The 54787-nt window shown below is 60.1% G+C and carries 58 protein-coding genes and 1 pseudogene (1 of these 59 cut by a window edge); 28 read left to right on the top strand and 31 right to left on the bottom strand.

Annotated features, from left to right (window positions below; genetic code table 11):
• From AF71_RS24270 to ureG, 7 genes are all read left to right on the top strand, one after another.
• Positions 1 to 309, top strand: the end of a protein-coding gene (locus AF71_RS24270) for a hypothetical protein (RefSeq protein ID WP_026371926.1). It extends 315 nt beyond the left edge of the window; the window shows 309 of its 624 coding nt (coding positions 316-624); its start codon lies off the left edge, out of view; the stop codon is at positions 307 to 309.
• Positions 310 to 312: 3 nt separating this feature from the next.
• Positions 313 to 2022, top strand: coding sequence for an urease subunit alpha (gene ureC / locus AF71_RS24265; RefSeq protein ID WP_169683556.1), 1710 nt, complete (start codon positions 313 to 315; stop codon positions 2020 to 2022).
• 340 nt (positions 2023 to 2362) lie between these two features.
• A complete protein-coding gene (locus AF71_RS24260; RefSeq protein ID WP_037216195.1) occupies positions 2363 to 3214 on the top strand; it encodes a GGDEF domain-containing protein in 852 nt (283 codons plus the stop codon).
• 210 nt (positions 3215 to 3424) lie between these two features.
• Entirely contained in the window at positions 3425 to 4804 is a 1380-nt protein-coding gene (locus tag AF71_RS24255; protein ID WP_246733788.1) for an adenylate/guanylate cyclase domain-containing protein, read from the top strand.
• 373 nt (positions 4805 to 5177) lie between these two features.
• Complete coding sequence (ureE, locus tag AF71_RS24250; RefSeq protein WP_018858239.1) at positions 5178 to 5660, top strand: urease accessory protein UreE; 483 nt, start codon at positions 5178 to 5180, stop codon at positions 5658 to 5660.
• Positions 5661 to 5666: 6 nt separating this feature from the next.
• Positions 5667 to 6338 (top strand): urease accessory protein UreF, encoded by a 672-nt coding sequence (locus tag AF71_RS24245; protein ID WP_018858240.1) that lies wholly within the window; start codon positions 5667 to 5669, stop codon positions 6336 to 6338.
• A gap of 101 nt (positions 6339 to 6439) precedes the next feature.
• A complete protein-coding gene (gene ureG, locus AF71_RS24240; RefSeq protein ID WP_025660122.1) occupies positions 6440 to 7051 on the top strand; it encodes an urease accessory protein UreG in 612 nt (203 codons plus the stop codon).
• On the opposite strand, the gene AF71_RS24235 is transcribed toward ureG, so the two are convergent.
• The 7 genes from AF71_RS24235 to AF71_RS24205 form a co-directional block, all read right to left on the bottom strand.
• Positions 7052 to 7732 carry a Crp/Fnr family transcriptional regulator gene (locus tag AF71_RS24235; RefSeq protein ID WP_018116916.1) on the bottom strand — a complete coding sequence of 227 codons (681 nt, stop codon included), beginning with the start codon at positions 7730 to 7732 and terminating at the stop codon, positions 7052 to 7054.
• A gap of 144 nt (positions 7733 to 7876) precedes the next feature.
• The gene (locus AF71_RS24230; RefSeq protein ID WP_018116917.1) at positions 7877 to 11167 is read right to left on the bottom strand and encodes an efflux RND transporter permease subunit; all 3291 of its coding nucleotides are present in this window, start codon (positions 11165 to 11167) and stop codon (positions 7877 to 7879) included.
• A gap of 10 nt (positions 11168 to 11177) precedes the next feature.
• Positions 11178 to 12368, bottom strand: a complete 1191-nt coding sequence (locus tag AF71_RS24225; RefSeq protein WP_018116918.1) for an efflux RND transporter periplasmic adaptor subunit — start codon at positions 12366 to 12368, stop codon at positions 11178 to 11180.
• A 402-nt stretch (positions 12369 to 12770) separates the two neighbouring features.
• The gene (locus AF71_RS24220) at positions 12771 to 13742 is read right to left on the bottom strand and encodes an ABC transporter substrate-binding protein (protein WP_169683554.1); all 972 of its coding nucleotides are present in this window, start codon (positions 13740 to 13742) and stop codon (positions 12771 to 12773) included.
• Between the two features lie 57 nt (positions 13743 to 13799).
• On the bottom strand, positions 13800 to 14927 hold the full coding sequence (locus AF71_RS24215) for an ABC transporter permease (RefSeq protein WP_169683552.1): 1128 nt from the start codon (positions 14925 to 14927) through the stop codon (positions 13800 to 13802).
• The gene (locus AF71_RS24210) at positions 14924 to 15808 is read right to left on the bottom strand and encodes an ABC transporter permease (protein WP_169683550.1); all 885 of its coding nucleotides are present in this window, start codon (positions 15806 to 15808) and stop codon (positions 14924 to 14926) included. Before AF71_RS24210 ends, AF71_RS24215 begins: the two co-directional genes overlap by 4 nt.
• A gap of 36 nt (positions 15809 to 15844) precedes the next feature.
• Positions 15845 to 16633, bottom strand: a complete 789-nt coding sequence (locus tag AF71_RS24205; RefSeq protein ID WP_018116922.1) for an ABC transporter ATP-binding protein — start codon at positions 16631 to 16633, stop codon at positions 15845 to 15847.
• 95 nt (positions 16634 to 16728) lie between these two features.
• On the opposite strand from AF71_RS24205, the gene AF71_RS24200 reads away from it, so the two are divergent.
• On the top strand, positions 16729 to 17142 hold the full coding sequence (locus AF71_RS24200) for a cupin domain-containing protein (RefSeq protein ID WP_018858244.1): 414 nt from the start codon (positions 16729 to 16731) through the stop codon (positions 17140 to 17142).
• Positions 17143 to 17151: 9 nt separating this feature from the next.
• Here the strand turns inward: AF71_RS24200 and hydA are convergent, their stop codons facing one another.
• Positions 17152 to 18606 carry a dihydropyrimidinase gene (hydA, locus tag AF71_RS24195; RefSeq protein WP_169683549.1) on the bottom strand — a complete coding sequence of 485 codons (1455 nt, stop codon included), beginning with the start codon at positions 18604 to 18606 and terminating at the stop codon, positions 17152 to 17154.
• Between the two features lie 78 nt (positions 18607 to 18684).
• Positions 18685 to 19938 (bottom strand): Zn-dependent hydrolase, encoded by a 1254-nt coding sequence (locus AF71_RS24190; RefSeq protein ID WP_169683547.1) that lies wholly within the window; start codon positions 19936 to 19938, stop codon positions 18685 to 18687.
• A 302-nt stretch (positions 19939 to 20240) separates the two neighbouring features.
• Here AF71_RS24190 and AF71_RS24185 point away from each other — a divergent pair, with 302 nt between their 5' ends.
• Positions 20241 to 20897, top strand: a complete 657-nt coding sequence (locus AF71_RS24185; protein ID WP_018116926.1) for a TetR family transcriptional regulator C-terminal domain-containing protein — start codon at positions 20241 to 20243, stop codon at positions 20895 to 20897.
• A 10-nt stretch (positions 20898 to 20907) separates the two neighbouring features.
• On the opposite strand, the gene AF71_RS24180 is transcribed toward AF71_RS24185, so the two are convergent.
• Together AF71_RS24180 and AF71_RS24175 are read right to left on the bottom strand one after the other, a co-directional pair.
• Positions 20908 to 21975 (bottom strand): glycosyltransferase family 4 protein, encoded by a 1068-nt coding sequence (locus AF71_RS24180; RefSeq protein WP_169683545.1) that lies wholly within the window; start codon positions 21973 to 21975, stop codon positions 20908 to 20910.
• Between the two features lie 88 nt (positions 21976 to 22063).
• Entirely contained in the window at positions 22064 to 22477 is a 414-nt protein-coding gene (locus AF71_RS24175) for a rhodanese-like domain-containing protein (protein ID WP_169683543.1), read from the bottom strand.
• A gap of 68 nt (positions 22478 to 22545) precedes the next feature.
• Between AF71_RS24175 and ftrA the strand changes: the two genes are divergently transcribed.
• A complete protein-coding gene (gene ftrA / locus AF71_RS24170) occupies positions 22546 to 23535 on the top strand; it encodes a transcriptional regulator FtrA (RefSeq protein ID WP_169683541.1) in 990 nt (329 codons plus the stop codon).
• A gap of 88 nt (positions 23536 to 23623) precedes the next feature.
• Here the strand turns inward: ftrA and AF71_RS24165 are convergent.
• The 5 genes and pseudogenes from AF71_RS24165 to AF71_RS24145 all read right to left on the bottom strand — a co-directional run bounded on the left by AF71_RS24165 (position 23624) and on the right by AF71_RS24145 (position 29101).
• Positions 23624 to 23915: pseudogene (locus tag AF71_RS24165) on the bottom strand (GIY-YIG nuclease family protein).
• A 133-nt stretch (positions 23916 to 24048) separates the two neighbouring features.
• Entirely contained in the window at positions 24049 to 25362 is a 1314-nt protein-coding gene (gene preA, locus AF71_RS24160; RefSeq protein ID WP_018116930.1) for an NAD-dependent dihydropyrimidine dehydrogenase subunit PreA, read from the bottom strand.
• Positions 25363 to 25377: 15 nt separating this feature from the next.
• Complete coding sequence (locus AF71_RS24155) at positions 25378 to 26739, bottom strand: NAD(P)-dependent oxidoreductase (protein ID WP_169683539.1); 1362 nt, start codon at positions 26737 to 26739, stop codon at positions 25378 to 25380.
• A gap of 366 nt (positions 26740 to 27105) precedes the next feature.
• A complete protein-coding gene (locus tag AF71_RS24150) occupies positions 27106 to 28122 on the bottom strand; it encodes a sensor histidine kinase (RefSeq protein WP_018858251.1) in 1017 nt (338 codons plus the stop codon).
• A 184-nt stretch (positions 28123 to 28306) separates the two neighbouring features.
• Positions 28307 to 29101 carry a response regulator gene (locus AF71_RS24145; RefSeq protein WP_018858252.1) on the bottom strand — a complete coding sequence of 265 codons (795 nt, stop codon included), beginning with the start codon at positions 29099 to 29101 and terminating at the stop codon, positions 28307 to 28309.
• A gap of 302 nt (positions 29102 to 29403) precedes the next feature.
• On the opposite strand from AF71_RS24145, the gene AF71_RS24140 reads away from it, so the two are divergent.
• On the top strand, positions 29404 to 29565 hold the full coding sequence (locus AF71_RS24140; protein ID WP_245267976.1) for a NepR family anti-sigma factor: 162 nt from the start codon (positions 29404 to 29406) through the stop codon (positions 29563 to 29565).
• Between the two features lie 9 nt (positions 29566 to 29574).
• Positions 29575 to 30129: an RNA polymerase sigma factor gene (locus AF71_RS24135; RefSeq protein WP_007533712.1), complete on the top strand. Its 555-nt coding sequence runs from the start codon at positions 29575 to 29577 to the stop codon at positions 30127 to 30129.
• A gap of 86 nt (positions 30130 to 30215) precedes the next feature.
• Here the strand turns inward: AF71_RS24135 and AF71_RS24130 are convergent, their stop codons facing one another.
• The 7 genes from AF71_RS24130 to AF71_RS24100 all read right to left on the bottom strand — a co-directional run bounded on the left by AF71_RS24130 (position 30216) and on the right by AF71_RS24100 (position 35193).
• Positions 30216 to 30617: a hypothetical protein gene (locus tag AF71_RS24130; protein ID WP_018116935.1), complete on the bottom strand. Its 402-nt coding sequence runs from the start codon at positions 30615 to 30617 to the stop codon at positions 30216 to 30218.
• A gap of 9 nt (positions 30618 to 30626) precedes the next feature.
• Positions 30627 to 30986 carry a DUF883 family protein gene (locus tag AF71_RS24125; protein ID WP_018858253.1) on the bottom strand — a complete coding sequence of 120 codons (360 nt, stop codon included), beginning with the start codon at positions 30984 to 30986 and terminating at the stop codon, positions 30627 to 30629.
• Positions 30987 to 31111: 125 nt separating this feature from the next.
• The gene (locus AF71_RS24120; protein WP_018858254.1) at positions 31112 to 31918 is read right to left on the bottom strand and encodes a heme ABC transporter ATP-binding protein; all 807 of its coding nucleotides are present in this window, start codon (positions 31916 to 31918) and stop codon (positions 31112 to 31114) included.
• Positions 31919 to 31928: 10 nt separating this feature from the next.
• A complete protein-coding gene (locus tag AF71_RS24115; protein ID WP_018858255.1) occupies positions 31929 to 33041 on the bottom strand; it encodes an iron ABC transporter permease in 1113 nt (370 codons plus the stop codon).
• A gap of 2 nt (positions 33042 to 33043) precedes the next feature.
• Positions 33044 to 33934, bottom strand: a complete 891-nt coding sequence (locus AF71_RS24110; RefSeq protein WP_245267974.1) for a hemin ABC transporter substrate-binding protein — start codon at positions 33932 to 33934, stop codon at positions 33044 to 33046.
• Between the two features lie 14 nt (positions 33935 to 33948).
• Entirely contained in the window at positions 33949 to 35001 is a 1053-nt protein-coding gene (locus AF71_RS24105; protein ID WP_169683537.1) for a ChuX/HutX family heme-like substrate-binding protein, read from the bottom strand.
• A gap of 9 nt (positions 35002 to 35010) precedes the next feature.
• Positions 35011 to 35193 carry a hemin uptake protein HemP gene (locus tag AF71_RS24100; protein ID WP_018116941.1) on the bottom strand — a complete coding sequence of 61 codons (183 nt, stop codon included), beginning with the start codon at positions 35191 to 35193 and terminating at the stop codon, positions 35011 to 35013.
• A 141-nt stretch (positions 35194 to 35334) separates the two neighbouring features.
• Between AF71_RS24100 and AF71_RS24095 the strand changes: the two genes are divergently transcribed.
• From AF71_RS24095 to AF71_RS24070, 6 genes are all read left to right on the top strand, one after another.
• On the top strand, positions 35335 to 35778 hold the full coding sequence (locus tag AF71_RS24095; protein WP_025660163.1) for a hypothetical protein: 444 nt from the start codon (positions 35335 to 35337) through the stop codon (positions 35776 to 35778).
• Between the two features lie 59 nt (positions 35779 to 35837).
• Positions 35838 to 37127, top strand: a complete 1290-nt coding sequence (locus AF71_RS24090; RefSeq protein ID WP_169683535.1) for an energy transducer TonB — start codon at positions 35838 to 35840, stop codon at positions 37125 to 37127.
• Positions 37128 to 37239: 112 nt separating this feature from the next.
• Entirely contained in the window at positions 37240 to 37647 is a 408-nt protein-coding gene (locus AF71_RS24085; RefSeq protein ID WP_018116944.1) for a DUF2325 domain-containing protein, read from the top strand.
• Positions 37644 to 37913: a hypothetical protein gene (locus tag AF71_RS24080; protein ID WP_018858260.1), complete on the top strand. Its 270-nt coding sequence runs from the start codon at positions 37644 to 37646 to the stop codon at positions 37911 to 37913. Before AF71_RS24085 ends, AF71_RS24080 begins: the two co-directional genes overlap by 4 nt.
• A 9-nt stretch (positions 37914 to 37922) precedes the next feature.
• A complete protein-coding gene (locus tag AF71_RS24075; protein WP_025660166.1) occupies positions 37923 to 38237 on the top strand; it encodes an antibiotic biosynthesis monooxygenase in 315 nt (104 codons plus the stop codon).
• Position 38238: 1 nt separating this feature from the next.
• Positions 38239 to 38577, top strand: a complete 339-nt coding sequence (locus AF71_RS24070) for a VOC family protein (protein WP_169683533.1) — start codon at positions 38239 to 38241, stop codon at positions 38575 to 38577.
• Positions 38578 to 38581: 4 nt separating this feature from the next.
• Here the strand turns inward: AF71_RS24070 and AF71_RS24065 are convergent, their stop codons facing one another.
• Together AF71_RS24065 and AF71_RS24060 are read right to left on the bottom strand one after the other, a co-directional pair.
• Positions 38582 to 38950, bottom strand: coding sequence for a DUF423 domain-containing protein (locus AF71_RS24065; RefSeq protein ID WP_169683576.1), 369 nt, complete (start codon positions 38948 to 38950; stop codon positions 38582 to 38584).
• Positions 38951 to 38952: 2 nt separating this feature from the next.
• Positions 38953 to 39348, bottom strand: a complete 396-nt coding sequence (locus AF71_RS24060) for a group II truncated hemoglobin (protein WP_062376241.1) — start codon at positions 39346 to 39348, stop codon at positions 38953 to 38955.
• A 148-nt stretch (positions 39349 to 39496) separates the two neighbouring features.
• Between AF71_RS24060 and AF71_RS24055 the strand changes: the two genes are divergently transcribed.
• From AF71_RS24055 to AF71_RS24045, 3 genes are all read left to right on the top strand, one after another.
• Entirely contained in the window at positions 39497 to 40057 is a 561-nt protein-coding gene (locus AF71_RS24055; RefSeq protein ID WP_026371931.1) for a TetR/AcrR family transcriptional regulator, read from the top strand.
• Positions 40058 to 40069: 12 nt separating this feature from the next.
• Positions 40070 to 40411, top strand: a complete 342-nt coding sequence (locus AF71_RS24050; protein WP_018858266.1) for an SMR family transporter — start codon at positions 40070 to 40072, stop codon at positions 40409 to 40411.
• 161 nt (positions 40412 to 40572) lie between these two features.
• Positions 40573 to 41415 (top strand): aspartyl/asparaginyl beta-hydroxylase domain-containing protein, encoded by an 843-nt coding sequence (locus AF71_RS24045; RefSeq protein ID WP_112824726.1) that lies wholly within the window; start codon positions 40573 to 40575, stop codon positions 41413 to 41415.
• Positions 41416 to 41485: 70 nt separating this feature from the next.
• Here the strand turns inward: AF71_RS24045 and AF71_RS24040 are convergent, their stop codons facing one another.
• On the bottom strand, positions 41486 to 41707 hold the full coding sequence (locus AF71_RS24040) for a hypothetical protein (RefSeq protein WP_169683531.1): 222 nt from the start codon (positions 41705 to 41707) through the stop codon (positions 41486 to 41488).
• A 406-nt stretch (positions 41708 to 42113) separates the two neighbouring features.
• Here AF71_RS24040 and AF71_RS24035 point away from each other — a divergent pair, with 406 nt between their 5' ends.
• The 7 genes from AF71_RS24035 to AF71_RS24005 all read left to right on the top strand — a co-directional run bounded on the left by AF71_RS24035 (position 42114) and on the right by AF71_RS24005 (position 49448).
• On the top strand, positions 42114 to 42581 hold the full coding sequence (locus AF71_RS24035; RefSeq protein WP_018116954.1) for a MarR family transcriptional regulator: 468 nt from the start codon (positions 42114 to 42116) through the stop codon (positions 42579 to 42581).
• Entirely contained in the window at positions 42571 to 44661 is a 2091-nt protein-coding gene (locus tag AF71_RS24030) for an FUSC family protein (protein WP_169683529.1), read from the top strand. Before AF71_RS24035 ends, AF71_RS24030 begins: the two co-directional genes overlap by 11 nt.
• Entirely contained in the window at positions 44658 to 44867 is a 210-nt protein-coding gene (locus AF71_RS24025; RefSeq protein ID WP_018116956.1) for a DUF1656 domain-containing protein, read from the top strand. Before AF71_RS24030 ends, AF71_RS24025 begins: the two co-directional genes overlap by 4 nt.
• The gene (locus AF71_RS24020) at positions 44864 to 45730 is read left to right on the top strand and encodes an HlyD family secretion protein (RefSeq protein ID WP_169683527.1); all 867 of its coding nucleotides are present in this window, start codon (positions 44864 to 44866) and stop codon (positions 45728 to 45730) included. Before AF71_RS24025 ends, AF71_RS24020 begins: the two co-directional genes overlap by 4 nt.
• 128 nt (positions 45731 to 45858) lie before the next feature.
• The gene (locus tag AF71_RS24015; protein ID WP_169683525.1) at positions 45859 to 47067 is read left to right on the top strand and encodes an adenylate/guanylate cyclase domain-containing protein; all 1209 of its coding nucleotides are present in this window, start codon (positions 45859 to 45861) and stop codon (positions 47065 to 47067) included.
• 191 nt (positions 47068 to 47258) lie between these two features.
• Entirely contained in the window at positions 47259 to 47567 is a 309-nt protein-coding gene (locus AF71_RS24010; protein WP_018858272.1) for a hypothetical protein, read from the top strand.
• Positions 47568 to 47696: 129 nt separating this feature from the next.
• Positions 47697 to 49448 (top strand): tetratricopeptide repeat protein, encoded by a 1752-nt coding sequence (locus tag AF71_RS24005; protein ID WP_169683523.1) that lies wholly within the window; start codon positions 47697 to 47699, stop codon positions 49446 to 49448.
• A 161-nt stretch (positions 49449 to 49609) separates the two neighbouring features.
• On the opposite strand, the gene AF71_RS24000 is transcribed toward AF71_RS24005, so the two are convergent.
• The 5 genes from AF71_RS24000 to AF71_RS23980 form a co-directional block, all read right to left on the bottom strand.
• Positions 49610 to 50185, bottom strand: a complete 576-nt coding sequence (locus tag AF71_RS24000) for a DUF1269 domain-containing protein (RefSeq protein WP_018116961.1) — start codon at positions 50183 to 50185, stop codon at positions 49610 to 49612.
• 69 nt (positions 50186 to 50254) lie between these two features.
• Positions 50255 to 51232, bottom strand: coding sequence for an HAD family hydrolase (locus AF71_RS23995; RefSeq protein ID WP_018116962.1), 978 nt, complete (start codon positions 51230 to 51232; stop codon positions 50255 to 50257).
• A 13-nt stretch (positions 51233 to 51245) separates the two neighbouring features.
• The gene (locus AF71_RS23990; RefSeq protein ID WP_169683521.1) at positions 51246 to 52220 is read right to left on the bottom strand and encodes a formylglycine-generating enzyme family protein; all 975 of its coding nucleotides are present in this window, start codon (positions 52218 to 52220) and stop codon (positions 51246 to 51248) included.
• Between the two features lie 366 nt (positions 52221 to 52586).
• Positions 52587 to 54197: an arylsulfatase gene (locus AF71_RS23985; protein ID WP_169683520.1), complete on the bottom strand. Its 1611-nt coding sequence runs from the start codon at positions 54195 to 54197 to the stop codon at positions 52587 to 52589.
• A 161-nt stretch (positions 54198 to 54358) separates the two neighbouring features.
• Positions 54359 to 54787, bottom strand: a 429-nt coding sequence (locus tag AF71_RS23980; protein WP_169683518.1) for an alpha/beta hydrolase, incomplete at its 5' end; no start/stop codon positions are given.

The following is a 54787-nucleotide window of genomic DNA, read 5'->3' as shown; positions in this document are numbered from 1 at the left end:
AATGCGTTCTGTGCTGATGTTGGCAAGATGCATGTGGTCGTTGACAAAGTGATTCATGAAGCGGTGGACGAGGCGCTGGCTGCCTACCACCCGGCGCCCTACGTCGTGCCGAGCAGCGGCATGATCGTGATATCAGAAGTGATGAACAGATTTCCCGAGGCGACCATCGATCTCGCAGGCTTCGGCCACGCGGGATGGGAATGGCATCCTTTTGCTGCCGAGCGGCAGCTTGTCGATAGTTATGTCGCCGCTGGCCGCGTCACGCGGCTGCCGGCAAGCGCATCCCTTTCTTCCTCCCAAGGAGCCTGACATATGCCCTACAAGATTTCCCGCGCCGCCTATGCCGGCATGTTCGGCCCGACCACCGGCGACAAGGTGCGCCTTGCCGATACCGAGCTCTTCATCGAGATCGAGAAGGATTTCACCACATATGGCGAAGAGGTGAAATTTGGCGGCGGCAAGGTCATTCGCGACGGCATGGGCCAGAGCCAGGCGACGCGGGCGCAGGGTGCTGTCGATACCGTCATCACCAATGTCGTCATCATCGACCATACGGGCGTCGTCAAGGCCGATATAGGCCTAAAGAACGGCCGCATCGCGGCGATCGGCAAAGCCGGCAATCCGGACACGCAACCCGGCGTCAACATCATCGTCGGCCCCTCGACCGAGGCGATCGCTGGCGAAGGCAAGATCATCACTGCCGGCGGTATGGATGCGCATATTCACTACATCTGCCCGCAGCAGATCGAGGAAGCGCTGATGTCGGGCGTAACCTGCATGCTGGGCGGCGGCACCGGCCCGGCGCATGGCACGCTCGCCACGACCTGCACCGGTGCCTGGCACATCGAGCGGATGATCGAGAGCTTCGACGGCTTCCCGATGAACCTTGCGCTTGCCGGCAAGGGAAACGCCTCGCTGCCCGCCGCACTCGAAGAGATGGTGCTTGCGGGCGCATCGTCGCTGAAGCTCCACGAGGACTGGGGCACGACGCCGGCTGCGGTCGACTGCTGCCTTTCGGTCGCCGACGACTATGACATCCAGGTGATGATCCACACCGACACGCTGAATGAAAGCGGCTTTGTCGAGGATACGATCGGCGCCATTAAGGGCCGCACCATCCACGCCTTCCACACGGAAGGAGCGGGCGGTGGCCACGCTCCTGACATTATCAAGATCTGCGGTCAGTCGAACGTCATCCCGTCGTCGACCAACCCGACGCGGCCCTACACGGTCAATACCGTCGCCGAGCATCTCGACATGCTGATGGTCTGCCACCATCTGTCACCGTCTATCCCCGAGGACATCGCATTTGCCGAAAGCCGCATCCGCAAGGAGACGATCGCGGCGGAAGACATCCTGCATGACATCGGCGCCTTCTCGATCATTTCGTCCGACAGCCAGGCCATGGGTCGTGTCGGGGAGGTAGCAATCCGTACTTGGCAGACTGCCGACAAGATGAAGCGTCAGCGCGGCCGCCTGAAGGAAGAGAAGGGCGAGAACGACAACTTCCGCGTCCGCCGCTATATTGCGAAATACACGATCAACCCGGCGATCGCGCAAGGTCTTTCACACGAAATCGGCTCGATCGAAGTCGGCAAGCGCGCCGATCTGGTTCTGTGGAACCCTGCCTTCTTCGGCGTCAAGCCTGAGATGGTATTGCTCGGCGGTTCGATTGCTGCGGCTCCCATGGGAGATCCGAATGCTTCGATCCCGACGCCGCAGCCGATGCATTACCGGCCGATGTTTGCCGCCCACGGCAAGCTGCGAACCAGTTCGTCTGTCACCTTCGTCTCGCAAGCGTCGCTCGATGCGGGTCTGAAGAGCCGTCTCGGCGTCGCTAAAAATCTTGTCGCTGTGAAGAACACCCGCGGCGGCCTTTCCAAGGCGTCGATGATTCACAACAGCCTGACGCCGCACATCGAGGTCGATCCGGAGACCTATGAGGTGCGGGCTGATGGCGAGTTGCTGACCTGCGAGCCGGCCACCGTCCTGCCGATGGCGCAACGCTATTTCTTGTTTTGAGTGTTTGGGGCGGCCGCATGCGAGGTGGCGGCTCCTAAAGCCGCGCGTTAAGACTGAGTCTCCTGTGGGTTGTTTTTTATTTTTGTATGTTCCACCTTGAGGCGTTCCTTCCGTAATAGGACATTCTCCTTGTTGGTGGTTATAAAACACAAGTAAAAACAAATTGTTACGCTTCAAACCTCGCTGGATGATTGATCGCGGAAAGCGTCACGTTTTTGGGCAGCTTTCAACCGCCGCTCAATTCACCAAACTCGTTCGAACTTTAACAGTTCACTTAAGAACTCAGCAGGAGGTGACCTCTAAGCAATGTGCCTAGCGGCGGGCAAGAAGGTCGATTCGCATGAGAATTTCACTCCAGGCGGAGCTTGGCGATTTTCGTGATCGCCGCGCAATTTATGTGTTTGCTCTCAAGATGAGCTTCCTTGCGGTGACGCTCTCGTCGATCGTCATTGTCCTGCTATTGCCGCCGCTCGACTGGGCGGGACTGATGCCTGTTCCGCTCGCTCATGGTGTTGTCTACGGCGTGTTACTGTCGTGGCTTATTGGCGGGGCGGTCTCAAGCGTGCTGTCGCTGATAGCCGGTCACGCGATGCACCAGCTCAGCGTCTCGCGCGCGGAGTTCGAGCAGTTGAGCCGCACCGATGTGCTTTCAGGTCTTCTCAACCGACGTGCCTTTACAGAGGCATTGGAGCAGGTCGATGGAAATGCCTGTCTCGCGATCTTCGACGTCGACCGGTTCAAGGCCATAAACGATCGCTTCGGCCATGCCTGCGGCGATTCCGTCATCGTGGCGGTCTCCGCCATCCTCGCGGCTGCCTTCGGCGGGCACTCCGTCGCGGCGAGGCTGGGCGGTGAAGAGTTCGGCGCGATCGTTGTCGGTGGCTCACAAGAGCAGCGGATCGAGAGAGTGCAGTCGGTCTGCGCCCGCCTGGCCGGGCATCCGGTCGTTGCCGACGATTGCGTGGTCGCACTGACTGTGTCGGCCGGTATTGCGGAGTTCGAGCCCGCACGGAGCAACGAGGCTGTTTATTCGGCGGCCGACAAGGCGCTCTACCTGGCAAAGGCGCTCGGTCGAAATCGCGTGGTGCATGAGAATGACGGGCTGCATCCTGGTTGGCGCAGACGTTTGCCGGAGGAGGCCGTGGCCGCGCACGCAATGAACATGGATTGCGATGAGGCGCGGCTGGCCTGACGAATTCGCGGAATTACACAGCGAATGCCTGCAACGACAAGTTGGAGCCGGCGGATAAGCGCCACGCGGCCTCGTTGATCCCACGCGACGGCGGAAATCATGCTTCGCCGCGTAGTTCTGTGTTACGCTTGTCATTGTCACTCATGCGATCGCTGGTTACTTGGAGAGCTTATGGCAAGGACGCCCCTCAAGCGACGGCTGGCAGCAATCATGGCCACCGACGTAGTCGGCTATTCTCGTCTCATGGAGGCTGACGAGGAGGCGACGCTAGCTTCAGTCAAAGCGATGCAGGAAGAGCTGATAAGGCCGAATGTCGAGCGCGAAGGCGGCAGGGTTTTCAAACTCATGGGCGACGGCACCTTGGCCGTATTTGATTCCGTGAACGGTGCAGTGGAGTGCGCGATTGCAATCCAGGGCGAACTTATGCGCCAGCCGGAAGGGTCGCGCCTAATTCTTCGCATTGGAATCAATCTGGCCGATGTTTTGGTCGATGGTACCGACTTATTCGGCGACGGAGTGAACGTTGCCTCTCGCATTGAAGCAAGCGCATTCCCCGGCGGCATAAGCATCACCGATGGCGTCTATCACCAGATCGCCAAGAGGACTGGGACGGATTTTGTGGATGGCGGCGAAAGGGTTCTAAAGAATATCGATCGACCCGTGCGCGTTTGGCACTGGCAGCCACGTTACAACGGTTTCGTGGAAGAGGAGCGACCGCGCCCTGCTGACGGAGCAATCGCAAAGACCGCAGTTAGAATCACCGCCGCGCCGTCAACGGCCCCGCAGCAGCTGGACTTGGCGGAACTGGTTGTATCCTCCCTTGAAGACCTTCTTACCGAGCAGCGTTGGCTCGATGTCTCGCGTGTTGGATCCGCTTCCGCCGCACTGGATGGACATGCCACTCGCCCGTATGACTACACGGTCAAGATTGGTATTCATGGCGCAGGCCCGTTCCGGGTAAACGCCAAATTCCTGCATACGAACGTCACGCCTGTGATGTGGTCGCGAGCTTTCGATCTTCCGGAAAGTTACCATTTCGATGTCGTTGAACTGGTGGCGGCGGAGATAGGCTCGCTGGTTCAGGACAAGGTGCTGCTTGCAGCATCCGAGATGATCGCCAAGAAACCACAGTCGTCCTGGTCGGCCGACGAAAACTTCCTCTATGGCAGGATGCTTGATAGCAAGCATATGCTTCCCGAGGCAGAGGTTTTCTTCTTGAGGGCAACGGAACTGGATCCGGGGATGATTTATGCCCAGGCCAGCTATGCCATTGCCCGACTTACAGTTTTGCCCAAACAGGCGACTTCGAGCACCTGCGCCGCGCCGACGAGATCGTACGGATCGCCTTGCGTATCGACAACAATGACGCCCTTTCCCACTATGCGGCAGCGCTGGTCCATCTGCTTTCACGCGACTACGACGGGGCCAGATCGCATTATGGCAAGGCGCGCGACCTTGCGCCCAGCGATCTGCAGATTCGCGCCGATCACGCGGAAATGCTCCACTACCTCGGCGACCTGGAACAAGCGGACGCCGAAATCGGTGAATGCTTCAGGTTGGCAAAATATCCCCCGGTGTGGTTCTGGGTGATCAGGGGAATTATCCGACTCCACCAGGGCCGCTTTGGTTCTGCAATTGAGGATTTTGAGAACATTCCATGGAGGTCGTGGCGAACGCTTATCTTGCTTGCTGCGGCCTATGCCCTGCACGGTGACGAAGTTCGACGTCGGCAGTACCAGACTGAGGCCTTGAGCCTTCAGCCCGCACTCGGACCTGAGCTTGTGCGAAACACTTTTCCCTATCGCGACCAGGACGCGCTTTCAAAACTTCTCTGTGCCTTTGTAGGAACTGCATAGGAATTCCGGGCGCAAACATCTGCTGCATATGCCTTTCCGGCAGGTTCCTTCTTGCATCGCATCAGGCTATTTTGCATGGTCGCAGTCTCAAGCGAATTGGACACGTCATGCAACGCGTTACTTCCTACCTGCCTGCGGGCACGCCTTCCTCGAACCCCATCGGAAAAGTGGTTTTGCCGCACGACCTGAGGCATTTGCGGCGAAAGCTGCTTCACCTCGACAACGGCGAGATGGTCATGCTCGACCTCAAGGAGCCGGTGCTTTTTGCCAGTGGTGATATGTTGGTTCTCGAGGATGGCGAGCTCATCGAAATTGTAGCCGCAGACGAGAAGCTCTTCGAGGTGAGGGGCAGGGATCGCGTGCACCTGATCGAGCTCGCGTGGCATCTCGGCAATCGGCATCTCGGCGCCCAGATCGAGGAAGACCGCATCCTTATCCTTCGTGATCATGTGATCCGCTCCATGCTCGAAGGGCTCGGTGCGACGATCCGCGAAGTTGCAGAGCCGTTCCAGCCGGCACGCGGTGCGTATCATTCACATGGCCATGCGCACGGTCATGACCAAGCGCATCATCATCACTCGCACGACTGATCCGATATGACTGATGATGCCGACCTGCAGGCGTTGTTGAGGATGATGACCTGGCTGTCGCCAGCTTTCCCCGTCGGGTCCTTCGCCTATTCAGGCGGTCTGGAGCGCGCCGTTCATGATCGGCTGGTCCCCGATGCTCATTCGCTTACTGCGTGGGCGTCGAACCTGATGGAGCGTGGGCCTGTATGGAACGACGTGGTTCTCCTTGCCGAGAGCCACCGCTGTCACCGACAGTCGGAGCGGCTCGGCGAACTGGCGGAGCTCGCCGAAGCGCTTGCCGGCTCGCGCGAGCGTCATCAGGAGACGATGCTGCTCGGCGATGCGTTCCTGTCCGCCGCCGGTGCGTGGCCAGACGAGGTTTTCGATCGATTGCCGCGACATGTGGCCTACCCGGTGGCGATCGGTGCCGTGGCGGGTGCCCATGGGGTGGCGTTGGAGAAGGCGATTGCGGCATTCCTGCATGCCTATCTCTCGCAGGCAGTTTCCGCAGGTATCCGTCTCGGCGTGGCCGGGCAGAAGGATGGCGTTGCCATTCTGTCGCGGCTTGAAGGCGACATAACCTCGGTTGTGAAACGGGCGGCAGCTTCAACACTCGACGATCTCGGATCGGCGACCATCCAGGCCGACATCATGTCGCTGCGCCATGAAACGCAGTCGACCAGGCTCTTTCGATCGTGACTTGTCCGCAGACGCGCGGCCAGCCGTCGCGACCTGCGTCATTTGCCGGTGGTCGCCCTTCAGGCGGCACGCTATCATCGGCCGTTATTGGAGTTCAGAATATGAAATCAGGAAACGGACCCTTGCGCGTGGGCATCGGTGGGCCGGTCGGCTCCGGCAAGACGGCGCTGACCGAGAAGCTCTGCAAGGCCATGCGCGACGACTATTCGGTGGCTGTCGTCACGAACGACATCTACACGACCGAGGATGCCGAGGCGCTCATGCGCATGCAAGCTTTGCCATCGGATCGGATCGTTGGCGTGGAGACCGGCGGTTGCCCGCACACGGCGATCCGTGAGGACGCGACGATCAATCTGCAGGCCATCGCGGGCCTGAATGAGCGGATTCCCGATCTCGATGTAGTTTTCATCGAGTCGGGCGGTGACAATCTGGCCGCCACCTTCTCCCCTGATCTGGCTGATATCACGATCTACGTCATCTCGGTTTGCCAGGGCGAAGAAATCCCGCGCAAGGGGGGCCCAGGCATTACCAAATCGGACCTTCTCGTCATCAACAAGAAGGATCTGGCTCCCTATGTCGGCGCGGACCTCGAGGTCATGGACCGCGACGCGACGCGGATGCGCCAGGCACGCCCCTTCGTATTCTCCGACATGAAGCGTGGCGACGGCGTTAGCTCCATCGTCAGCTTCCTGAAGGAACATGGCGGCCTGTAGTCAAACCTGCCTCAGCGCGTTGACATCCTCGATCGCGATGGCGCGGCCGCTGACGCGTACGCCTGATGTGCGCAAGGCGGAGAAGGCACGTGACAGCGCTTCCGGCGCAAGGCCGAGCTTTCGTGCCAGCAGGCGCTTTTGGAACGGCAGGCGCAGGGAAGCCCGCGCACCCTCACTCGTACAATGCGTCAGCAGATAGTGGGCGACGCGCTGCTGGCTGGTCTGCATGCGATCGCGCGCCAGACACTCCATGGTCGACAGCAAATGCCGCGAGAGGCTGCGCGCGATCGCGCTGCCAATCCGCGGGTGTTGAGCGAGCAACGCCTTGACCTCAGCGAGATCAAAGCGGGCGAGGATGACGTGCTCCATCGCCTGTGCGCTATAATTGTATGCGTCGCCGGCAAGCACCAGGCATTCACCGAAGCTGTCGCCCGGCTCGCAGATGCTGACATCCGCTTCGCGTTCCTCAGAGCCGCGATAGAGCCTGACGTAGCCACTTAGCACGCAATAGAAGTAGTGCGCCTTCTCGTGTTCACGGAAGAGAACATCCTGTGGACCGTAGCGCACCGCCACCGCGCAGGACAGCAGAGCGTCTCGCTCGTGTCGGTCAAGATTGGAGGTGATCAACGCACCGCCAAGCATCGCCTGCTGCGCGCTGCTCAGTTTAAAAGCTCCGGACATCTGTTTCTCCCTGTGGCGCGGCGGGTGCCGTTCCCTACCTGATATTTGGAAGGATAACCGGGAGATGCGGTTCAGAACTTGAGCTTGATCAAATGTCAGCTAATAAAAAAGCCGGGGTGTTGCCCCGGCTCTTGGCTCGAGCGGCTACTCTGCCGCGAACGGCGGCAGGCGTACGACATTGCCAGATTTGCCGCGCTTGCTTTCCGGGGTCTCGATTGCCGTTACCCGGCCCTCGAGCGCACCCAGCGCTTGTGTGAGTTCTTCGCGGGACATGGCCAGATCTTCCTTGTCCTTCTTGCCCACGAGACGACCGAACATCCAGGCAAGCAAGCGGGACAGATCGTCCATGATCAGGAAGAACGAAGGCACGACGACCAGCGAAAGCACGGTCGACACGATAATGCCGCCGATCACCGCAATCGCCATCGGCGCACGGAACGAACCGCCTTCGCCGACGCCGAGCGCTGATGGCAGCATACCTGCTGACATGGCGATAGACGTCATGATGATCGGCCGGGCGCGCTTGCGACCTGCTTCGACCATGGCTTCGACACGCTCCATGCCGCGATGACGCATCTCGATGGCGAAGTCGACGAGCAGGATCGCGTTCTTCGTCACGATGCCCATCAGCATCAGGATGCCGATCATCACGGGCATCGAGAGCGGATTCTGGGTGACCAGCAGCCCGACTGCCACGCCGCCGATCGCAAGCGGCAGCGAGAACAGGATGGTGAAGGGCTGGATCACGTCCTTGAAGAGGAGGATCAGCACCGTCAGCACCAGCATCAGGCCCATCAACATGGCGTTGACGAAGCTCTGCTGCATTTCGGTCTGCACCTTCGTGTCGCCACTTTCGGCAAGCTGTACCGTCGGCGGAATGTTGGCTTCCTTGACGATCTGGCGGAACCGTGCCGAGGCAGTGTCGAGTGCCACGCCCTGCGGCAGGTCCGAGCCGATCGATACGACGCGGTAGCGGTTGTTGCGCTTGATCGAGCTGACGCCTTCCGAATAGTCGATATCGGCGACAGTGGAGAGCGGTACGGTGCTGCCGCTTGCCGTCTGGATCTTCATTGCCCGCAAGGCGGCAAGATCGCGACGCATGTCGAGCGAGGCCTGCACGCGGATCGGGATCTGGCGATCGTCCAGGTTGATCTTGGCGAGCGCCGCATCAATATCGCCGATGGTGGCAACGCGGATGGTTTCGGAGATCTGCTGCGGCGTGATGCCGAGGCGAGCCGCCTGATCCTTGCGCGGACGGATCTGGAGTTCCGGACGGGGCAGGGCGCCTTCGGCGCTGACGTTCGCCAGCAGCGGATCGGCTCGCAGTTTGGCTTCCAGGATACCGACAGCATCGTTCAGATCCTTCTCGTTCTTGGAGAGGAAGTTGAACGACAGGTCACGTTCGCCGCGATCGTTGAGCTTCAGGATGCGAACGTCTGGGATATCATGGAGTTTGGCAAAGACCTCCTTTTCTATATCCCACTGCGGACGAACGCGTCCCTTTGGTTCCACCTTGGGCAGATAGGATCCAATGACCGGGACCTTAACGAGCATGTCGTCCAGCTTCTTTAAAAGCCTCTGGTCAAGCTTGTGGAGCGTGAGCGTTACCGTCGCACGGCGCAGTTCGAGGTCGCCCTTCGGAGACGCGCCACCAAGCACGAAGACGCTTTCGACGCCGTCGATATCCTTCACGTCCTTGTAGATCGCGTTCGTGGTCGCTTCCGTGTCGTCGAGCGTCGCATTCGGCGGTAGCTCGACGGACAGGACGATGCGCGATGCGTCCTCCGGCGGCAGGAAGCTGCCGGGCACCTGCGCAAGCAACATCACGGAGCCGACAAGGAAGGCGATCGCCGCAATCAGTGTCGCATAGCGGGTCCACCACCGGCGGGTCGTAGCGCGCACGAGGCGCGTATATCCGCGGAAGAAGAGGCCGTCGTTGTCGTGATGGTCTTCGATGCCGTCTTCCGCGCGCATCAGATATGCGGCCATCATCGGCGTGATGAGGCGCGCCACCATGAGCGAGAAGAAGACCGAGAAGGCAACTGTCAGGCCGAACTGAATGAAGTACTGACCGGGGATGCCAGGCATGAACGACACCGGCACGAACACAGCGATGATCGTGAAGGTCGTCGCGATAACCGCGAGGCCGATTTCGTCTGCCGCCTCGATCGCCGCGCGGTAGGGCGTCTTGCCCATCTTGATATGTCGGGCGATGTTCTCGATCTCGACGATCGCGTCATCGACGAGAATACCGGTCGCGAGCGTCAGGGCGAGGAAGCTGACAAGGTTCAGCGAGAAACCCATCAGGTCCATGATCCAGAAAGTCGGGATCGCCGACAACGGCAGCGCGATGGCCGAGATAAGCGTTGCACGCCAGTTCCGGAGGAAGAGGAAGACAACGATGATCGCAAGCAGCGCGCCCTCGATCAGCGTATCGATGGCCGCTTCATAGTTGCCATAGGTGAAATAAACGGAGTCGCTGATCAGCTCGATGCCGACGTTCGGGTTTTCCGCACGCACCTTGTCGAGGCTCTTTGCCACGGTTTCGGCGACGCTGACCTCACTGGCGCCCTTCGAGCGGAAGACGCCGAAGGTCACGACAGGGGTATCATCGAAGCGCGAGAAGGATTTCGGCTCCTGATAGGTGTCCTTGATGACGCCGAGATCGGAAACCTTGACGAAGCGGCCGTTCGGCAATGCGATCGTGGTGTTGGCAAGTTCGGCGACGTTGCGGGCGTCGCCGAGCACACGGATCGCCTGTTCGCTGCCTGCCACCTGGCCACGGCCGGAGCCGAGGTCGACGTTGGTGCCGCGCAGTTGTTGGTTCACGCTTGCCGCGGTAATGCCGTGGGCGTTCAGCTTGTCGGGATTGAGCTCGATACGCACTTCGCGGTCTGCACCGCCGTAACGGTCGACACGGCCGATGCCGGCCTGCCCCTGCAAGGCGCGCTTGACCGTATCATCGACGAACCAGGAGAGCTCTTCGAGCGTCATGTCGGGGGAGGAGACGGCAAAGGTCTGGATCGCCTGACCCTCGACGTCGATCTTCGAGACGATCGGTTCTTCGACGTTGGCAGGCAGGTCGCTGCGGATGCGGTCGATCGCGTCCTTGGTGTCCTGAACGGCCTGCTCGGTCGGCACTTCCATGCGGAACATGACGACCGTCTGCGACTGGCCGTCCGTCACCGTCGATTGGATTTCATCGATGCCGTTGATACTGGCGACGGCATCCTCGATCTCCTTCGTCACCTGCATCTCGAGCTCGGCCGGCGAAGCGCCGCTCTGCGTTACGACGATGGAGACGAGCGGAACGTCAATGTTCGGAAACCGCGTGATCGGCAGCCTATTGAAGGACTGGATGCCGACGAAAAGCAGAAGTGCGAACGCCAGAAGCGAGGCGACGGGATTTCGGATAGACCAGGCTGAAAAGTTCATCGGCCGTCTCTCAGTTGGAAACCGGTGGCTGTTCACGAACCGGCGTGATGCGGTCGCCGTCACGGACATAGGCGCCCGCTTTGGCTACGACCTCATCGCCAGCTTTCAATCCATTGACGATCTCGACATAGGCTCCGTCCTGAATGCCGGTTTCGACCTTGGCAAACTTGACGACGTTATTCTCGACCTTACGGGCCGAGGATCCTTCATTGCCCGACAGCACGGCCGAGACGGGGAGCGCTACGTTTTCCGTTGTGCGCACGACGATGTCGGCGCTGCCGTACATGCCCGAACGCGCCTTGCTGGAATCGTCGATCAAAATGTGGACCAAACCGAGGCGCGTGAGCGGATCGACTGTCGGCGAGACCAGACGCACGGAGCCGCTAATCTTTTCGCGACTACCAGAGAGCAAGATGGTGGCCTTCTGGCCGGGTTGAACCTTCACAATCTCGCTCTCACCCACTTCCGCCACAAGCTCGATCTCGTCATCGCGAATGACCGTGAAAAGCGGATCGCCGGTGGCGAGCGCAATTGCTCCGATCCTGGCGTTCTTGGCTGCGACAGTACCGGCGACCGGCGTCTTGACGTCGGTGCGTGCGAGCTTCAGATCAGCGTCCGCGATCTGGCTCTCCGTGACCTTGATCTCCGCGACGGCTACCTGGATTGCCTGCTTTGCCGAGTCGACACGGGCGTTGGCGGAAGCTGCAGCAGCATCCGCCTGTTCGACCGTTGCTGTCGAGACAGTGCCCTTCTTGCCCATTTCCTGGGCGCGGACCTGCTGCTGTCGTGCCTGCTCCGCATTTGCCTCTGCTTCAATCAGTTGTGCGCGAAGCTGGGCAAGGCTCGCCTCGTTCTTGGCCTTCGTGGCCTGCATCTGGCTCTTCTGCAGGATGATTGCGTCGTCGTTCAGGGTCGCCAGCGTGCTATCGGCCTGGACCCTGTCGCCGATATCCGCGTTGAGCGCACGGATCGACAAGCCTTCGACCTGCGGCTGGATATAGACTTCCTCGACTGGCTTAACCGTACCGGTCGCAACAACACGATCGACGAGCGTGCGGGTGGAGGCTTTCGTCACGACGATGGCCGGCAGGTTTTGTTGCGGCTTTGCGACCGGCTGTTCCTGCGCAAATGTCGTTGAAGCTACAACCGCCGCGATCAGCAGAGTTGAGGCGCGAAGTATCTTAACAGGCGTACGTGCCATGCGTCGTCATCCAGTTTTTGCTCGGCCTAGCTTGCGCGTTGTCATCAGCGCGCCCATGACCGGTTCCCGTATTGGTATTCTCAGAAGTATTTTCGTTCATTTGCCGACTCTTACTTAAGAAGTCCCTCATCCGGCAAACTCGGCTTGTACGTGGTAGCTATTTGCCCATCGCGCAAGTCCGGCAGAAAATAATTCCTCGTTCGAACACAATAATTACCAATGTGATGCAGATCAATCACTGTGCGGTTATGCAAGCATTCCGTTAGTTGATTCTGCGTCGTTGTTATGACGTGCGAGCACCGCTCGATGCGACATCGATCGCGAAATTTCTTCGATAAAAACAGCAAAAAAATGAAAAAACGCGCGGAGGGTCCGCGCGTTTCGTGTCTTGTCGTTACCGAATTACTTGGAAGCAGCGTCCGTTACGTCGTGCGTCCACGCTCCGGTCGGTTCCTTGTTGATGATCTTTTGGTCAAGGAGTGCCTTGGCCGTGCGATCATAGAGGGTCGTGTCGAGCTTGCCGGTGCCATCGCCGATCAACTTGGCAACTTCGCCCATCATACGCTTCTGGTGGTTTTCGTCCTGGCCGCCGGCGTCAACGACGATTCCGGCAGCTTCATCCGGGTTCTCGGTTGCGTACTTCCAGCCCTTCATCGAAGCCTTGACGAACTTGACCATCTTTTCCTTGAAGGCCGGGTCCTTGAGCTTGTCTTCCATGGCATAGAGGCCGTCTTCGAGAAGGTCGTTGCCCATGGCGGTATAGTTGAAGACGATCAGGTCTTCGGGCTTGAAGCCGGCATCGATCGCCTGCCAGTATTCGTTATAGGTCATGACGGAGATGCAGTCGGCCTGCTTCTGCAGCAGCGGCTGCACGTCGAAGCTCTGCTTCAACACGGTCACGCCATCGGCACCGCCTTCGGTCTTCAGGCCAAGCTTGTTCATCCAGGCGAAGAACGGATATTCGTTGCCGAAGAACCAGACGCCGAGCGTATGGCCCTTGAAATCGGCTTCGGTCTTGATCGGGCCGTCCTTGCGGCAGACCATTTCCATGCCTGATTTCTGGTAGGGCTGGGCGATGTTGACGAGCGGAACGCCCTTCTCACGAGCAACAAGCGCGCCGCCCATCCAGTCGACGATGACGTCAGCGCCGCCGCCGGCGATCACCTGTTCCGGCGCAATGTCAGGGCCGCCCGGCTTGATGGTGACGTCGAGGCCTTCTTCCTCGTAGTAGCCCTTATCCTTGGCGACGTAATAACCGGCGAACTGCGACTGCGTCACCCACTTGAGCTGCAGCGTCACCTTGTCGGCAGCCATCGCTTGGGTTGCCGCGAGCGACATCGCGCTCGCCATCATCGCAATAATCAGTTTTTTCATTTTCTTTTTTCCCTCTGAAGTTATGCCCTAATCCCATTCGCGGGAATAAAGCGACGCCTAGCCACCACGGATAGACGGATGCCAGAAAGTCACCGCCCTTTCGGCGAGGGCGACGACGCCATAGAAGACCGAGCCTACCAGCGCCGCAATGGCGATTTCGGCCCAGACCATGTCGACATTCATGCGCCCGATCTCGGTGGAGATACGGAAGCCCATGCCGACGATCGGCGTACCAAAGAACTCCGCAACGATGGCACCGATCAGCGCCAGCGTCGAGTTGATCTTCAATGCATTGAAAATGAAGGGCATCGCCGCCGGAAGCCGGAGCTTCAGCAGCGTCTGCCAATAGTTGGAGGCATACGTCTGCATCAGGTCGCGCTCCATCGCGCCGGATGCGGTGAGGCCGGCGACGGTGTTCACCAACATCGGGAAGAACGTCATGATGATGACGACGGCTGCCTTCGACTGCCAGTCGAAGCCGAACCACATCACCATGATCGGCGCGACGCCGATAATCGGGAGCGCCGACACCATATTGCCGATCGGCAGAAGGCCCCGGCGCAGGAAACCGACGCGATCGGCGAGGATCGCGACGGCAAAGCCTGCGCTACAGCCGATGATGTAACCGGCGAATACTGCCTTGAAGATCGTCTGACGTACGTCGTCGGCCAGGATCGGCAGCGAGCCGGCGATCCTGGCTCCAATGGCGCTAGGTGGCGGCAGCAGGACGAAGGGAATGCCGGCGCCGCGCGTCAGCGCCTCCCAGAGTATCAGGATCCAGGCACCGAAGATTGCCGGGATCAGCAGCCGCAGGCACGAGCGGCCCACATTCGAGGCCGGCGTCATGGCCGAAAGCTCGGTGACGCATCGCCAGGCAAGCAGCCAGCAGGCGGCCATCAGTAGGAAGAAGGATTTCGTCGCCAGGCCTTCGTTGCCGGTCACACCAGCGAGCAGGACCCATGCCGCCCAGTGCGCGCCGATCAGCAGAACGGCGGCGACATACAGCTTCGGCAATGGCGAGAAGGAAACGAGGGCGACCGCGACGATCAACGCGATCGTAAGGCCCGCGGTTATCGACGACACCGGGTCCGGTGCGCCCTCGGCCATGATCGGCAAGGTGATCATCGCAATCGCGGTCAGCACCAGGGCAAGAATACCCTGCCAGGAAAAGGCCATCTGCTTCATGCCGACCTCCCGCCCATCGAACGGTCGACGAACTTTGCGACAAGGCCGACGATGGCGACCAAGCTTGCGGCCAACACCGAGCCCGCGACAAGCGCTGCCCAGATGTCGATCGTCTGGCTGTAATAGGAGCCGGCGAGCAGTTTCGAGCCGATGCCGGCGACGGCGCCGGTCGGAAGCTCGCCGACAATGGCGCCGACAAGGCTTGCGGCGATCGCGACCTTCATCGAGGTGAAGAGGAACGGCACGGATGCCGGAACACGCAGCTTCCAGAATGTCTGGGCGGGTGTCGCGTTATAGGTTCGCATCAGGTCGAGGAACATGACCTCGGGCGACCGCAGGCCCTTCACCATGCCAACAGTGACCGGGAAGAAGGAGAGGTAGGTCGAGATCAGCGCCTTCGGGATCAGCCCGGTGATGTTGATGGCGCCGAGGACGACGATCACCATCGGTGCGATTGCCAGGATCGGTACGGTCTGCGAAGCAATGACCCACGGCATGAGGCTGCGGTCGAGCGCCTTGATATGAACGATCCCGACAGCGATCAGGATCCCGAGCAGCGTGCCGAAGCCGAAGCCAAGCAGCGTCGAGGAAAGCGTAACCCAGCTGTGGTAGACGAGGCTGCGGTTGCTCGAGAGCTTCCGCAGAAACGTGTTTTCGAAGACGTTTTGCACTACCTGATGGGGAGCGGGCAGCAACGGCTTCGGTTGCGAGAGCGTTTTCTCGATGAATTCGATGGTGTCAGGCGTCTGGTTGGCGCGCTGATCCATGTCCCGCTGGAAGGAGGCGTTCATCAGGACCGCCGCAACGTACCAGATCGCGATCAGGACCACGAGGATCGTGACGACGGGGACGATCCTGTCTTCGAGAGTGTCGGGCTTCACGAGCGCCCCCGCGCAACGGTTCCAACGCTAAGTGCCTTAGTGCTCATAGCTGTGCCCCGCTCTCAGGCCCTCGCGCACGCGGTGGGCGATTTCGAGGAACTCGGGCGCCTCGCGGATGTCCAGCGGTCGCTCCCTGGGAAGCGGCGAGTCGATGACATCAGTCACGCGGCCGGGGCGAGGCGACATCACGACAATCTTGGTGGAGAGGTAGACCGCCTCGGGGATCGAGTGGGTGACGAAGCAGATCGTCTTGTTGGTGCGCGCCCAGAGCTTCAGAAGCTCCTCGTTCAGGTGGTCGCGGACGATTTCGTCAAGCGCGCCGAAGGGTTCGTCCATCAGGAGCAAGTCGGCATCGAAGGCGAGCGCGCGGGCGATGGAGGCACGCTGCTGCATGCCGCCGGAAAGCTGCCAGGGGAACTTCTTCTCGAAGCCGGTAAGATTGACGAGATCGAGCGCATCGGCGATGCGCTTCTTCTGATCGGCCGACGCATAGCCCATGATCTCGAGCGGCAGGGCGATATTCTTCTCGATGGTCCGCCAGGGATAGAGCGCCGGCGCCTGGAAGACATAGCCGTAGGCGCGGGCCTTGCGGGCCTCCTCAGGCGTCATGCCGTTGACGGTGATTTCGCCCGATGTTTTCTTTTCCAGATCGGCAATAACGCGCAGAAATGTCGTCTTTCCGCAGCCGGAAGGGCCAATGAACGAGACGAAGTCGCCCTTGCGCACGTCGAGATTGACGTTGGTCAGCGCATGCACAGGAGCGTCGCTGGCATCGTAGGTCAGACAGAGGTCCTTGGCGGATACGACTGAGGTAGCTTGCGTCAACGCTTGTGTATCCTGTTTTCCCCGCGCTTCCGCGGTTTGCGTGATAGTATGAGTAGCTGTTTTCATTGTTCCGGCAAGGTCCATGGAGGATGACGATGGACGCGACATCAAAGCCCACCTGTCACATTGTGCACCCCAGTCATGCCTATGATGGCAAGCAGGGGCTCAGTTACTTCGAAGGCATCGCGGCCGAGACGGTCGGCGCCAAGGGTATCTGCATGCATTTGCTGACGATTCCGCCCGGCGTTCGCGCCAAGGCGCATCTGCACGAGTCGCATGAAACGGCGATCTACATGCTCTCCGGCGAGGCTCACACCTGGTACGGCGACGAGCTGGAGCATCATGTCGTCGTCCACGCCGGCGAGTTGTTCTACATCCCCGCCGGAGTGCCGCATCTGCCTGCCAACCTCAGCAGCACCCCTTGCACCGCGATCATCGCCCGCACGGACCCGAACGAGCAGGAAAGCGTCGTTTTGCTTCCGGAGCTTGATCGGCTGGTGAAGGAGTGATGCCAAGGATCAGACCCCCGTCGCCGGGATGCCTGACCGTTCGACCTTGCGCGGCGCCACGAGCTCCTTCCATGTCGACAGCGCCTTGTTAACCGCCTGGAACGGCTCGCGCTTCACGAACTGGCCGTGTCCTTCCTTCGTCTTGACGGTGCTTTCCTCGATCGCGACTTCGCCGCGCGTCAGCGTGTAGCGCGGCAGGCCGGTGACCTGCTTGCCCTCGAAGACGTTGTAGTCGATCGATGATTGCTGGGTCTTGGCCGAGATCGTCTTCGAGCGCTTGGGATCCCAGACGACGATATCGGCATCGGCGCCGACGAGGATCGCGCCCTTCTTCGGATAGACGTTGAGGATCTTGGCAATGTTGGTCGAGGTGACCGCAACGAACTCGTTCATCGTCAGGCGGCCGGTGTTGACGCCGTGGGTCCACAACATCGGCAGTCGGTCTTCGAGGCCGCCAGTGCCATTCGGGATCTTGGAGAAATCACCAACGCCGAAGCGCTTCTGATCGGTGGTGAAGGCGCAATGGTCCGTCGCCACGACCGAGAGCGATCCGGATTGCAGGCCGGCCCAGAGGCTGTCCTGATGCTGTTTGTTGCGGAAGGGCGGGGACATGACACGTCGGGCAGCATGGTCCCAGTCCTTGTTGAAATATTCGCTTTCATCGAGCGTCAGATGCTGGATCAGTGGTTCACCGTAGACGCGCATGCCCTTCTGGCGGGCGCGACGGATCGCTTCATGCGCCTGTTCGCAGGAGGTATGCACGACGTAGAGCGGCACACCCGCCATGTCGGCCAGCATGATGGCGCGATTGGTTGCCTCGCCTTCGACCTCGGGCGGACGGGAGTAGGCGTGCGCCTCCGGACCGTTGTTGCCTTCGGCAAGAAGCTTTGCGGTCATCGAGGCAACGACGTCGCCGTTTTCGGCATGCACCAGCGGCAGCGCGCCGAGTTCGGCACAGCGCTGGAAGGAGGCGAACATTTCGTCGTCGTTCACCATCAGCGCGCCCTTGTAGGCCATGAAGTGCTTAAAGGTGTTGATGCCCTTTTCCTTGACCACTATCTCCATCTCGTTGAAGACGCGCTCGTTCCAGCCGGTGATCGCCATGTGGAACGAGTAGTCGGCGTTGGCGCGGCTCGTCTTGTTGTCCCACATCTGCAGCGCTTCGAGCAGCGATTGCTCCGGCCCCGGCAGGCAGAAATCGACGACCATGGTCGTGCCGCCGGCGAGACCGGCGCGCGTGCCGCTTTCGAAGTCGTCGGAGGAATAGGTGCCCATGAACGGCATTTCGAGGTGAACGTGCGGGTCGATGCCACCCGGCATCACGTAGCAGCCCGTCGCATCGAGCGTTTCGGTGCCGGAGAGGTTCGGGCCGATCTCGACGATCTTGCTGCCCTCGATCTTCACGTCCGCCTTGTAGGTCAGGTCGGCGGTGACGATGGTTCCGCCCTTGATGACTTTGCTCATGATCAGTTCCCTTGCATTGATTGCTCGCGGCTCTTCGTCCGCTGGTAAAAGAAAAGGCGGGAATGACCCCGCCCTTGATTATGCAACGATTTCAGCGGTCTCGACGACGGCGTGGAAGAGGACGTCAGCGCCGGCCGTCGCCCATTCCTTGGAGATGTCCTCCGCCTCGTTGTGCGAGAGGCCCCCGACGCAGGGGCACATGACCATCGTTGTAGGGGCCACCTTCGCGGCCCAGCAGGCGTCGTGGCCCGCACCCGAGATGAGGTTCATGTGGCTATAGCCGAGCCGTTCGGCAGCACCGCGCACGCGGGAAACAAGCGTGGGATCGAAGGTGACGGGCGCGAAGTGGCCGATCGCCTCGATCGCGCAGCCGACGCCCAGCGCCTCGCAAATCTTGGGTGCTTCCGCCTCGATCCTGGTACGCATGCCGTCGAGTTTCGCCTGATCCGGCGAGCGGATGTCGACGGTGAAGACGACCTTGCCCGGCAGGACGTTGCGGGAGTTCGGCGTGAAAAACACCTGGCCGACGCCGCCGACGGCGCCCGGCTGGTTTTCCATCGCCACGGTCTGCACCATTTCCATGATGCGCGACATCGCAAGGCCGGCGTTGACGCGCATGTTCATCGGGGTCGAACCGGTATGGGCCTCCCTGCCGGTCAGCGTGAACTCCAGCCACCACAGGCCCTGACAGTGCGTGACCACGCCGATCTGCTTGTTCTCGACCTCAAGGATCGGACCCTGCTCGATGTGATACTCGAAATAGGCGTGCATCTTGCGCGCGCCGACCTCTTCGTCGCCAACCCAGCCGATGCGCTTCAGTTCCTCGCCGAACGTCTTGCCTTCGGGATCCTTGCGGTCATAGGCATATTCCAGCGTATGGGCGCCGGCGAAAACGCCGGAGGCGAGCATGGCGGGCGCAAAGCGGGCGCCTTCCTCGTTGGTCCAGTTGGTGACGACAACAGGGTGCTTGGTCTTGATGCCGAGGTCGTTCATGGTGCGGACGGCCTCGAGTGCGCCAAGCACGCCGAGTACGCCGTCATACTTACCGCCGGTCGGCTGCGTGTCGAGGTGCGAGCCGACATAAACAGGCAGCGCGTCCGGATCGGTGCCCGGCCGGGTCGCGAACATCGTGCCCATCTTGTCGACGCCCAGCGTCATGCCTGCGTCTTCGCACCATGTCCGGAAGAGGCTGCGCCCTTCGGCATCGGAATCCGTTAAGGTCTGGCGATTGTTACCGCCAGCAATTCCCGGGCCGATCTTTGCCATCTCCATGAGGCTGTCCCAAAGACGGTCCCCGTTGACGCGCATGTTCTCGCCTGGTGCTGCCACCATGTCTAAAGTCCTCACCTGTTTTCTGCGGTCATGCAATGCACATGGCCGCCTGTTCCCGTGGTCAGTATCCGAGCGCCCTTGTTTGTTTTGTTAGCGCCGGAAAATCGCCAGTTGCCTTTGTTTAGCATCTGATCGATAATTTGACCGATTGGTAAACATTACAACTTCCGGCGCTGGGCTCAAGACGAAAATCAGGAAAAATACAGACAAAATTACCGGCATCTGCTCATTTTTGTAGCACGGTGCCGCGCCGGTTCAATCTTGAGTGAAACGGTTGAATTTGAAGGGAAAACAAGATCGACATGGCAATCCCGAGAGCAGCCAAGACCCAGCGCCGCACGCGCATTCAAGAAGAGAAGGAAGAGCAAATTCTTGAAGCCGCGCTCGATGTGTTTTCGGTCAACGGCTTTCGTGGCTCCACTATTGATCAGATTGCCGAAGTTGCCGGCATGTCGAAGCCGAACTTGCTTTATTACTTTCGCACCAAGGAAGCGATCCACCGGGCGCTGATCGACCGCGTGCTCTTTACCTGGCTGGAGCCGTTGAGAGCCTTTGACGCCGATGGCAATCCGGAAAGCGAGATCCGCAGCTACATCAGACGCAAACTCGAAATGGCCCGCGATTTCCCGCGCGAGAGCCGGCTTTTCGCCAACGAGATGCTGCAGGGTGCACCCCATGTCGAAGACGAACTGAAGGGTCCGCTGAAGGAACTCGTCGACGAGAAGGCCGAGGTCATCCGAGCCTGGGCGAAAGCCGGGAAGATCGCCAGGTGTGATCCATACCACCTGATCTTCTCGATCTGGTCGACAACGCAGCACTATGCCGACTTCGATGTTCAGGTGCGGGCGGTGCTCGGGCAGGAGCATGCAGGTGCCGGCCGCTTCGAGGATGCCGCGCGCTTTCTCGAACAGCTGTTCATCGACGGACTGAAGGTTAAGCCGGTGCCAGGCGCCTCCTGACGTCGCGCCATCATTCGTCGAAATCCAAGAGCGTGCCGATAGCGGCGCGTGCCTTGGCATGGCGGGTTCTATAGGCTTGCCGGATCGCCTTCCGTCTTGCTTCCAGGGCGGGCTCTGGCGACATCGCCGCCAACCACGCCAATGCGGTCGGTACAAACTCGCCGCCCGAGTGGATCAGCAGATCGTTTTCGTCGAGCTGTTTCCTGATGCAGCCGCGGTCGCTGGAGATGACCGCGTTTCCGGCGGCCTTTGCTTCGAAGATCACCAGCGGCTGGGCCTCGTTGTCATAGGCTGTGGGAAAAACGAAGACGTCAAGTTCGCTATAGAAGGCAGCCTTCGCGTCGTCATAGAGGGCGCCCCGATAATCCAGGGTATCGCCAAGTTCCGCGACGGCGGCATCGATGGCCACGCGCTCGCTAGCGCCAGCCGGCCCCGCAAGGATCGCCCTAATCGGCACGTTCTCGCTTCGCGCTTGCCTTGCGAGATGAAGAAACGTTTCGAGACCTTTCTCGGTGGTGAGATTGCTAAGCATGCCGATCACGAGATGCGCGCGGTCCTTCGGCTCGTCCCCTTCGTCTTGCGGGGTCACGTAGGCCGCATTGGAGATCAGGCTGCTACGGACGCGTCGGCCGTAAGTCTCGGTGAATCGCTCGAGCATGATGTCGCATAGGAAGATGTGTTGCAGTTGTCGGCCGCCGAGCGTCAGGATGGCCTGCATTAGTAAACTTGGCCTGTCGATGTAGCTGAAACTGTGATGGTGCAGGTAGATGGAGTAGGCGACCAGTCTCGCGACTAGAACAAGCAGCAAGGTGTAGACTAAACCCAGCCCTCCTTCGCAGGCGAGATAGCAGATCCTGTCGTGATGTTTGCGGCCGCGAAACAGCGGGAGGCAGGCACGGAGGACACGGCTGAATTTGATCGGATGCCTCAGCAGCGAGGGACTGCCTGCCGCTGGAGCGATGTTGCACACGGTGACGCTCATTGCTTCCGAAAGAAGCGCGATCATGCTCTTGGTCGCGAACGAGAAGCCGTTGAGCGGCGGAGGCAACTGACCGATCGCAACGATATGACGTGTCATGCGGGAGGCTACCTCTTTGCGCCTCCCGACTATCGCACCGGCGTTAGAAAATTCAATCTCCCGTGCAGGCCATGCAGCGAACGTTTCGTCAGGCCGCGGCTGTCGCCGGGCTGCTCTCGAAGGAAAACCCTTCGTCTGCCCAGCCGGTCATTCCGCCGATCATGACCTTCACTTGTAGCCCTAGCCGGGCAAGGCGCAGGGCTGCCTTGTCGGTCCCGTTGCAATGCGGGCCGGCGCAATAGACGACGAAGAGCGTATCTGCCGGCCATTTCGACATGTGATGGGCCGTCATTTTGCCGTGCGGGAGGTTGATCGCGCCCGGAATGTGGGCGGCGGCGTAATGGGTCGGAGAGCGGACATCCAACAGCACGAAGTCGCCGTGGCCGGCGGTGAGCGATGCGTGGACGTCCCAGCAATCGGTCTCGAAGGAGAGCTTGCGGGCATAGTAGGCGGCAGTGGCTTCGGGAGAGGCGGCAGGGACTTCGGCGACGAAGCTCGGCATGACGTTTCCTTTCGGTTCGAGTTGCCGCCAACCATCGCCGATGTTATGGCTTTGCGAAATTGGCCATAATGACGGTTAGCGTAAAGATCATGCCAAATGCGTTGAGAGGACCCCATGTTGTTGTGCTCGCCTATGACGGGCTCTGCACCTTCGAATTCGGCATCGCTTACGAGGTTTTCGGCCTGCCGCGTCCGGAAATGGGCGAGGGCTGGTATCGCTATTCGGTCTGCGGGGTCGAGCCTGGGCCGCTTCGCGCTGCTGGCGGCTTGACCGTCTCCGTCGATCATGGACTGGACGTGCTGGAGAAGGCGGATCTGATCGTCGTGCCCGGCTGGCGCTCGATCGATGCGGAGGTTCCGGGTGCCCTGATCGATGCGCTGTGCGCGGCCCACCAGCGCGGTGCGCGGATCATGTCTCTCTGCTCGGGTGTCGCGGTGCTTGCCGCAACAGGGCTTCTTCGCCATCGCCGCGCCACCACGCATTGGCGATATGTCGCCTCGATCTCGAAACGCTATCCCGACATCAACTTCGATGCTGATGTGCTTTACATGGATGAGGGCCCCATCCTGACGGCAGCCGGGAGTGCTGCCGGTATTGATCTCTGCCTGCATGTGGTCCGTGGTGACTTCGGCGCCGAGGCCGCCAACAGTGTTGCGCGTCGCCTGGTTTTGCCGCCGCATCGCGAGGGCGGGCAGGCGCAGTTCATCCATGCGCCGGTGCCGCTGGAGCGTGAAGGCATCCGGCTAAGCCCGCTCATGGACTGGATGCGGCAGCGGCTGGACGAGGAGCAGCCGATCAGCCTGCTTGCCGCGAAAGCTGGGATGAGCCACCGGACCTTTCAGCGCCGGTTCGAAAGCACGACCGGGCTCAGCGTCGGCGAATGGCTGCTCAAGGAGAGGCTTCGCCATGCACGCGAATTGCTGGAAAAGGAGATCAGCGGGTCTCTCGACGATATCGCGGTCGCCAGCGGCTTTGGAACGCTGGCGACGATGCGGCACCATTTTCGCAAACGGTTGGGCACGAGCCCCAGGGCATACCGGAAGACTTTTGCGGGGTAAAAGAGGTAGGTCGGGTGCCTCACCCGCCACCCTCATTCCTGTGCTTGTCACAGGAATCCAGCAGCCTTGCGTCGGCACGGCAGAAGACTCATAGGCTGTGCAGAAAAGATGAAATATCCTCCCGTTCGGGGTTCGTCGCTTCGATCAGGTTGAGTTTCCACTGCCCCGCGGCCATTTTTAATGGTCTTCTCCCGCGTGATCGCCGTCGTCAGCAGATCATGCTCCTCGAACCACACCAGCATCTTCACGCCGTATCGAGACGTGAAACCTCCTGGTAGCTCGCCCTGATGCCCGAAAAGCTGGGCTGAGAGATCGCGGGTCACGCCGGTATAAAGCGTGCCGTTTCGCGGGGATGCGAGAATATCGACGCAACCCTTCATGGTTGAAGAATGGCGAAAATGCCCGCATTGAGCAAGAGTCATTCACGGCGCCGACGCGCCGTGGCTGGATTCCTGTGACGAGCACAGGAATGAGGGAGGGGGTGCCGCACGGAGTTTTGCGGCACCCTTGATCTTACTCCGCTGCCTGGCGAGCCATCGGGTTGTTCGGGTGCGTCGTCCAGTTTGCATAATTCGGATCGACGATCTTTCCGGTGCGCTTGTCGAGGTCACCGACGGGGAGCTGCTCCATGGTGATGCAGTTCTCGACAGGGCAGACGTTGACGCAAAGATTGCAGCCGACGCATTCCTCTTCCATCACCTCGAAATGCCTGACGCCGTTGACGAACTGGGTGATCGCCTGGTGCGAGGTGTCCTCACAGGCGATGTGACAGCGACCGCACTTGATGCAGGCATCCTGATCGATCTTCGCCTTGGCGATGTAGTTCAGGTTGAGATACTGCCAGTCGGAAACATTCGGCACTGCGCGGCCGGTGATGTCGTCGAGGTTGCGGTGACCCTTGGCGTCCATCCAGTCGGAAAGCCCCGTGATCATCTCCTGGACGATCTTGAAGCCGTAGGTCATCGCCGCCGTGCAGACTTGCACGTTGCCGGCGCCGAGCGCCAGGAACTCAGCCGCATCGCGCCAGGTGGTGATGCCGCCGATACCTGATATCGGCAGGCCGTAGGTCTCCGGATCGCGGGCGATCTCGGCGACCATGTTGAGGGCGATCGGCTTCACCGCCGGGCCGCAATAGCCGCCGTGGCTGCCGCGCCCGTCGATCGACGGTTCCGGCGAGAAGGTGTCGAGATTGACCGAGGTGATCGAATTGATCGTGTTGATCAGCGACACGGCATCGGTGCCGCCGGCCTTGGCAGCACGGGCTGGCTTGCGGATATCGGTGATATTTGGTGTCAGCTTCGTGATGACGGGCATGCGCGTGTACTGCTTGCACCAGCGCACGACCATTTCGATATACTCAGGCACCTGTCCGACCGCGGAGCCCATACCGCGTTCCGACATGCCGTGCGGACAGCCGAAGTTGAGTTCGATGCCGTCGGCACCGGTCTCCTCGACCAGCGGCAGGATTGCCTTCCAGGCATTCTCCTCGCAGGGAACCATGATCGAAGCGATCAAGGCCCGGTCGGGCCAGTTCATCTTCACCTGCTTCATTTCGCGCAGGTTGGTGTAGAGGTCGCGGTCTGTGATGAGCTCGATGTTGTTCAAGCCGAGCAGGCGGCGGTCGGCGCCCCAGATCGCGCCGTAGCGCGGGCCGTTGACGTTCACGACCGGGGGGCCTTCCTCACCAAGCGTCTTCCAGACGACGCCGCCCCATCCGGCCTTGAAGGCACGTTCGACGTTGTAGGCCTTGTCGGTCGGCGGTGCCGAGGCCAGCCAGAACGGGTTGGGCGACTTGATGCCGACGAAATTATTGCGGAGATCAGCCATTGTTCATTCTCCCCTTCACGCGACGGCAACGGCCGGCTGCGCACCGGCAGCAAGCATGCGGTTGATGGATTCAGCGGCATAGCGGCCCTGCGCGACCGCCGAGACGGTTAGGTCGTCACCGCCGAAGACGCAGTCGCCGCCGGCCCAGACGCCGTCGAGCGAGGTCTTGCCATCAGTATCGACGGCGATGCGGCCGGATTCCAAGCGCAGCGCGCCGAGGCTGGAGGTGTCGAGAGTCTGACCGATCGCCTTGAAGATCTGATCAGCGGCGATGACGCCAGTCTCGCCCGTCGTCGACAAGCGACCGTCGACCAGCTTGGTGTATTCCACCTCGATCGCGGCGACTTTGCCGTCCTGCGCGAGAATGGATTTCGGCGCCAGCCAGTGACGAATGATGACGCCCCTGGAGGTCGCGAGATCCTGCTCGAATTCCGAGGCGTTCATATGCTCCTTGCCGCGGCGATAGCAGATCGTCACTTCCTCGGCGCCGAGCAGCTTGGCTTGCACGGCCGCGTCGATCGCCGTCATACCGCCGCCGAGAACGACGACGCGGCGACCGACCGCAATGTCGCCCTTGTCAGCAGCCTGCCGAAGGCCGGCGATGAAGTCCACGGCATCATCGACGCCCGGCAGGTTTTCGCCTTCGACCCGCAGCGCGTTGACGCCTGAAAGGCCGATGCCGAGGAAGACCGCATCATATTGCGACTGCAGATCGGCGAGGGAGAAATTACGGCCGAGCTGCTGGTTGTGGCGAACTTCAATGCCGCCGATGGCCAGGACGTAGTCCACTTCCTTTTGCGCGAAGTCGTCAACGGCCTTGTAGGTGGCGATGCCGTATTCGTTGAGGCCGCCAGACTTCGGCTTTGCGTCATAGATGACGACATCATGGCCCTTGACCGCGAGGCGATGGGCCGCGGCGAGGCCAGCCGGGCCGGCGCCCACGACGGCGATCTTCCTTCCGGTCGAGGCGGCGCGGCTGTAGAACTGCTTGTCCGCCTCCATGGCCGTATCGGTCGCATATCGCTGCAGGCGACCGATTTCGACAGGGCGTTCCTCTGCCGTGTTGCGCACGCAGGCTTGCTCGCACAGATCTTCGGTGGGACAGACGCGGGCGCACATGCCGCCCAGAATATTCTGGTCAAAGATCGTCTTCGCCGATCCGATCGGATTTCCGGTGGCGATCTGCCGGATGAAGAGCGGGATGTCGATGGAGGTGGGACAGGCCGTCATGCACGGCGCGTCGTAGCAGAAATAACAGCGGTCGGCTGCGACCAGCGCCTCGTGTTTGTCGAGGCGCGGATGAAGATCGGAGAAGTTCGAATCGTATTCGGCGGGCGAAAGCCGGCCAGCACGAATCCCAGTTCCCAGTCGTTCCATTGAAGTTCCCTCATTATTGGTAAACGGCCAGTAAGAGGAAGCGTAACTCAGCTTCAAAAATTTATCAAACGGTAAAATTTTTGCCTGATATCGCCGTTATCACATTGTTTTAATGGAATTAATTTCTGCGCGGCGGATGGCCGTGCACCGGTGACTTCGGCCTGAAAATAAAAAAGTAAAAAAATCGACTTTTTCTCACTGGTTCCCGGAACCATTCGGATACTTGCCCGTTACTGCGATATCCGAACGATGACCGCATCGACCCAACATGCGCGCCCCCAACCCATCGTTCGGATGTACTCACGGTCCCCTCCCGGTGAGTGAAAGAACAGCCGGTGCGCCGCCCTCGCACTGGCTGTTCTTCGTTTAGCGTGTAGCTGCCTTTTGAGAGGGGTGCCGGAGGATCTCGAACTCGGCGTCGGGGATAACCAGATGATATTCGATCCGTCCCGGCACCAGCGTCAGTTCGGCCTTGCCGTTGACCGACGAGGGAACGACGCGCTCAAGCACAGTCTTGCCAAAGCTGTTTTCACTGAATTCGTGAACCTCTGTCGGATCGCATAGCGTCTCCGCCCATGAAACCTCGATTGCCTTTCGCCCGTCAGCGGCCACTTCATGACAGCTCAGAGTGACCGCAGGCGTGCTGCCGGCAATCGCTCCGTAGGAGGCCGAGTTGACGATCAATTCATGCAGCGCGAGCCCGACGTGCACGGCGGCATTGGGTGTCAAGTGGACGTTTATCCCGGAGATCGGCAGCGGTCCCGCCGTCTCGGGCCAGTAGGGCGCGAATTGCTTTTCAGCGAGTTCGAAAAGGAACGCACCGCGCCAGCTGGAATCGGTAATCAGGTCTTGTGAATTCGACAGGGATTGCAGTCGCCCGCGGAATTTCACCAGGAAGCTATTCAGCGATATGGTGTTGCGGGCTGTTTGTGTGGCGATTCCTTGAATAATGGCCAGAAGGTTCTTCGAGCGATGCGAGAGCTCGCGAAGAAGGGACTTCAGCACCTTTTCGCGATGCCGGGCCTCCGTCACCTCGGCGACCACGGAAAGGATGCCCATGGCGTGATCGGTACCGACGCGCTGGATCTTCAATTCGTAGGTGCGCATTTCTCCGTCGATCGAAATGTCGATCTCGGTTGTCGTCGGCTTTCCGGTTTCGAATACCTGCTGCTTCAGCTTCTCCAACTCGCGTCCATGCGCTTCGCCGAAGAGATCGACGTCAGTACCGCCCGGTATTGCAAGCGGCTGAAAATGCGGAGGAAGGTTGTCGGCATAGATGATCGATAGCCTAGGGTCCTGGTAGATCACGGAGATTCCGGCGCTCGCCAGTGCGCTCTCCAGCAACACCGCTCTGCCTTCCAGCGCGAAGGGCACTCCGGGCACTGGTCCGTTCCTGTTCACTAGTCGCCTTTCCCATTTTTGATCTTTCCTCACGGGGAGGAAGGTGCCCATTCGGGAAGCTCATCCTAGAAGAAAGCACGAAAAAAAACCTTAAGGTCGGAATAGCGCTCCAGATTGACCGAAACGCATTTCCGCTCCCTTTGTTCCTAGGCGACCGCCATTTCCCTTAGGCAGCGGCCTTGGTGGATTCGTTGAAGAAAAGTGCCTGACTGATCAGTGCCTTGACCATGTCCGGATTAAACGGCTTCGTGACCAGGAATGTCGGCTCGGGCCGTTCGCCGGTCAGCAGCCTTTCGGGGAAGGCGGTGATGAAGATTACCGGCACGCTTGCGGTCTTGAGAATGTCGTTGACGGCATCGATGCCGGAGCTTCCATCCGCAAGCTGGATATCCGCAAGAACCATGCCTGGCCGGGTCCTGTTATAAAGTGCAACCGCTTCGGCGTGGGTACGGGCAATGCCGGTGACGCGATGGCCGAGGCTCTCCACCATCTGTTCGATGTCCATCGCGATCAGCGGTTCGTCTTCGATGATCATGACATCAGTGGCGACCTGGCGAGAGATCTCGCGTGATGCGTTGTCGAGCAGGCTGACGACTTCGTCCTCTTCCACGCCCAGGATCTCGGAAATTTCTCCCACCCGAAAGTTCTCGACGGAGGCGAGTATGAAAGCCTGGCGGGCACGCGGCGAAACTTTGGCAAGGTTCAGCGTTGCGCGCTGTTCCCATATGTAGGGCGAGGCAGGTTCCGGAATCTGGACGGTGACGGAACCAAAAAGCGTAGTGAAAAGTTTGTACAATGCGACGCGGTCATCCGCGGTATCCGGGAAAATGGATATGTCGGTAATGATCGCCTCGAGTACGGCGGCTACATAGGCGTCGCCTGAAGTCTGCGTTCCAGTAAGCGCGCGGGAATAGCGACGCAGGTAAGGAAGATGCGGCGCAATTCGAGTCGAAAGTGTCATGTAAAGCTCCCACTATAGGCCGGTGAACGGCCCCAATGGCGATTAAAACGCGACGGATTGTAAAAATGTTCCTCGCATGTAGGAACTTTTTTTTCTCAACGGCATTATCGTGGCTACCAACAGAGGGCTTATCGCATTTGTTTCATGGCACGCGACGGGATGTTCGCCAATCGGCCGGGACAAGCGGCTGTTTTATTGAGGCGAACTTAATCAAGGCGACGTGGCAGAGCACGTGGATAACAAAAGCAAAGTGACGATTGATGACGACACGGAAGAATGAAAAGGATCGGCAGCGGCTGGAAATGCGCGCAAGCGATATCCTTGACCCCAACAGCCAGATCGGCGTGAAGTTACGATCGCTTTATGCTGCCGTGCAGGAAGAGGCGATTCCCGACCGCTTTCTCGATCTGCTCGAGAAGCTTGACCAGGCTGAGCTCGTCGCGTCGGCAAAAGCTGTGAAGTAAGGTGGCTCCATGGAAAAGCAGCAACCAAGCTTCAAGCGCGAGCTCCTCGCGTCGCTCCCTAGCCTCCGCGCCTTCGCCATCTCGCTGATTGGCCGGCACGACCGGGCGGATGATCTTGTCCAGGACACCATCATGAAAGCCTGGGCAAAGCAGGATCATTTCGAGATGGGCACGAACATGAAAGCCTGGCTCTTCACGATTCTGCGCAACGAACTCTACAGCCAGATGCGCAAGAGCGGGCGCGAGATTCAGGACAGCGATGGCCTGTTCACCGAGTCCATGGCTATGCACCCGGCCCAATACGGGGCGCTCGATCTTCAGGACTTCAAGAAGGCGCTCGATCAGCTGCCGCCGGACCAGCGTGAAGCGATCATCCTGGTCGGCGCTTCCGGTTTTTCCTACGAGGAAGCGGCGGAAATCTGCGGATGTGCAGTCGGAACGATCAAGAGCCGCGTCAATCGCGCTCGCCAGCGTCTCCAGGAACTGCTTCAGATATCCGGTGAAGCCGATTTTGGTCCGGATGCGACATCCTCGCCGCTGACGTCCAAGGCCTTCGCCTTCTGATATAATAGTCTCGTTCGATCCATAGGAGAGGCCGGCTGCCCAACAGGGCGCCGGCCTTTTCCTTGAGCTACGCGAAAATTGAGAGGTCAGTCGTCGCGCTTGGAACCGACGAGGTTGGCCGCCACGATTGCTGCAAGAACGCCAGCCGTCAACAAGGGCTGAGCTCGGACAAGACCAATGCCGACCGCTGCAAGCGATTCCAATGCCTGCTTGCGTTCTTTGGCACGGCGCGCCTCCTGGGCGTTGATCACCATCATGATGACGAGAACGACGATCGCCACCAGCAGGGCTGCGGCTGCCAGGAACAGCGCTGCGCCGATCGGACCGTAGATGCCTGAGAGCCAGATGGCACCGGCGACGACCGCGAGCGTATAAGCGGTCAACAAGAGCACGACGGCAATGGCAACGAAAATACCGTTGCGCTTCGTCCGCGCAACGGTTCGGTGAACACTCGTGCCTACCAACAGGCTGAGGAGCGGGAAGAGCATTTAGCCTCCTTAACGGCGGGCAAGAAGGGCGAGGACGAGCCCAAAGGCTGCTGCCGCCCCGACGGTGGCGATTGGGTGACGGCGCACGGTATTGCGCACTTCGTTGGCGCCGCGAAGGTAGCTTTCCTGCAATTCATGCATCAGGTCTTCGCTGCGAGAGAGCAGATCGTCGTAGCTGGCGGCTGCCTGATAGCGCATGCGATCGCTCGACTTTCGTGACTGCTTTCCGGCAATCTTCGTCAGTGCTGCGATCTCTTCACGAAGAGACTCGATCTGTTCTTCGATGGTGGATTCGATGTTGTGAAGCGTGCCGCCATTGCGCCGGCTGCGAATGGGGTGGAGGAGCGAAGAGGCCACGATTTTCTCCATCGGTGAGGCGCGCTCTTAGCGGCCTGATTCAACACAGGGCCGCTGCCGAAGTTTGCATGAAGATTATCGCCCGGCAATGACCCACATCATCAATTGCTTAACGCGGTCACCCTGCAAAAGTTCCGCTACGCTGGATTGTATCCGGTTTGGATCGCACTGTGCGCAAGCACGAAGGGCGTACCGTCGGCCGGAACCTGATTGATCCGCAGGGCACAGCCGAAGACAGATTCCATTGTCTCGTCGGTCAGCACATCGCGGACGCTACCGCTTGCAGCCAGTTGGCCGGATTTCATGAGAATGATCCGGTCGGCGAAAAGCGCGGTCAGGTTGAGGTCGTGCATGACGGCGATGACGCCGCCACCGGCCTCGCAGAAATTGTGCGCCAGAGTCATGATCGTCAGCTGGTGGCTGATGTCGAGGCTGGATACCGGCTCGTCGAGCAGAAGCCAGCAGGGCTTGCCGTCGACGACCGGCTCGGCGATCTGGCAGAGCACGCGGGCGAGTTGAACGCGCTGCTGCTCGCCACCCGAAAGTTCCTGATAGAAGCGGCCTTCGAAGCCCCCCAGGTCGACGGAGGCCAGTGCATTCGCCGCGGTCTGCTCGGCTTTCTCAGGATTGCGATTGACGCCGGTGGTCAGGCCCATCCGCACCACTTCGCGCACCGTGAAGGGAAAGGAGATCGAGCTTGCCTGCGGCAGCACCGCCCGCATCGTCGCCAGCCGCCACGGCTGCAGCGCGTTCACTTCCTGACCATTGAGACGAATGGAGCCGGAGTAGGGGAGTTCGCCGGAGACCGCTTTCATCGTCGTTGTCTTGCCCGAGCCGTTCGGACCGGCAATCGCGGTCAACTGGCCTGCCTCGGCGGAGAAGCCGACCTGACTAACAATGGTCTTGCCGGAAAGGCGCACGGAAACGCCGGATACCTCAATCATTGCTCAATACTCAAAGGGCAAGGCGTGCGCGATGCCGCAACAGAATCCAAAGGAAGAACGGGCCGCCGACGGCGGCCGTAATGATGCCGATCGGCAGTTCGGCCGGCGCGACGATGGTCCTGGCAAGAACATCGGCAAAAATCAGCAGCGAGCCGCCGAGAAGCGCCGAAGCTGGCAGCAGGAAGCGGTGATCGGGGCCGATCGACATGCGCAGAACATGCGGAACGACGATGCCGACGAAGCCGATGCCGCCGCTGACTGCGACCGAAGCACCCGTCGCCCCGGCGACGGTGACGATGGCGATGTTCTTCAGCCGCTGAACAGGGACGCCCATGTGAAAGGCTGTAGCCTCACCGAGAGTGATGGCATTCAGGCCAGGGGCCATGAAGGGTATCGCCGCAAAGGAGAGAAGAATGATCGGGCCGGCGGCGGCGATCTTTGCCCATGTCGCCCCGGCAAGCGATCCCATCCCCCAGAAGGTGAGGTCGCGGAGTTGCTGATCGTTGGCCATGTAGATCAGGAGGCCCGTGAGCGCGCCGGCAAGCGAGCCGAGCGCGATGCCGGCAAGCAGCATCGTGGCAACTGAGGTCTGGCCGTTCCCGGTTGCGATCCGGTAGAGCAGCCACGTGCTGGCAAGTCCGCCGCAGAAGGCTGCGATCGGCAGCGCGTAGATGCCGAGCAGCGTGTAAAGCGGCGCGGCAAAGGTGCTGGCGAGCACGATGATCACCACGGCACCGAGGCTCGCGCCGGAGGACACGCCGACGAGCCCGGGATCCGCAAGCGGATTGCGGAACAAGCCCTGCATGATGGCGCCTGAGACGGCAAGCGAGCCGCCCACCAGGAAACCCAGGATCGCGCGGGGCATTCGGATATCGAAGATGATGATCCGGTCTCTGGCGTTCAGCGCATCGTCCGAGCCGGCCATGTTGGCGATGACGTCGAGGAACGAGGCGTTGGAAGCACCCGTTGTCACTGAGAATAACAGGGACAGGACGGACCCGACGGCAAGCAGAACGATTGCCAGCAGCGCGAGGCGACTGCGATCACCCGCCCTTTGAAGCTCCCGCAGACCTGTCAGCGAAAACATGGAGCGCTTCTGTCCGATGGCGTCCTGCAGAGCCATTATCAGCTTCCGTAGATCGCTGCGTTCAACTCACGGACGGCGCTCGCGGTGCGCGGGCCGAACCCGAGCAGGTGGAGGCCGTCCATGCGAATGATTGCCTTGTTTTGCGCCGCGGGTGTCAGGGCCAGCGCGGGCTGCTTCAGAAGATCTTCATCCTTGGTGGCTGACCCGTCGCCGCGGTTCATCATCAAGATGACGTCAGGCTTGGCTTCCACGATCGCCTCGTCGGTTAGCGGCTTGTAGCCCGGGAAATTGCCGACGGCATTGACGGAACCGGACAGCTTGATGATGCCATCGGCTGCCGTGCCGGTTCCGGAGGCCATGATCTTTCCTCCTTGCATACTCAGAATGAAGAGGATGCGCTTCCGCTCGCCTTCGGGGCGCTTGGCGGCGTCGGCGATTGCCACGTCAAGATCCACACCCACCCTTTCCTCTAGCGCCTTTGCCTTGTCGGGCTGGCCGAGGAGATCGCCGACCCGGTCGATCTTGGCGAGGATGCCTTCGCGGGTATAGGCGTTGGGCACGGTCTCGAAGGGGACGCTCGCGCTCTTGAGCACGTTCAGCGCTTCCGGTGGCCCGGATCCCTCGATGGCGATGATCGCCGTCGGGTTCATGGCGAGGATGCCCTCCGGCGATAGCGCGCGCATGTAGCCTACGTCGGGCAGCTTTGTTGCCGCTTCGGGATACAGGCTGGTCGTGTCGCGCGCGATCAACCGGTCCTGCTCACCGAGCGCGTAGATGATCTCGGTGACATCGCCGCCAACGGACACAAGGCGCGTCGTATTCAGTTTTTCAGCGGCCGGGGCATTCGAGACCGGAGCCAGCGACAGCCCAATAACCGTGGCTGAAAACGCCATCGCCCGAAGCCGCTTGCTGCGCGGTGCCTTACGCATCGTTATCCCCTTGCTCATGCCGCGACGCTGGTTCCTGCGCGCGGCAGGTTTTCCATGATCGAGCGCCAATCGTCGCGCTCATCGGTGCCTTCCTTGCGCTTGCCGAAGAACTGGATGATCATTTCGCCCTCGGCATTGTAGGCCTCGAGCGAGGTTACATGGCCGTCCTTTGTCGGCTTGCGTACCGCCCAGGTCTCGGCGATGTGATCCTGCCGAAGATGCAGGTGGAAGGTCGGGTCGAAGATATTGATCCACGGACCCATCGGCTGCAGGTTGAAGATCGGGCCGGAATGGATCTGCACGATGCCGTTGTTTGCCACGAAGCACATGACCGGCAGACCGGCCTTGACCGAAGCGTGCATCATCTCCGCCGTTGCCGTGTTGTCGAGTTGCCACGCGTAGTCGTCGCCGACGGTGCGAACGGCGGCTCGGCGGCCGATCTTCAGCTTGCGCAGCATGCCGAAGAACTCGTGCGTGTCGGTGAGCTTTCTCCAGTGCTCCCGCAGTTCATCGCGGGTGACCTCGCCGCTCTCATCCATCGATGAGGGCGTCGGATCAGCGTTGAATTCTTGCGACTGATCGTCGAGCGTCAGATCCCGGACGATGGCGCGATAGGCTTCGACATTCGAGTCCGGGCGAAGATGGATCTTGTGAACCGCGTTGCCTGCCTTGTCGAAATACTGCAGGCTGAGTCGCTCCTGGTCGCCGTCCTTCTTAGAGACGGCAAAAGCATGCGCCCAGCGGTTTGGAAAAATGCGCAGGTCGATGTTTTCCCCGAGCACGATCGAGGCGTGCGGCCCGGCGGTGATGTTCTCGTAAACGCCGATCTTTTCGTGAACGGCGCTTTCGTTACGGGAAAGGGCCATGACTTCGCCGAGTTCAGCGACCCGCTCCAGGAGCTTCACGGCGCTGCCGTCGATGCGGGTTGCGGTGATGCCGACTTCGGCCGCAACGAGAGCAGCTTCCGAAATCTGAAGCTGTGCGGCGATATCGCGCTCGCGCATCTTCGGATTCTCCGCGCGAAATGCGCGTATGTCGGCGGGAGCCGGTTTCGTGGTTTCAGTCATGTCCTAGCCCTACTTGTTGAGAATGAGTTTGCCCTGACGGGTGATTTTCATGCGGTAGACCACGCCGTCGTGACGGATCATGATCTCGGTCGCTCCGCGAAAAATGTCCGCACTTTCCAGAACGCGCATTTCTGCCGTTGGTTCGCGCTGCGGCGACGCGTGACTAAAGCTATCTGGCTTCTCAACCATCATTTCGGTCGGCTATTTCCGCTCGATCCGCGGCGTCCAAACGCCCGGAAAATCCATAATTATCTTGACTTTCATAGTCATCATTTTTTAATGACGCAATAGCGGAGTTTAGAAGTCAAGTTTTAGAGTTTATTGATGGAAGGAATGGCAGTGAGCAAGGTTGCAGCGCTTTTGACGAGCGGTCTGATCGTGGTTGCGAGCGCATCGCAGGTTTTTGCTCAGGACGCTGCTGCAGCGTCGCCGGCCAAGGGCCTCGAGGTCGAGTTGAACGGTCTGGCGCCATCACAGAAGGGCTGCATGATGACCTTCGTTGCGCTCAACAATCTTGCCGCGCCAATCAGCAAAATCTCCTTCGAGCTTGCTTTCTTCAACGACAAGAACGCGGTCGACCGGGTTACCGTGCTGGACTTCCGCGATCTGCCGCAAGGCAAGAAGCGTGTGCGCCAGTTCGACATGCCGAACGTCAACTGCGAGAGCGTGACGCGCTTGCTGATCAACGACGCGCCAGTCTGCGACGGGCCGGCCTCGGGAGAGTGCATGAAGGGCCTTGTCACTCGTTCACAGGTTTCCGTTCCCTTCGAGGGTTGAGTGGTTCGCCGGCATGACAGCCGACGGTTTTCTGTTTCAACTGGCCGAGGCAGGCACAAATGGCAGTTTCAGCAAAATCCAAATCGAGAGTCATTCTCGTCGAGGAACCGGTCGCTGACGGCGGAATGAACGACAACAATCCCGGCATGCATCCCGGGCATGAATTGTCCGATCTTCGCAATGTGCCACGCCAGCCAGCCGCCGAAGCTTCCATACACTACGCGCGCCTGGCGTTGATCGAATCCTTCCCGCAGGCTCCGCAGAGTGCGAGCAGCACCGTCGCAACCGCGCCGTCGCTGGAGGCGAGCGCCGAAAGGGAAGAGAACGCGAAACCACCTCAGCGCAATGTGGTGATGGCTTGCCTCAGTTCCTTTGCCTGCCATGCGGCCGTCATCGCGATGCTGGTGGTCGGATTTGTGGTCACACCGCACGATCCGGTCGAAGAGGCCGGCGAAGTCGTGAGCGTCATTATCCTTGGCGATTCGGAAGCGGACCAAGCGGCGGCGGGCGAGAAGGCTGAGGAGCAGCAGCCCGAGCAGATCGTAGCCGAGACCGCGCAGACTCAGACGGTCCAGCCGACGGCGGCGACGCCGACGGAAACGGTGACCACCGAGCCGGTAACCGTTGCGCCTACACTAGAGGTTACGCGCGTTTCACCGGAGAACATCGTTGCCGCGGAACCGGAGGTTTTGACTTCGCTCTCATCGGCCGAGACGTCCTTCGTGCAGCCGATGGCGACCGAAGTGCCGCTCGAGGTGCCTGCGGAAACGCCTCCGGTTGCTCAAGCGGCGCCGGAAGAGATCAAGCCGGTTCAGCCGGTGGAAACGGCGGCGGTCGCTCCCGAGCCGGATAAACCAACACCGGAGCCCAAGCTGAAAGCGGAAAAGCCCGTCAAGAAGCCGATCGAGAAGAAGGAGCCGCCGAAGAAGGCTCAACCATCCGCAGAATCCGGCGGTAAAAACGAGCAGGATTCCAAGAGAGGGTCCGCCGACGGGACCGAGACGGCAACATCGAACCAGAATTCGCGTGGGGCTGGCAGCAGTGGCGGTGCGGGGAGCGCGGCCGTCGCCAATTATCCCGGCAAGGTACAATCCCGGATTCGTCGCTCGGTCAGGGTGCCGTCGGAGTACAAGCGCATGAGCACATCCATGAGCGTTCGCGTTCGCCTGACAATCGGCGCCAGCGGCGATCTGAGCGGTCTTTCGATCGCGCGCAGCTCCGGTATTCCGGAGCTGGATCAGGCTGTTGTCGAGGGCATCCGCCGCGCTGCTCCGTTCCCTCCGCTCCCTGTCGAGTGGGGCAAGCCGGTCTGGTCGTTCAGCCAGGACGTCCAGGTGACGGGTCATTGATAAAATATGACTTCTATAATCAACTTTATACTTTACTCTAAAAATCAAGTTTAATAAGGTCCCCCGGCACACGCAGGAATCGTGTGACGATCAACGAGCGAACGGGTGGGCAATGGCTCGAAAGACGAAGAAGGGTTCCAACCGCGAGATCCGCGTTAACGCTGATGCTCAGACGGTTCAGGAAACGTCGGGGCGGTCCAAACTTGATGGACGCAGTTTCCTGTATGTCGGCGGACGGGACTGCCAGGTGGCGCATCTTCGCCAGATCGCAAGCGATTTCGGGGCAGAGCTGATCCATCACGACGGCGGTTTGCGCGAGGCGGTCTCCCGCATCGACACCGTACTTCCCTCGGTCGACTGCGTCTTTTGCCCGATCGACTGTATCAGCCACGATGCCTGCCTGCGCGTGAAGACCGGCTGCAAGAAGTTCGGCAAGGCCTTCATCCCGCTTCGAAACGGCAGCAAGTCCAGTCTGGAACGTGCGTTGCAGACAATGAACGAACGAGACAATTCCCGATGAATGAAGAACGCCCCGGTGGGGTCATGATGATCGGCCTGCACAAGATCGCCGCTCAAAGAGGCGACGGCCTTGTGCCGGAGCTTTACGAACTGCTGCTCCGGAATGCCGAGCGGCGCAAGGACTATCCCAACGTATCGGAGTTTCCCCTCTGGGAGGCACGGTTGCCTGGCCAACAGCCTGAAAAGCCGCTTGGTCTGGAGGCCGCAAACGGCAATAATGTTGTAGCCTTCGCGCCTTCGCGCGTCGCTGCGAAAAGCAAAGCGTAGGGATCACCCATGTATATTGCAATGAACCGCTTCAAGGTTGCGATTGGATCCGAGGCAGACTTCGAGAATGTATGGCGCGACCGCGATTCCAGCCTCTCGCAGGTTCCTGGCTTTGTTGAATTCCGGCTGCTGCGGGGCAAGACGAATGCGGAAGAGGACTACACGCTGTTTTCCTCGCACACGCTCTGGCAAAGCGAGGACGACTTCCTGAACTGGACGAAGTCCGAAAACTTCCGCGCCGCGCACCGCAACGCTGGTGAGCGCAAGGCAATGTATAAGGGGCCTCCGGTTTTTGAAGGCTTCACCGTGGTTGCTGGCATCTGAAATGACCGAACAGGATCCGGATCGTGTCGAAGTCCTTCCGGTCTTGCCATCGCTTGATCTCGATGGCTTCGACCGGATCATCCACCAATCTCCGGACTATCTGATCCTCCGCCGGAACGAGATGGAGTCGCATTTCTGGCTGGCGCGCGACCGGGCGTTATGCGAAGCGACGTCCGTCTATCTGCGTGGCCGTCGGATCGCTGCGCTCCATGCGGAGTATCAGGAGAAGCGGGTGGCGCGTCTGACCGCACTTGAGCGACGGCCGTGGGGCATGGAAGAGTTCTATATCCATGACCCGCATGGCAACCTGCTGCGGTTTGGGCGCATCCCCGTCAGCTGATCGATCAGCCTCGGCGAATGAAAGCGCCCACGGCGATCGCCAGCCAGCCGAACATCATGGCAAATCCGCCGGCGGGGGCCGCCAGCGGAAACAGGCCGGAGCCAGCGTAGCGCAAAACAACGAGATCCCCGGCAAACAGAAGCGTGCCGACCCCTATCAGTATGCCGGCAAGCCACGCCGTCTTAAGTTTTTCGGCGCCGATCGCGAGGGCGAACAGGGTGGGGGCGTGCGCCAGGCACATTGCCGAAGCCGAAGCGAGAAGATGCGCGTCGCCGCCGCCATGCGCTGCGGCCGCGGCCAGCGCCACGCCGGCAAAACCGAACAAGCCGGCAAGCAGATAAAACAGCGGCGCAATACGCGCGTTCAGCGTCATGGTCATCCGTGTTCCTTGTTCTGCATGTGATATGCGAGGCGTTCGATGGGGGGCAGGATGATCTCGCGCAGCTTCGGATTGGCGATGGTTTCCTCGAGCGCGCGACGGAAGCAATGTAGCCACTCGTCGCGTTCCACCGGACCGATCTCGGCAACGAAATGCCGGCTCCTGAGGCGTGGGTGACCGCGCTTGTCGGTGTAGAGCGGCGGGCCGCCGAAATATCCAGTCAGGTATTCGTAGAATTTCTCCTCGCTGCCTTCCAGCGTCGGCGGATGGACGGCGCGAACGTGCTGTGCCTCCGGCAGCGTATCCATCAGCTCATAGAAGCGGCGACACAGGGCGCGGACGGCCTCGTCGCCGCCAATCGCCTCATAAAGCGTAATGACATTTTCCGTCACGGTTCCATTCCTCGAAATCGGACTCTTAATGCACTGCGGGGAGCGGGACTGCAACCGCTTGGATCAGCACGCGGCAATTCGCCATCCGCACAGACAGTCGAATATGAGTTGGCTTGACAAAACCGTCTGGACGGTATCTTCTGTTGGCATGTCACTCGCTCATCATCGCCGCAAACAGCCCCTTGTCGTGCGCCAGCAGCTGCTGGACGTGGCCGCTCGCCTCACGATGGAGCAGGGCATGGCCGCACTGACACTGGATGCCGTATCCGGCGCATCAGGCGTCAGCAAGGGTGGGCTACTGCACCATTTCCCGACGAAGAACGCGTTGCTGGACGCCCTTTTCGAAAGTCTCCTGGATCGCTTCGACGCCGATATTGACGAGCGCATGCGCGAAGACCCTACCCCGCATGGCCGCTTCAGCCGGGCCTATCTGCATGCTGTCGCCGATCTTAGGGATAAGCCCGACGAGGCCGCCCATTGGGCTCAGGTCACCATGGCGCTGCTCGCCGAGCCAAGGCTTCGGCAGCGCTGGCGCGAGTGGGTGCAGGAGCGGACGGAGGAATATGTCGGCACGGATTCGTCCGTCGATGCGCAGATCGTTCGATTTGCGGCCGATGGGCTCTGGCTTGCCGACATGCTCGGCAGTCATGACAGCGGCGGCGACCGCCAGGCGCTCATCTCCCGTCTCGTCGAATTGGCCAACAAGTAGGGTAGGTCCACCATGGCTCCAGCTGCCGTATATGCGCTGCTCTTTGCTGCGATCGCGCTCGAGGTCATCGGCACGACGGCGCTGCAGTTGTCGCAGCAGTTCACCCGCGTAGGACCGACGGTCGTGGTGGTCGTCTGCTACGCGACAGCATTCTATTGCCTGTCTATGACCTTGAAGATCATCCCCGTCGGGATCGCCTATGCGATCTGGAGCGCGCTCGGCATCGTGCTGATATCCGGGGTCGGCCTCGTCTATTTCAAGCAGCGGCTCGATGCGCCGGCGATCGTAGGGCTCGGGCTGATTATCACCGGCGTGCTCGTGGTCAACCTCTTCTCGAAGTCCATCTCGCATTGATCTTGCCCGAAGGCGGGCAGATGCGGGTAAATGTCCTGCGCCGCGGGTCCCCTATATGTCGTCGCGACATTTGACCTCATCCTGCGCGATCTTGCGAAACATGCGGTCCTTTCCATATTTCTTTGAGCTTTGGGCCGCTTGTTCCACGCATTGGACCACTCATGACCGACCGCACCACCGATTCAGGTCTTTCCGGCAAACCTACCCAGTCCAGGGACCAATCCCTTAACACTGCCGGCATCACGCCGATGGGTCGACCAAGCGCAATTACGCGCTTCTTCATGGGTATCGTCGCGTGGGCGGAAAAGCTGAACTTCAAATATGCCAGGCTCGGCAACCCGCCGGTCTATGATACCGCGACATTCCCTTGGGTCGCCGAGGTTGAGAAGGCGTGGCCGGAGATACGGTCCGAGCTGGACCGCGTGCTCGTGCGGCAGAGTGAACTGCCGTCATTCCAGGACATCTCGACTGATGTGAAGACGATCTCAAGCGATAGTGGCTGGAAGACTTTCTTCCTCGTCGGGTTTGGCGTGAAGTCGGAACAGAATATCAGGGCATGCCCGCAAACCTGGGAGGCGGTGCAGAAGATCCCCGGATTGAAAACCGCCATGTTCTCGATCTTCGAGCCCGGAAAGCATCTGCCGGCTCATCGCGGACCTTACAATGGCGTGCTTCGCCTGCATCTCGGGATGATCGTACCGGAGCCTGCCGACAAGCTTGCCATCCGGGTCAAGGATCAGATCTGCCGTTGGCAGGAAGGAAAGGCGCTGATCTTCGACGACGCCTACGAGCATGAGGCGTGGAACCATACCGACGAGACGCGCGTGGTGCTCTTTATCGATTTCGTGAAGCCGTTGAAGTTCCCGGCGCGCTTTGTGAACTGGACGCTGATGAACCTTGCCGTTTTCACGCCCTTCATTCGTGAGGGGTTGGACAATCACAAGGCATGGGAAAAGAAGTTCTACGCGGAAGCGGAAGCCTTCAGAAACACGCCGCAGAACTAACCTTTCGCCTGCATCGCCGATCAATTGAGCCGTAGAATTGCGCAGGCTTTTCTGCGGTGCCAAGCTTCGTTCAATTGTTGTTGGCTGCCATCAATCGGCGCTGCGCGCTTATGGCCAGATACATCACGTAGTCTCCTGCGGCGTCTGCGAGATGAAGAGCAATTTCCTCTTCCCGCCATCCCGCGACCGCGCGACGGACAACTTCGGTGATTGCCATATTGCAGGCAGCTTCGCATTCCCGCGAGCGTCCCATATCGTCGGCGCTATATTTCGGAGTGCGGATGTTTGTCATGGCTGCAACGTGCCATAATCCCCCGCGTTTTCAAGGGGATGCTAATGGAGTGGTTAGCCGGTAAGGTTAAGTGCAGTGCGGTTGCGTCAAAAAGAAAAACGGCGGCTTCGCATGCGCTAATTTGGCACTTCCGGCGCTGCTAATATGTGCCGATTTCGCCAAGAATGCCGAATGAAGTTTGCTCCTCAGCGAGCGAGCCTAGCTCGCAAATGACATTTCCGTGTGAGCTACCTTGCCTAGCCTCCGGGCATGCAATGTCGGCGTCGCGGCAAATTATGATTGGTCGCCGGCAGTGACGAACAGAAAGTCCCGCAATTGCGGGGCAAAAAAAACGATCCGCTAACCACAATCGTCATGCGCCCAACAATACCATTGAATTCTAATCGATAGGATGTTATCTAATTCCATGACAACGAATCAGACACAAACCTGGGCCGAGTTCGCACCATTGCTTATGATCTGCGGGCGCGGGTGGCGTCGCGCTTTGAACGCCATTCTGACCGAGCACAATCTATCCGATGCCAGCGCGGCGCCGTTGATTGCGCTGCTTCGGCATGGCGACCGGATCCCACAGGGTGTTCTGGCCGAACGGGTCGGTGTGGAAGGGCCGACGCTCGTGCGGGTTCTTGATAGTTTGGAAAATGACGGCTTGATCCGCCGGGTCCCCGATGAGGCGGACCGTCGCATCAAGCTGGTGCAACTCACCGGAGGAGGCACAGCGGTCGCCGAGCGCGCCGAAAGCTGTGCGGCGGAGCTGCGAGCACAGATCCTTGGCGACCTCGATCCTGAACAGGTCGGGGCCGCCCTGGAAGTCCTGCGCGCCATCGCGGCGAAAACCGCGGCCCTATCCGGAATACAGGAAAATGACGAGTAGCAAGAACGCGACCGATCCCAGTCTGGGAGACGTCGTTTTTTCCATCAAGACCTTCGCCGCCGCAATGCTGGCGCTTGGCCTTGCGCTTTGCTTCGACCTGCCAAACCCATACTGGGCGGTCGGCACGGTTTACATCGTGGCCCATCCGCTGTCCGGGGCGAGTACGTCGAAGGCGCTCTACCGACTGATTGGCACCGCACTCGGCGGTACGGTCACGGTGATCCTGATCCCCAACCTCGTCAATTCGCCTGAAATGCTGACGCTTGCGATTGCGCTGTGGATGGCCTTTTGCCTCGGCGTCAGTCTGCTCGACCGGACGCCACGGAGCTACAGCTTCATGCTGGCGGGCTACACGACCGCTCTCACCGGATTCCCGATCGTCGCAAATCCGGACACGGCCTTTACCTATGCAACTGCCCGCGTCGAGGAAATCGCGCTCGGCATCATCTGTGCGGCGATTGTCAATCGTATCTTCTTTCCCCGGCATGCAGGGCCGGTTCTGGCCGCGCGCATCAATGCCTGGCTGCGAGACGGCGCCGAGCTCGCCATTGGCACGCTGGAGGGCAGGGGACGCGATCCTTCGCTTCTGGCGGCAGCCCGACGGCTGGCTGCCGACGCAGTCGACCTCCACAGCTTTACCACTCACGTGGCCTACGACACTTCGGCACTGCGCGATATGGTCGGTCGCACCCGAATGCTGCAGCAGCGCATGGTTGCGATGCTGCCTGTCGTTTCAGGGTTGGCTGACGTGCTGCACGCGCTCGACAAGGCGACGGCGGGCAAATTCACACCCGCCATCACTGCACTCGTAACCGAAGTCAGCGCGTTGCTCGAAAACGGTGCGCCTCTTGCCGAGGATAAGCGCCAGCAGCTCCTTGCCCTGATAGCGAAGTCTGAGGAGGAGGGACGCGAGCAACAGGAGTGGAATGGGCTTCTTGCTCACAACTTCACCGCTCGCATCCGCGATCTGGTGCAGATCTGGGGCGACTGTCTCAGTCTGCGCGAGGATATCCAATCCGGATCGCATCACGATCTTCGTTGGCGCCGCTTCGGCACGTCGTTCGATCGCGCGCCTATCCACAAGGACTACGGCATGGCCGTTCACTCCGGCCTATCCGTGATGCTGGCGACGTTCATTGCCACAGCCCTCTGGATCTATACCGGCTGGCCGCAAGGCAGCGCCGCCGCGATGATGGCAGGTGTGCTCTGCTGCATCTTTTCATCGATGGACGATCCCGCGCCGATGATGATCAAGTTCGTCAATGTGGCGATCGTCACCGTGATCGCAGCGTTTGTTTTCGAGTTCGGCCTGATGCCGTTGGTCCATACCTATGTCGAGCTTGCCGCAGCACTTGGATTGGTCCTGGTGCCGGCGGGGTTGTTGATGACCAAGCCATCGCTCGCTCTCTACGGCATGGGCTTCTGCGTGAACCTGCCGAACATGCTGACGCTGCAGGATCGCTTGAGCCTGGATCTCGCCTCCTTCCTCAATTCGAACGCGGCCATGATCATCGGCATGGTGATCGCCTGCGGAACGACCGTTCTTGTTCGTTCTGTCGGTGCAGAATGGACCGCCTACCGGCTGCTGCGCTCGGGCTGGACCGATATCGTCGCTGCGGCGCGTCGCCCTGAGGACGTCGACTTCACGAAGTTGCTTTATCGGATGGTCGACCGGTTTGGCCTGGTTGCCCCGCGCCTGGCGATGATCCCGGCCGAGTCCGCCGTCGCTCAGACCGATATCCTGCGGGATCTGCGGAACGGCCTCAATACGCTGGAGCTCCAACGCCACAAGCAGCTTGTCTCGCGCGACAAGCGCGAGCCGATCGAGAACGTGCTGTCGGGCGTTGCGGCTTATTATCAGCAGAAGCAGAAGAGCCGGGATGCTCAACCCGACGGAAACCTGCTGACGACACTGGACCAGTCGCTCGCAGCACTGATTGAGGCCGGCCGGTCGTCGGCGATCGAGGGCGCGCGCCGCTCGATGACAGCGCTCAGATACACTCTCTACCCGGATGCAGCCTCCCTCGCTCAGGCTGTCACGGGCGCGACAGCCGGAACTGCAAAGGAACATGCGGCATGAGGCCGGATATCGATATTTACGGGGTCTTTCTCCCAACGCTCGGCGCGATCGCATTCGCCGCTTACCTCCTCAACGCCATCCTGCGGAGTGCACTGGCGTATGTCGGCTTCTATCGTTTGGTCTGGCATCGACCGCTCTTCGACACGGCCATGTATTTCTGCCTGCTCGGCGCCATCGCGCTATCTTTGAATAAGGTGTCACTATGAAATCGCTTTTCGCTCATTCCGGTCGCTTCCTGGTTACCGGCGTCATGGTCGCTTTGGCGGGAGTGCTCGGCTGGCATTTGTGGGACTACTACATGGACGAACCATGGACCCGCGATGGCAAAGTTCGCGCGGACGTCGTACGCCTAGCCGCCGATGTCTCCGGGATCGTCAGTGAAGTCGATGGAAAGGACAATCAGACTGTTCGCAAGGGCGACGTGATCTTCCGTATCGATCAGGCGCGTTTTACGCTCGCCTTGCGCCAGGCCGAAGCGCAGATGGAAAGCAGCAAGGCGGCTCTCGACCTGGCGAGAAGCGACCTCGAGCTCTATCGCAAACTTGGCGAGAGCTCGGTGACACGGCAGAAGATCCAGCAGGCTGAGACGACAGTCCAGCAGGACGAGGCCGCCTACAACCAGGCCGTGATCAGCCGTGACACTGCTCAGCTCAATCTCGACCGTTCCGTGGTGCGGGCGCCGGTCAACGGCGTGCTCACCAACTTCTCCATGCAGCCGGGCAATTATGTTACTGCGGGCACCGCCGTTACCGCCCTGATCGACAGCGATTCCTACTACGTCGCCGGCTATTTCGAAGAAAACAAGCTGGACCGCATCAAGGTCGGCGATCCTGCGCTCGTCTATCTGATGGGCAGCAAAACGCCTCTTAAGGGGCATGTCGATGGCGTCGCGGGCGGCATAGAGGATCGCGAACGCAGCGATACCAGCGCGCAGCTCGCTAACGTAACTCCGACTTTCACTTGGGTGCGGCTGGCTCAGCGCGTCCCCGTACGCGTGGCGCTCGATGCGCTGCCCGACGACACGGCGCTTGTCGCCGGTCGCACTGCAAGCGTCACCATCGTTAATTGACCCGAGGCGGCTTCAAGAGCCGCCTTCGCAAAACTGTAAGTTCACCGGTCTGGGCGTCCCGCGATGACCGGATACGCAGCCATTCGGCTTGAGAAAAGCAAAATGACGCCCGGTTCTAGGAGACAGCCGTGGACGACCGTCACGTCATAGAAATCACTACCTGGCTGATGCAGAGCGGGCTCAAGGGCGTGGCCGAAGCGGACCTGCTCGCCGGCTTCTGTGAACGGTGTGGTGCGAACGGACTGCCGGTCGAGCGTTCCGTTGCCGTCATGGACACTCTGCATCCGGTCTATGAACGCCGAGCTTTCCGCTGGGACAGCCGAGAGCCGATCGAGCGGGTGTCGGAATACGGCTTTTCCGGTGCCGGAGCGATCGCCGACAACTGGCTCCGCTCCGCATTCCATCATTTGGAGACGACGGGGTCCGTAGAGGTCCGCAGAAGCCTGAGCAATGGTGACACGACCGATTTCTACCTGCTGGACGATCTGAAGGCTGCTGGTTTCACAGACTTCATCGCCATTGCGCATCGCTTCGGCGATGGTGGTACGATCGGAGACATCGACTGCTTCTTCTCCCACTTTGCCACGCGAGCGAAGGATGGATTCTCCGATCGTGACGTCGCGGTATTGCGCGATCTGCTTCCCTGCCTGGCGCTGGCCGTCAAATGCGTGACGATTAGCGGCGTTGCCGGCACGATTGCCAAGGTCTATCTGGGGCAGGATGCGGCCAACCAGGTACTGCACGGCAAGATCACCCGCGGTCAAAGCGACCGCATATCGGCCGCGCTGTGGTTTTCCGACCTTGCCAACTTCACGCACATCTCGGACACAGTCGATCCGGAAGAGATTATTCCGATGCTCAACGACTATGCGGATGCAGTGATCTCGTCGGTGCAGGAAGCGGGCGGCGAAGTGCTCAAGCTGATGGGCGACGGCACGTTGGCGATTTTCAGGGGCAGGCGGCCGAGCGAGGCCTGCTCGGCGGCGTTGAATGCCCGGTCGCTGCTCGATAAACGCCTGCTCGACCTCAATGCGCAGCGCCGTATCGAGGGGAGGCCGGTGACCGACGTCTATCTCGGGCTCCATCTCGGCGAGGTCTTTTACGGCAACATCGGGAGTGCAGATCGCCTCGATTTTACGGTCATCGGGCCTGCCGTCAACGAAGTCAGCCGAATTGTCTCGCTCTGTCGGTCGCTGCAGAGCCGCTTGCTGATGTCGGCGAGTTTCGCGGCAATCGTTGCACCCACACAAATGGACAGCATGCATTCGATCGGCCAGCATGTCTTGCGCGGCGTCAATCGTGCTCAGGAACTGTTCACGCTGATGCCGCTCATTTGAACTGATCCCGGCCGCGTGACCATACAGGCCCAATTTGCAGCACTCTTGTTGCGTTCCAGGCGGGTACGGAACGTAAATGCCAAGGTAACAAGGCTTGGTGGCCGCTATTAACGCGGGTCTGTTACCGTTGCGTACTTCCGCCAAGCCACTGGCTCGCTAAGATTGTTCAAACGAAGCCGACTGAGGCCGGGGTGGTCTTCATGGGCAAGGAAAACGACGGGCTAAGAACGCCTTCCGATGCCGAGCGGCGAGGGTTACACCGCTTGATGCTGAAGCTGCCCTCGGTCCGCGGGCGGCTTCAACTGATCGGGGAGAAGTCGGAATCTCTTGGCAGCCTCTGCGAGGCCTATGAGGATGCTAGCTCCACCCTCGACCGGCTGAGGAGCAGTGCCGGCGACATGAACCATGCGATGGTCCATGAATATGAAATGGTCTGCGCAGAGATCGAGGCAGACGTGATCAAGTACTGTCGTGAGCGCGGAGGCGGCGGCCTGGAATAGGACCGACCAGCTCGCACCAATGTCGGTCACGTTTTGGTTTTGTTAGCGTTTTGTGTTGCAACCCCTTGTTTTCTGCGAGGCAAGCCCATCTGTTCTACTTGGCATTGAGCATTGCGTAGCGGGGCGGCAATGAAGGCTAAGGAATACGAAGGCTGGGCTCATGACGTTTCATGCTCGGAAGCCAGCGGAGAACTGGAGCGTCTGCTCGCCGACGAGCGGTTCAGGGCCACCGAAAGAAGCCGCAGCATCCTTAAATATATCGCGGAACAGCAATTCGCTGGGCACGCCGAGGGCGTGAAGGCCTATTCTATCGCCATTGACGTGCTTGGCCGACAAAGCAATTTCGATCCGTCACTCGATCCCATTGTTCGCATCGAGCTCAGCCGATTGCGATCCTCGCTCAGCCAGTATTACGAGGCTTTCGGTGAAGATGGTGGGGTCACGGTTCAATTGCCGAGAGGGCGCTATATTGCGATTTTCACGCGGTCCACCGGTGCATCCCCAGGCATCGATGATCGAGAGCATCCCGCAACGACCTGGGGCGAACCCGTAAAGCTGGTTCCTCAGTTGCCCGTTTCTACGGTTGCGCCGAAAGTCCAAGGCGCCTTCTGGGCGACCTTGCGGCTCGCTGCAACCCTGGCGCTGCTGATGGTCGTGGTCGTAGGCACCGGTATCACCGTTTATGCGGCGCGTACCGTCACAACAACGGCCAAGCCTACAGTCGCACTCACGCTGACTGCGGTGGATGAGGGGCTGCGTGACGAGGCCGCTGTTACTCGGGACATGTTGCTGACCGCCCTCACGCAATTTCAGACTCTGACGGTTTCGCAAGCCGACCGGCGCGAGAGGCCGCTTGCCTCGGTGCTTCGCCCGGCCAGATCGAACGCCTACGCAATCGATATGAAATATTACGGTGATGGTGACGATCGCAGTATCTGGTGGCAGGTCGTCGACACGGCGACGGGCGATCTTCTCAAATCCGGTTTGGAGAGGGTCGATACCAGCGGCAGGACGGTTGCGTCGGTCCGGGAGGAATTGGTCGCGCAACTCTCGCGCCGCTTTGCTGCTACACGTGGGATCATCAACAACATCGAAGCACACGATATGGCTGAGGGCTCGCTTGGCAACGCATGCGTCCTTCAGGCCGAACACGAGTTGGACGACGGCCCGGCATCGGCCCTCGCGCGTACAATCAATTGCCTGGAAAGAACGATTGCGGCAAACCGCTACGATGCCGACGCAACCGCAGCGCTGGCAATGCTGCTAGCGGCGGGGCAGGCGGAGATCACCGACAACAGCAAGCTCGCGCGTGCGCTCGAGCTTGCCAACCGGGCAGTCTCATTGTCGCCGCTTTCGGACCGGGCGCACCTGGCGCTGATGTTGTCGCAATTCTACAGTGGAAGGATCGACGCGGCGATTGCCGCGGGCAACCGCGCGCTCGCGCTCAATCCCAACAACCCCGATGTGGCTGCAAAGCTTGGTCTTGCACTGTTCGCGCTGGGCTATTTTGATGCGGGCGTTTCTCTTGCGCGCGATGCCGGTAGATTAGTCGATGTCGTTCCGCGTGATGCGGTCCTGGTTCTCGCACTCGACGCTTACCGCCGAAGAGATTGGTCGGAGGCTTCGCTGCTTGCCGAGCAGGCAAGTGACAGGAATTTCCTGATCAGCGTCTTGCGCGTTGCCGCACTCGGGCAACTCGGGTCGGATGAAGCGGCGCAGCGGCTTACAGAGCTCCGGCAGCTCACGCCGGATTTCGAGACGACCTTCCGCGAGAGAATGGCGCAGCGACGCTATCAACCGCTGCTTTCCGCCTCCATCGAAGAAGGACTGACGAAAGCGGGCGCCCGCTTCACAGCGGAGGGGCTAGCGACTGCCTTTTAGCCGGCGCTGCAGCGTGTAGTGAGTCCGCGTCGGTAGCGCAGCGAGTTCCGTAAGAGTGTTTCGCTGCGTGCGACCGGCGGCAAGGGCCGCGCATTTGCGCGCGGCTCGCCCGGGCCGATATTGCATGTAGGTTTACAGTCGTGGCTGGTATCGATCGCCGTCTAACTTTGGTTGGCTGCCCCTTTGGCAGTCGTTCGGCGTTTGGCTGGCTTGGCGGGCGCTTCGTCTGAGCCTCCTGAGAGTGCCTTGCGCAGGTTCTCCTCCTGATCCGGCGCTAACGAGGTTTTCAGTACGCGGCCACGCAGCCCCTGGAACTCTGCCAGGACTTTTTCCGGCTGCACCTTGCGTATGAGCACGAAGAGAGCGGAGGAGGAGTTCGGTATGGTTCCGCCAAGAGACTTGATGAATTCGTCGTTGATGCCGTAGTCGGAAAGCGAACCGGAGATCGCGCCAGTGCCTGCACCGACGAGCCCGCCGATCGCAAAGCCTGCGAGCGGATTGAGGAATAGCAGACCAACCAGGGCGCCCCAGAGTGAGCCGGACAAAAGCCCCGATGTGGCCCCGATTGCTGCCAGGTTGAGGCTCTGCTTGAGATGGACCTTGCCGGCTTCATCTCTCACGACGACCACCGCGTCCTCGAGGTCGACCAGATATTCCTTCTTCAGGTTGTGAAGTTTCAACAACACCTTATCTGCTTCATCCATGGCATCGAAGCCGATCACAACGAGTTCCGACATTGTTCGTTCCTTTCGTTTGATAGCAGGGGTACAGAGCGGTTGAACGGCTGGAAAACGCCAGCCGGGAGGCTATTGATCAAACGCGTAAATCTTCTTCCAATCGGCTTTCATATCGACGAGCAGCCAGTTGCGGCTCTCCGCCTCGTCGAGCGCCTTGTCCAGCTTCCCGAAGTCCGATTTGCGATCATAGGCGTATTCGCGATCTGCGTCGGTATGATGAATGATCATTGCAAAGTGCGGTCCCTGGCCAGCCATTACCCAGCGCAGCATCTCGTAGTCGCCGTCCGAATTGCCTGCGGCAAGGATCGGTCGCCTGCCTATGAATTTGTTGATGCCCACCGGCTTGCCCGGGCCATCGTCAACGAAATCGACTTTCGGAAGGCGGTTTAGAACCGGGATGTCGCCGACGAGCGCGTATTGCGTCGTGATCGTGCTTCCGACGACTTGTTCAGGCGGAATGCCGTATGCTTTCTCGGTCATCGGGCGCATGAACTCGACGCCGCCACCCGAAACAATGAAGGTCTTGAAGCCATTGGCGCGCAGGTAATCCAGCAGTTCGCGCATGGGCAGAAATGTCATCTCGTTGTAAGGCTTGCCGGTCTTCGGGTGTCTCGCCGTGGCGAACCAGTCGATGACGATGTTGCGGAAATCGTCGGTCGTCAGACCGGCGTGGGTCTCCATCACAAGCTCGACGAGGCCTCGTTCGCCGCTCTTTGCGATACCCTTGAGATCGCCGGCCAGAATCGACTTGAAGGGTTCCTTTTCCTTCCACTCGGGGTGCTGTGGAGCGAGCGCCTTGACCCGATCCAGTATGAAGCCAAGTTGGAAGTAGAACGGCTGCTCGGTCCAGAGCGTACCGTCGTTGTCGAATACGGCGATGCGGTCCTCGGGCGCCACGTAGTCGGCGCCGCCTTGCGTTGTCACTTTCTTGATGAAGTCGACAATTGCCTGCTTCGATTTGCCATCGTTCCAGGAGGGAAGCTCCTGCGCGAATGCGCTCACCGGCAACAGCAAGAAAAGCAGGAGGAAGCGCACAGACCGGGACATCGGATACTCCTGATCAGGTTGCAACGCGTTTAATGCAGCGAAAGCCGACGTGGCTAGTGGACGTGTCTTCTGGCTCGGCGTGGCGCGCCGCCGGGCGATAGCGCCGGCAGTAGTTCGGGGCGCAAAGATGCGAGCCGCCCTTCAGTACTCGCCTCGGGATAAGAATATTCGGCTGATTGGGATCGTAACTTGCCTCTTTTTCGCCGCCGCGCGGGTTCTCGGGGATGCAGCACGCCTTTGCCGCAGGCTGCGGATGTCGCGTCGACCAATAGTCCTGCGTCCACTCCCAGACATTGCCGATCATGTCATAGGCGCCGTAACCGTTTGGCGCAAACGACCGCACGGGTGTCGTCCGGTCCTTGCCGTCAGGTTTCGTGCTGTGGGTCGGGAAGGTGCCCTGCCAGGTGTTGGCCATGGCAACACCACCGGGCATAAGCTCGTCGCCCCAGGCAAATTCAGTGTCGTCAAGCCCACCACGTGCCGCCAGTTCCCACTCGGCCTCTGTCGGCAGATCCATTCCGGCCCATTCGGCATAGGCCTTCGCGTCGGAGTAGGCGACATGGACAACCGGGTGATCGAGCTTGCCGCGGAGGTCGCTGAGGCCGCCGTAGGGTCGCCGCCAGTTGGCCCCGAACTTGAATTTCCACCACTGAGCGATATCCGCGCCACTCACCGATTTCGGCGGTGTGAAGACAAGAGATCCGGCCCGAAGCATGTTGGGCAGGGCGCCCGGATAGTCCTTCGGGTCGGGCGCCTTCTCGGCCAATGTTACGTGGCCGGTCGCCTTGACGAATTCCTGGAATTTGCGGTTCGTGACAGGCGTCGCCTCGATCCAGAAGCCATCGACGGCAACAGGATGAGCCGGGGCCTCTTCCGGATAATGGTCGTTGGACCCCATCACGAAGGTCCGGCCGGCTATCCAGACTAGGTCGCCATTGTCGTCGCCCTGACGTTGCGGCCGGTGTTCTGCGTCAAATGCCAGTGCCATCGTCGCCTCCGAAAGCCTGCCCTTAATATTCCGCGTCTTGCCTTACCCGTAAGTACGTTACGGTAACACGGCTTCCACAAAACGTTACATCAGGCGTAAATCTGCTGCTGTGGGCCATGAATTCAACTCGGCCAATGGATTTCCGCGCGTCGAAGGGGGAGGGTGTTGCAGTGTTGGGCCGATGCGGCTGCCCGCGCGGCCAATCGAGTGCATCTTCAGGTGCTGCAGGGCCGTTCGGCAGCTTTTGTTGCCACCTGACCTGACTGGAGGGTTCGCCACCGGAAGGCTGTCGCCAAGGGCTTGGCCGTCCGGTGAATCGCTGGCGCGGCGGCTGCTTGAAAAGCAAAGCCGCCCGCCGCCGCTTTGCTATTTTCCTGACGCTGGGCTCTCCAGCGAGCGCATCAAGGCGTCGACCATCTGATCGATGCTGAAGCTCGCGGAACGCTGGCTTGGAGGATAGTCCTTGAACGTCTGCAAGAAGGGGGCGACTCGGTAGATGCCGTACTGGATGAGATAGGCATTCTTCGCCAGCCAGTCATAATACTGGTCAGAGACGACGTCGGCGCGCTCGAAGGGGTCCATGCGCAGATTGAAGACCTTCGGCGCACGCAAACAAGTAAAGGGGTTTGCCCATACCACGAAGCCGCCCGGCTCCCTCTGTTCACAGAACACGATCTTCCAATTGCCATAGCGATAAGCGACGACCTCTCCATCATCGTTGAAATAGTAGAAATCTTCGCGTCCGGACTTCGGCTGCTGTCCTGTCAGGTAAGGAAGCTGGTTGTAACCGTCGAGATGGACCTTGAACTGATTGCCGTTGATGCTTGCGCCATTGAGGAGCTGTTCCTTGATGCCGGGATCGCCGGCTGCGGCAAGCAAGGTCGGAAACCAGTCAAGTCCGGACATCATCTCATTGGACACCTCGCCCGCCGTGATGTGGCCGGGCCAACGAACGATCGCCGGAACGCGGAAGGCGCCTTCCCAGTTGGTATCCTTCTCGCTTCGGAAAGAGGTCGTCGCCGCATCTGGCCAAGACCACTGGTTCGGGCCGTTGTCCGTCGTGTAGACGACGATCGTATTGTCGGCGATCTTGAGATCGTCCAACGCCTTGAGGAGCTTCCCGACATCGCCGTCATGCTCGATCATGCCATCGGCATATTCGTTGCCGGGCATGCCGCTTTGCCCCTGCATCGAATCCCGAACATGGGTAAAAGCGTGCATGCGCGTGGTATTCATCCAGGTGAAGAAGGGCTTTCCTTCCTTGGCCTGACGCTGGATGAAATCGATCGCCGCAGCGGTCGTTTCATCGTCGATCGTTTCCATACGCTTGCGATTAAGAGCGCCAGTATCTTGGACCCGTCCGTCAGCGAACGAATGCAAGACGCCGCGCGGCGAATTCGCTTTCACGAACGCCTGGTCGTTCTTTGGATAATAGGGACGCTCAGGCTCTTCTTCGGCATTCAAGTGATAGAGGTTGCCGAAGAACTCGTCGAAGCCATGCTGCGTTGGCAGGAACTCGTCGCGATCGCCGAGGTGGTTCTTGCCGAACTGGCCGGTTGCATAGCCGAGTGGCTTCAGCGCCTGCGCGATGGTAATGTCACGCGCCTGCAAGCCGACCGTTGCTCCGGGAATGCCGACCTTGCAGAGACCCGTACGGAGGCAGACCTGGCCGGTAATGAATGTCGAGCGGCCGGCAGTGCAGCTGTTCTCGGCGTAATAGTCGGTGAACAGCATGCCTTCCTTGGCAATACGATCAATATTGGGCGTCTTGTAGCCCACGACGCCCATCGAATAGGCGCTGATGTTTGTCTGGCCGATGTCGTCACCGAAGATGACGAGTATATTCGGTTTGGTCGTATCTTGAGCCGGCGTCGCCGGCTGCGCATGGGCGATCCCATAGCTGAGGGATGTCGAGGCCAGCGCCAATGCCAAAGCTGCGCCGGCGTGCCGAAGCCGTTTTGAGAGAGATGCACTCATTGCGATCTCCCTTGTCCATGCAGGTGATTCAACATCTACGCTCTCCTGATTGTAGGTAGGCCAAACTCGGCCGCAGATTCCCACTGAAAAGCGTTGGTCGGTAAGTACGTTACGGTAACAAACGAGGGTCACGACGTAACAGCGCACAGAATGCCTGATTGCTACTGGGTCAACTGCTGTGGTTTGAGATCGCCTTGCAGGGTTTCGTCGACAGGGCGCTTCTTGGCCCGCATCGGCTGTTCAAGCACCGTCACCGGCGCGGCGACAGCCGTGGCTGCGACGTTACCGATGGTCGTCACTGTTCCGCCGACGACAGCGGTAAGTCCTTGGCCGAGCGTGACGTTGGAATCCGTCAGCGTCTGACCGGTGACGATCCGCTGGCCAATCAGCTGAACGATTTCAGGACTTTCGGCGAACTTGCCGTGGTTCAGGCCTTCGCCTTTGACCTTGGTGAGATCGATGGCGGTAATGCCGGCGGCTTCGAGTTTCGAGCGATAGGGCTCAACGGTCGGATCGATCGCGCCCAAACGCGAGACCTTTCCCGTGATGAAACTTGAAACCGCAAGCGCCTTGTCATCCTGAGACACGAA

The sequence above is a fragment of the Rhizobium sp. 57MFTsu3.2 genome (assembly GCF_012932765.1).
Taxonomy (GTDB): Bacteria; Pseudomonadota; Alphaproteobacteria; order Rhizobiales; family Rhizobiaceae; genus Rhizobium; species Rhizobium altiplani.
This window is presented reverse-complemented; position numbering and strand designations above follow the sequence as displayed.

What these genes read in the sequence shown, in the direction of transcription:
- ureC (WP_169683556.1), top strand. Translation starts at nt 313, where the DNA reads ATGCCCTACAAGATTTCCCGCGCCGCCTATGCCGGCATGTTCGGCCCG.
- AF71_RS24260 (WP_037216195.1), top strand. Translation starts at nt 2,363, where the DNA reads ATGAGAATTTCACTCCAGGCGGAGCTTGGCGATTTTCGTGATCGCCGC.
- AF71_RS24255 (WP_246733788.1), top strand. Translation starts at nt 3,425, where the DNA reads ATGGCCACCGACGTAGTCGGCTATTCTCGTCTCATGGAGGCTGACGAG.
- ureE (WP_018858239.1), top strand. Translation starts at nt 5,178, where the DNA reads ATGCAACGCGTTACTTCCTACCTGCCTGCGGGCACGCCTTCCTCGAAC.
- AF71_RS24245 (WP_018858240.1), top strand. Translation starts at nt 5,667, where the DNA reads ATGACTGATGATGCCGACCTGCAGGCGTTGTTGAGGATGATGACCTGG.
- ureG (WP_025660122.1), top strand. Translation starts at nt 6,440, where the DNA reads ATGAAATCAGGAAACGGACCCTTGCGCGTGGGCATCGGTGGGCCGGTC.
- AF71_RS24235 (WP_018116916.1), bottom strand. Translation starts at nt 7,732, where the DNA reads ATGTCCGGAGCTTTTAAACTGAGCAGCGCGCAGCAGGCGATGCTTGGC.
- AF71_RS24230 (WP_018116917.1), bottom strand. Translation starts at nt 11,167, where the DNA reads ATGAACTTTTCAGCCTGGTCTATCCGAAATCCCGTCGCCTCGCTTCTG.
- AF71_RS24225 (WP_018116918.1), bottom strand. Translation starts at nt 12,368, where the DNA reads ATGGCACGTACGCCTGTTAAGATACTTCGCGCCTCAACTCTGCTGATC.
- AF71_RS24220 (WP_169683554.1), bottom strand. Translation starts at nt 13,742, where the DNA reads ATGAAAAAACTGATTATTGCGATGATGGCGAGCGCGATGTCGCTCGCG.
- AF71_RS24215 (WP_169683552.1), bottom strand. Translation starts at nt 14,927, where the DNA reads ATGAAGCAGATGGCCTTTTCCTGGCAGGGTATTCTTGCCCTGGTGCTG.
- AF71_RS24200 (WP_018858244.1), top strand. Translation starts at nt 16,729, where the DNA reads ATGGACGCGACATCAAAGCCCACCTGTCACATTGTGCACCCCAGTCAT.
- hydA (WP_169683549.1), bottom strand. Translation starts at nt 18,606, where the DNA reads ATGAGCAAAGTCATCAAGGGCGGAACCATCGTCACCGCCGACCTGACC.
- AF71_RS24190 (WP_169683547.1), bottom strand. Translation starts at nt 19,938, where the DNA reads ATGGTGGCAGCACCAGGCGAGAACATGCGCGTCAACGGGGACCGTCTT.
- AF71_RS24185 (WP_018116926.1), top strand. Translation starts at nt 20,241, where the DNA reads ATGGCAATCCCGAGAGCAGCCAAGACCCAGCGCCGCACGCGCATTCAA.
- AF71_RS24180 (WP_169683545.1), bottom strand. Translation starts at nt 21,975, where the DNA reads ATGACACGTCATATCGTTGCGATCGGTCAGTTGCCTCCGCCGCTCAAC.
- AF71_RS24175 (WP_169683543.1), bottom strand. Translation starts at nt 22,477, where the DNA reads ATGCCGAGCTTCGTCGCCGAAGTCCCTGCCGCCTCTCCCGAAGCCACT.
- ftrA (WP_169683541.1), top strand. Translation starts at nt 22,546, where the DNA reads ATGACGGTTAGCGTAAAGATCATGCCAAATGCGTTGAGAGGACCCCAT.
- preA (WP_018116930.1), bottom strand. Translation starts at nt 25,362, where the DNA reads ATGGCTGATCTCCGCAATAATTTCGTCGGCATCAAGTCGCCCAACCCG.
- AF71_RS24155 (WP_169683539.1), bottom strand. Translation starts at nt 26,739, where the DNA reads ATGGAACGACTGGGAACTGGGATTCGTGCTGGCCGGCTTTCGCCCGCC.
- AF71_RS24145 (WP_018858252.1), bottom strand. Translation starts at nt 29,101, where the DNA reads ATGACACTTTCGACTCGAATTGCGCCGCATCTTCCTTACCTGCGTCGC.
- AF71_RS24140 (WP_245267976.1), top strand. Translation starts at nt 29,404, where the DNA reads ATGCGCGCAAGCGATATCCTTGACCCCAACAGCCAGATCGGCGTGAAG.
- AF71_RS24135 (WP_007533712.1), top strand. Translation starts at nt 29,575, where the DNA reads ATGGAAAAGCAGCAACCAAGCTTCAAGCGCGAGCTCCTCGCGTCGCTC.
- AF71_RS24130 (WP_018116935.1), bottom strand. Translation starts at nt 30,617, where the DNA reads ATGCTCTTCCCGCTCCTCAGCCTGTTGGTAGGCACGAGTGTTCACCGA.
- AF71_RS24125 (WP_018858253.1), bottom strand. Translation starts at nt 30,986, where the DNA reads ATGGAGAAAATCGTGGCCTCTTCGCTCCTCCACCCCATTCGCAGCCGG.
- AF71_RS24120 (WP_018858254.1), bottom strand. Translation starts at nt 31,918, where the DNA reads ATGATTGAGGTATCCGGCGTTTCCGTGCGCCTTTCCGGCAAGACCATT.
- AF71_RS24115 (WP_018858255.1), bottom strand. Translation starts at nt 33,041, where the DNA reads ATGGCTCTGCAGGACGCCATCGGACAGAAGCGCTCCATGTTTTCGCTG.
- AF71_RS24110 (WP_245267974.1), bottom strand. Translation starts at nt 33,934, where the DNA reads ATGCGTAAGGCACCGCGCAGCAAGCGGCTTCGGGCGATGGCGTTTTCA.
- AF71_RS24105 (WP_169683537.1), bottom strand. Translation starts at nt 35,001, where the DNA reads ATGACTGAAACCACGAAACCGGCTCCCGCCGACATACGCGCATTTCGC.
- AF71_RS24100 (WP_018116941.1), bottom strand. Translation starts at nt 35,193, where the DNA reads ATGATGGTTGAGAAGCCAGATAGCTTTAGTCACGCGTCGCCGCAGCGC.
- AF71_RS24095 (WP_025660163.1), top strand. Translation starts at nt 35,335, where the DNA reads ATGGCAGTGAGCAAGGTTGCAGCGCTTTTGACGAGCGGTCTGATCGTG.
- AF71_RS24090 (WP_169683535.1), top strand. Translation starts at nt 35,838, where the DNA reads ATGGCAGTTTCAGCAAAATCCAAATCGAGAGTCATTCTCGTCGAGGAA.
- AF71_RS24085 (WP_018116944.1), top strand. Translation starts at nt 37,240, where the DNA reads ATGGCTCGAAAGACGAAGAAGGGTTCCAACCGCGAGATCCGCGTTAAC.
- AF71_RS24080 (WP_018858260.1), top strand. Translation starts at nt 37,644, where the DNA reads ATGAATGAAGAACGCCCCGGTGGGGTCATGATGATCGGCCTGCACAAG.
- AF71_RS24075 (WP_025660166.1), top strand. Translation starts at nt 37,923, where the DNA reads ATGTATATTGCAATGAACCGCTTCAAGGTTGCGATTGGATCCGAGGCA.
- AF71_RS24070 (WP_169683533.1), top strand. Translation starts at nt 38,239, where the DNA reads ATGACCGAACAGGATCCGGATCGTGTCGAAGTCCTTCCGGTCTTGCCA.
- AF71_RS24065 (WP_169683576.1), bottom strand. Translation starts at nt 38,950, where the DNA reads ATGACGCTGAACGCGCGTATTGCGCCGCTGTTTTATCTGCTTGCCGGC.
- AF71_RS24055 (WP_026371931.1), top strand. Translation starts at nt 39,497, where the DNA reads ATGTCACTCGCTCATCATCGCCGCAAACAGCCCCTTGTCGTGCGCCAG.
- AF71_RS24050 (WP_018858266.1), top strand. Translation starts at nt 40,070, where the DNA reads ATGGCTCCAGCTGCCGTATATGCGCTGCTCTTTGCTGCGATCGCGCTC.
- AF71_RS24045 (WP_112824726.1), top strand. Translation starts at nt 40,573, where the DNA reads ATGACCGACCGCACCACCGATTCAGGTCTTTCCGGCAAACCTACCCAG.
- AF71_RS24040 (WP_169683531.1), bottom strand. Translation starts at nt 41,707, where the DNA reads ATGACAAACATCCGCACTCCGAAATATAGCGCCGACGATATGGGACGC.
- AF71_RS24035 (WP_018116954.1), top strand. Translation starts at nt 42,114, where the DNA reads ATGACAACGAATCAGACACAAACCTGGGCCGAGTTCGCACCATTGCTT.
- AF71_RS24030 (WP_169683529.1), top strand. Translation starts at nt 42,571, where the DNA reads ATGACGAGTAGCAAGAACGCGACCGATCCCAGTCTGGGAGACGTCGTT.
- AF71_RS24025 (WP_018116956.1), top strand. Translation starts at nt 44,658, where the DNA reads ATGAGGCCGGATATCGATATTTACGGGGTCTTTCTCCCAACGCTCGGC.
- AF71_RS24020 (WP_169683527.1), top strand. Translation starts at nt 44,864, where the DNA reads ATGAAATCGCTTTTCGCTCATTCCGGTCGCTTCCTGGTTACCGGCGTC.
- AF71_RS24005 (WP_169683523.1), top strand. Translation starts at nt 47,697, where the DNA reads ATGAAGGCTAAGGAATACGAAGGCTGGGCTCATGACGTTTCATGCTCG.
- AF71_RS24000 (WP_018116961.1), bottom strand. Translation starts at nt 50,185, where the DNA reads ATGTCGGAACTCGTTGTGATCGGCTTCGATGCCATGGATGAAGCAGAT.
- AF71_RS23995 (WP_018116962.1), bottom strand. Translation starts at nt 51,232, where the DNA reads ATGTCCCGGTCTGTGCGCTTCCTCCTGCTTTTCTTGCTGTTGCCGGTG.
- AF71_RS23990 (WP_169683521.1), bottom strand. Translation starts at nt 52,220, where the DNA reads ATGGCACTGGCATTTGACGCAGAACACCGGCCGCAACGTCAGGGCGAC.
- AF71_RS23985 (WP_169683520.1), bottom strand. Translation starts at nt 54,197, where the DNA reads ATGAGTGCATCTCTCTCAAAACGGCTTCGGCACGCCGGCGCAGCTTTG.